The sequence below is a fragment of the Streptomyces sp. STR69 genome, assembly GCF_024519455.1.
Lineage (GTDB): Bacteria > Actinomycetota > Actinomycetes > Streptomycetales > Streptomycetaceae > Streptomyces.
Genome location: NZ_JALJRY010000003.1, coordinates 170828 through 227877, shown reverse-complemented (window position 1 = coordinate 227877; position 57050 = coordinate 170828). Strand labels below are relative to the sequence as shown.

At 70.9% G+C, this 57050-nt stretch carries 48 protein-coding genes and 7 pseudogenes (1 of these 55 cut by a window edge); 31 read left to right on the top strand and 24 right to left on the bottom strand.

What is annotated here, in order from left to right:
- Nucleotides 1-42, bottom strand: the start of a protein-coding gene (locus OC490_RS07290; RefSeq protein WP_262057194.1) for a MarR family winged helix-turn-helix transcriptional regulator. It extends 468 nt beyond the left edge of the window; the window shows 42 of its 510 coding nt (coding positions 1-42); the start codon lies at nucleotides 40-42; its stop codon lies beyond the left edge, outside the window.
- Between the two features lie 101 nt (nucleotides 43-143).
- Between OC490_RS07290 and OC490_RS07285 the strand changes: the two genes are divergently transcribed.
- Entirely contained in the window at nucleotides 144-1622 is a 1479-nt protein-coding gene (locus OC490_RS07285) for an MFS transporter (RefSeq protein WP_262056983.1), read from the top strand.
- Between the two features lie 185 nt (nucleotides 1623-1807).
- Here the strand turns inward: OC490_RS07285 and OC490_RS07280 are convergent, their stop codons facing one another.
- Complete coding sequence (locus tag OC490_RS07280) at nucleotides 1808-2224, bottom strand: hypothetical protein (protein WP_262056982.1); 417 nt, start codon at nucleotides 2222-2224, stop codon at nucleotides 1808-1810.
- Between the two features lie 396 nt (nucleotides 2225-2620).
- Nucleotides 2621-2752, bottom strand: a complete 132-nt coding sequence (locus tag OC490_RS07275) for a hypothetical protein (protein WP_262056981.1) — start codon at nucleotides 2750-2752, stop codon at nucleotides 2621-2623.
- Between the two features lie 263 nt (nucleotides 2753-3015).
- Between OC490_RS07275 and OC490_RS07270 the strand changes: the two genes are divergently transcribed.
- On the top strand, nucleotides 3016-4350 hold the full coding sequence (locus tag OC490_RS07270) for an aminotransferase class I/II-fold pyridoxal phosphate-dependent enzyme (protein ID WP_262056980.1): 1335 nt from the start codon (nucleotides 3016-3018) through the stop codon (nucleotides 4348-4350).
- 379 nt (nucleotides 4351-4729) lie between these two features.
- Here the strand turns inward: OC490_RS07270 and OC490_RS07265 are convergent.
- From OC490_RS07265 to OC490_RS07255, 3 genes and pseudogenes are all read right to left on the bottom strand, one after another.
- Nucleotides 4730-4786: pseudogene (locus OC490_RS07265) on the bottom strand (hypothetical protein); the annotation flags it as partial.
- Nucleotides 4764-5306: a DUF1707 domain-containing protein gene (locus OC490_RS07260; protein ID WP_262057193.1), complete on the bottom strand. Its 543-nt coding sequence runs from the start codon at nucleotides 5304-5306 to the stop codon at nucleotides 4764-4766. The gene OC490_RS07260 and the pseudogene OC490_RS07265, both read right to left, overlap by 23 nt.
- A gap of 794 nt (nucleotides 5307-6100) precedes the next feature.
- Complete coding sequence (locus tag OC490_RS07255; protein ID WP_262056979.1) at nucleotides 6101-6793, bottom strand: ScbR family autoregulator-binding transcription factor; 693 nt, start codon at nucleotides 6791-6793, stop codon at nucleotides 6101-6103.
- A 181-nt stretch (nucleotides 6794-6974) separates the two neighbouring features.
- On the opposite strand from OC490_RS07255, the gene OC490_RS07250 reads away from it, so the two are divergent.
- The 21 genes and pseudogenes from OC490_RS07250 to OC490_RS07150 all read left to right on the top strand — a co-directional run bounded on the left by OC490_RS07250 (nucleotide 6975) and on the right by OC490_RS07150 (nucleotide 37922).
- Complete coding sequence (locus OC490_RS07250) at nucleotides 6975-7970, top strand: ScbA/BarX family gamma-butyrolactone biosynthesis protein (RefSeq protein WP_262056978.1); 996 nt, start codon at nucleotides 6975-6977, stop codon at nucleotides 7968-7970.
- Between the two features lie 313 nt (nucleotides 7971-8283).
- Nucleotides 8284-9447 carry an oxidoreductase gene (locus tag OC490_RS07245; RefSeq protein WP_262056977.1) on the top strand — a complete coding sequence of 388 codons (1164 nt, stop codon included), beginning with the start codon at nucleotides 8284-8286 and terminating at the stop codon, nucleotides 9445-9447.
- Nucleotides 9444-10160 carry an HAD family hydrolase gene (locus OC490_RS07240; RefSeq protein WP_262056976.1) on the top strand — a complete coding sequence of 239 codons (717 nt, stop codon included), beginning with the start codon at nucleotides 9444-9446 and terminating at the stop codon, nucleotides 10158-10160. Before OC490_RS07245 ends, OC490_RS07240 begins: the two co-directional genes overlap by 4 nt.
- Nucleotides 10161-10279: 119 nt before the next feature.
- Nucleotides 10280-10645 carry a hypothetical protein gene (locus OC490_RS07235; RefSeq protein WP_262056975.1) on the top strand — a complete coding sequence of 122 codons (366 nt, stop codon included), beginning with the start codon at nucleotides 10280-10282 and terminating at the stop codon, nucleotides 10643-10645.
- Nucleotides 10646-10837: 192 nt separating this feature from the next.
- Nucleotides 10838-12213 (top strand): annotated as a pseudogene (locus tag OC490_RS07230) (IS1380 family transposase).
- 468 nt (nucleotides 12214-12681) lie between these two features.
- Entirely contained in the window at nucleotides 12682-14046 is a 1365-nt protein-coding gene (ccrA, locus tag OC490_RS07225) for a crotonyl-CoA carboxylase/reductase (protein WP_262056974.1), read from the top strand.
- A 23-nt stretch (nucleotides 14047-14069) separates the two neighbouring features.
- Nucleotides 14070-15068: a 3-oxoacyl-ACP synthase III family protein gene (locus OC490_RS07220; RefSeq protein ID WP_262056973.1), complete on the top strand. Its 999-nt coding sequence runs from the start codon at nucleotides 14070-14072 to the stop codon at nucleotides 15066-15068.
- The gene (locus OC490_RS07215) at nucleotides 15065-15967 is read left to right on the top strand and encodes a 3-hydroxybutyryl-CoA dehydrogenase (protein ID WP_262056972.1); all 903 of its coding nucleotides are present in this window, start codon (nucleotides 15065-15067) and stop codon (nucleotides 15965-15967) included. The genes OC490_RS07220 and OC490_RS07215 overlap by 4 nt, the downstream gene beginning before the upstream one ends.
- A 252-nt stretch (nucleotides 15968-16219) precedes the next feature.
- Entirely contained in the window at nucleotides 16220-19558 is a 3339-nt protein-coding gene (locus OC490_RS07210; protein ID WP_262056971.1) for a type I polyketide synthase, read from the top strand.
- A 14-nt stretch (nucleotides 19559-19572) separates the two neighbouring features.
- A complete protein-coding gene (locus OC490_RS07205; RefSeq protein WP_262056970.1) occupies nucleotides 19573-25227 on the top strand; it encodes a type I polyketide synthase in 5655 nt (1884 codons plus the stop codon).
- Between the two features lie 37 nt (nucleotides 25228-25264).
- Nucleotides 25265-26764 (top strand): FAD-dependent oxidoreductase, encoded by a 1500-nt coding sequence (locus OC490_RS07200; protein WP_262056969.1) that lies wholly within the window; start codon nucleotides 25265-25267, stop codon nucleotides 26762-26764.
- The gene (locus tag OC490_RS07195) at nucleotides 26764-28338 is read left to right on the top strand and encodes an acyl-CoA carboxylase subunit beta (RefSeq protein ID WP_262056968.1); all 1575 of its coding nucleotides are present in this window, start codon (nucleotides 26764-26766) and stop codon (nucleotides 28336-28338) included. Before OC490_RS07200 ends, OC490_RS07195 begins: the two co-directional genes overlap by 1 nt.
- The gene (locus OC490_RS07190) at nucleotides 28335-28577 is read left to right on the top strand and encodes an acyl-CoA carboxylase epsilon subunit (RefSeq protein WP_262056967.1); all 243 of its coding nucleotides are present in this window, start codon (nucleotides 28335-28337) and stop codon (nucleotides 28575-28577) included. The genes OC490_RS07195 and OC490_RS07190 overlap by 4 nt, the downstream gene beginning before the upstream one ends.
- Before the next feature lie 120 nt (nucleotides 28578-28697).
- Nucleotides 28698-30434 carry an acyl-CoA dehydrogenase family protein gene (locus OC490_RS07185; protein ID WP_262056966.1) on the top strand — a complete coding sequence of 579 codons (1737 nt, stop codon included), beginning with the start codon at nucleotides 28698-28700 and terminating at the stop codon, nucleotides 30432-30434.
- Nucleotides 30431-31717 carry a cytochrome P450 gene (locus OC490_RS07180; RefSeq protein WP_262056965.1) on the top strand — a complete coding sequence of 429 codons (1287 nt, stop codon included), beginning with the start codon at nucleotides 30431-30433 and terminating at the stop codon, nucleotides 31715-31717. The genes OC490_RS07185 and OC490_RS07180 overlap by 4 nt, the downstream gene beginning before the upstream one ends.
- Nucleotides 31714-32949: a cytochrome P450 gene (locus OC490_RS07175; RefSeq protein ID WP_262056964.1), complete on the top strand. Its 1236-nt coding sequence runs from the start codon at nucleotides 31714-31716 to the stop codon at nucleotides 32947-32949. Before OC490_RS07180 ends, OC490_RS07175 begins: the two co-directional genes overlap by 4 nt.
- A gap of 27 nt (nucleotides 32950-32976) precedes the next feature.
- Nucleotides 32977-33327: a nuclear transport factor 2 family protein gene (locus OC490_RS07170; protein WP_262056963.1), complete on the top strand. Its 351-nt coding sequence runs from the start codon at nucleotides 32977-32979 to the stop codon at nucleotides 33325-33327.
- A gap of 269 nt (nucleotides 33328-33596) precedes the next feature.
- Nucleotides 33597-35054 (top strand): MFS transporter, encoded by a 1458-nt coding sequence (locus OC490_RS07165; protein ID WP_262056962.1) that lies wholly within the window; start codon nucleotides 33597-33599, stop codon nucleotides 35052-35054.
- A gap of 40 nt (nucleotides 35055-35094) precedes the next feature.
- On the top strand, nucleotides 35095-36147 hold the full coding sequence (locus OC490_RS07160) for a ketoacyl-ACP synthase III family protein (RefSeq protein ID WP_262056961.1): 1053 nt from the start codon (nucleotides 35095-35097) through the stop codon (nucleotides 36145-36147).
- Nucleotides 36148-36297: 150 nt separating this feature from the next.
- A complete protein-coding gene (locus OC490_RS07155) occupies nucleotides 36298-37074 on the top strand; it encodes a thioesterase II family protein (protein WP_262056960.1) in 777 nt (258 codons plus the stop codon).
- A complete protein-coding gene (locus OC490_RS07150) occupies nucleotides 37071-37922 on the top strand; it encodes a metallophosphoesterase family protein (RefSeq protein WP_262056959.1) in 852 nt (283 codons plus the stop codon). Before OC490_RS07155 ends, OC490_RS07150 begins: the two co-directional genes overlap by 4 nt.
- Before the next feature lie 20 nt (nucleotides 37923-37942).
- Here OC490_RS07150 and OC490_RS07145 read toward each other — a convergent pair whose 3' ends face one another.
- Entirely contained in the window at nucleotides 37943-40708 is a 2766-nt protein-coding gene (locus OC490_RS07145; RefSeq protein ID WP_262056958.1) for a helix-turn-helix transcriptional regulator, read from the bottom strand.
- 341 nt (nucleotides 40709-41049) lie between these two features.
- Nucleotides 41050-41309, bottom strand: a pseudogene (locus OC490_RS07140) (amidohydrolase); the annotation flags it as partial.
- A gap of 148 nt (nucleotides 41310-41457) precedes the next feature.
- Here OC490_RS07140 and OC490_RS07135 point away from each other — a divergent pair.
- On the top strand, nucleotides 41458-41673 hold the full coding sequence (locus OC490_RS07135) for a hypothetical protein (RefSeq protein WP_262056957.1): 216 nt from the start codon (nucleotides 41458-41460) through the stop codon (nucleotides 41671-41673).
- A gap of 9 nt (nucleotides 41674-41682) precedes the next feature.
- On the opposite strand, the gene OC490_RS07130 is transcribed toward OC490_RS07135, so the two are convergent.
- The 3 genes and pseudogenes from OC490_RS07130 to OC490_RS07120 form a co-directional block, all read right to left on the bottom strand.
- Complete coding sequence (locus OC490_RS07130) at nucleotides 41683-42246, bottom strand: TetR/AcrR family transcriptional regulator (RefSeq protein WP_262056956.1); 564 nt, start codon at nucleotides 42244-42246, stop codon at nucleotides 41683-41685.
- 177 nt (nucleotides 42247-42423) lie between these two features.
- A pseudogene (locus OC490_RS07125) lies at nucleotides 42424-43085 on the bottom strand (FMN reductase).
- Complete coding sequence (locus OC490_RS07120) at nucleotides 43082-43231, bottom strand: hypothetical protein (protein WP_410098591.1); 150 nt, start codon at nucleotides 43229-43231, stop codon at nucleotides 43082-43084. The pseudogene OC490_RS07125 and the gene OC490_RS07120 overlap by 4 nt, the downstream one beginning before the upstream one ends.
- A gap of 68 nt (nucleotides 43232-43299) precedes the next feature.
- Between OC490_RS07120 and OC490_RS49525 the strand changes: the two are divergent.
- A pseudogene (locus OC490_RS49525) lies at nucleotides 43300-43536 on the top strand (LuxR C-terminal-related transcriptional regulator); the annotation flags it as partial.
- A 7-nt stretch (nucleotides 43537-43543) separates the two neighbouring features.
- Here the strand turns inward: OC490_RS49525 and OC490_RS07110 are convergent.
- The 8 genes from OC490_RS07110 to OC490_RS07070 all read right to left on the bottom strand — a co-directional run bounded on the left by OC490_RS07110 (nucleotide 43544) and on the right by OC490_RS07070 (nucleotide 49773).
- Nucleotides 43544-45235, bottom strand: coding sequence for a GAF domain-containing protein (locus OC490_RS07110; protein ID WP_262057192.1), 1692 nt, complete (start codon nucleotides 45233-45235; stop codon nucleotides 43544-43546).
- Nucleotides 45236-45338: 103 nt separating this feature from the next.
- Entirely contained in the window at nucleotides 45339-45545 is a 207-nt protein-coding gene (locus tag OC490_RS07105; RefSeq protein ID WP_262056955.1) for a DUF2180 family protein, read from the bottom strand.
- 551 nt (nucleotides 45546-46096) lie between these two features.
- Nucleotides 46097-46387 carry a hypothetical protein gene (locus tag OC490_RS07100; protein ID WP_262056954.1) on the bottom strand — a complete coding sequence of 97 codons (291 nt, stop codon included), beginning with the start codon at nucleotides 46385-46387 and terminating at the stop codon, nucleotides 46097-46099.
- A 194-nt stretch (nucleotides 46388-46581) separates the two neighbouring features.
- Complete coding sequence (locus tag OC490_RS07095; RefSeq protein WP_262056953.1) at nucleotides 46582-47163, bottom strand: GNAT family N-acetyltransferase; 582 nt, start codon at nucleotides 47161-47163, stop codon at nucleotides 46582-46584.
- Between the two features lie 71 nt (nucleotides 47164-47234).
- Complete coding sequence (locus OC490_RS07090) at nucleotides 47235-47660, bottom strand: STAS domain-containing protein (protein WP_262056952.1); 426 nt, start codon at nucleotides 47658-47660, stop codon at nucleotides 47235-47237.
- Nucleotides 47661-48300: 640 nt separating this feature from the next.
- Nucleotides 48301-48924: a hypothetical protein gene (locus OC490_RS07085; RefSeq protein ID WP_262056951.1), complete on the bottom strand. Its 624-nt coding sequence runs from the start codon at nucleotides 48922-48924 to the stop codon at nucleotides 48301-48303.
- Between the two features lie 121 nt (nucleotides 48925-49045).
- Nucleotides 49046-49219, bottom strand: a complete 174-nt coding sequence (locus OC490_RS07080; RefSeq protein ID WP_262056950.1) for a CsbD family protein — start codon at nucleotides 49217-49219, stop codon at nucleotides 49046-49048.
- 344 nt (nucleotides 49220-49563) lie between these two features.
- Entirely contained in the window at nucleotides 49564-49773 is a 210-nt protein-coding gene (locus tag OC490_RS07070; protein WP_262056949.1) for a hypothetical protein, read from the bottom strand.
- A 669-nt stretch (nucleotides 49774-50442) separates the two neighbouring features.
- Here OC490_RS07070 and OC490_RS07065 point away from each other — a divergent pair.
- Together OC490_RS07065 and OC490_RS07060 are read left to right on the top strand one after the other, a co-directional pair.
- Nucleotides 50443-50847, top strand: coding sequence for an ANTAR domain-containing protein (locus tag OC490_RS07065; RefSeq protein WP_262056948.1), 405 nt, complete (start codon nucleotides 50443-50445; stop codon nucleotides 50845-50847).
- 71 nt (nucleotides 50848-50918) lie between these two features.
- Entirely contained in the window at nucleotides 50919-51158 is a 240-nt protein-coding gene (locus OC490_RS07060) for a transposase (protein ID WP_262056947.1), read from the top strand.
- 95 nt (nucleotides 51159-51253) lie between these two features.
- Here OC490_RS07060 and OC490_RS07055 read toward each other — a convergent pair whose 3' ends face one another.
- A complete protein-coding gene (locus OC490_RS07055) occupies nucleotides 51254-51481 on the bottom strand; it encodes a hypothetical protein (protein ID WP_262056946.1) in 228 nt (75 codons plus the stop codon).
- A 360-nt stretch (nucleotides 51482-51841) separates the two neighbouring features.
- Between OC490_RS07055 and OC490_RS07050 the strand changes: the two genes are divergently transcribed.
- The 4 genes and pseudogenes from OC490_RS07050 (at nucleotide 51842) to OC490_RS07040 (ending at nucleotide 53733) form a co-directional block, all read left to right on the top strand.
- Nucleotides 51842-52171 (top strand): three-helix bundle dimerization domain-containing protein, encoded by a 330-nt coding sequence (locus tag OC490_RS07050; protein ID WP_262056945.1) that lies wholly within the window; start codon nucleotides 51842-51844, stop codon nucleotides 52169-52171.
- 229 nt (nucleotides 52172-52400) lie between these two features.
- Complete coding sequence (locus tag OC490_RS07045) at nucleotides 52401-53036, top strand: DoxX family protein (RefSeq protein WP_262056944.1); 636 nt, start codon at nucleotides 52401-52403, stop codon at nucleotides 53034-53036.
- Nucleotides 53037-53187: 151 nt separating this feature from the next.
- Nucleotides 53188-53423, top strand: a pseudogene (locus tag OC490_RS49520) (universal stress protein); the annotation flags it as partial.
- Between the two features lie 28 nt (nucleotides 53424-53451).
- Nucleotides 53452-53733, top strand: coding sequence for a universal stress protein (locus tag OC490_RS07040; RefSeq protein WP_262056943.1), 282 nt, complete (start codon nucleotides 53452-53454; stop codon nucleotides 53731-53733).
- A 257-nt stretch (nucleotides 53734-53990) separates the two neighbouring features.
- Here the strand turns inward: OC490_RS07040 and OC490_RS07035 are convergent, their stop codons facing one another.
- The 4 genes and pseudogenes from OC490_RS07035 to OC490_RS07020 all read right to left on the bottom strand — a co-directional run.
- The gene (locus tag OC490_RS07035; RefSeq protein WP_262056942.1) at nucleotides 53991-54386 is read right to left on the bottom strand and encodes a luciferase family protein; all 396 of its coding nucleotides are present in this window, start codon (nucleotides 54384-54386) and stop codon (nucleotides 53991-53993) included.
- Between the two features lie 268 nt (nucleotides 54387-54654).
- Nucleotides 54655-54948 (bottom strand): TetR/AcrR family transcriptional regulator C-terminal domain-containing protein, encoded by a 294-nt coding sequence (locus OC490_RS07030; protein ID WP_262056941.1) that lies wholly within the window; start codon nucleotides 54946-54948, stop codon nucleotides 54655-54657.
- Nucleotides 54949-55155: 207 nt separating this feature from the next.
- Nucleotides 55156-56376: a metallophosphoesterase gene (locus OC490_RS07025; protein ID WP_262056940.1), complete on the bottom strand. Its 1221-nt coding sequence runs from the start codon at nucleotides 56374-56376 to the stop codon at nucleotides 55156-55158.
- Between the two features lie 19 nt (nucleotides 56377-56395).
- Nucleotides 56396-56905: pseudogene (locus tag OC490_RS07020) on the bottom strand (carbohydrate binding domain-containing protein); the annotation flags it as partial.
- Between the last annotated feature and the right edge of the window lie 145 nt (nucleotides 56906-57050).

The window sequence follows — 57050 nt, the reverse complement described above, 5'->3', positions numbered from 1 at the left end:
CGGTCCTGGTGTCGGGCCTGTCTGGTGCGCATGGTCCTTCATCACGGCTCCAGGGTACGGGGTTGCCGGCAAGTAGTTATGGGCACATACTCATTATGAGTTCATAGTTATGAGCTCATAACTTCCGTTCTCTCGGAGCTGTCATGACGACAACCACTTCTTCCCGGCGTACCGGGAGGGCAGCACTCTCGCCCCATGCCACGGCTCGCGCCGGTGGCCTCCACCCGGTCGGGGTCTTCATCCTGCTGGTCGGCGCGTTCCTGCCGATCATGGACTTCTTCATCACCAATGTGGCCCTGCCCAGCATCGACGCCTCGCTGCACGCCTCCGCGTCGTCGCTGGAGCTGGTGATCGCCGGGTACGGCGTCGCGTACGCGACCCTGCTGGTCCTCGGGGGCCGACTCGGTGACCGCTACGGCCGCCGCCGTGTCTTCCTCGGGGCGCTCGTGGGCTTCGTGCTGGCATCGCTGACCTGCGGTGTCGCCCCGAACGTGGGTGCGCTGATCGCGGCCCGCATCGTCCAGGGCGCCACCGCCGCCCTGCTCATCCCGCAAGTCCTGGCGACCTTCCACCATGTCCTGGAAGGAGAGCGCAAGTCCCGCGCCGTGGCCCTGTACGGAGCCACCTCCGGAATCGCCGCCGTGGTCGGGCAGTTGGTGGGCGGCCTGCTGATCGGCGCCGACATCGCCGGAACGTCCTGGCGCCCGATCTTCCTGGTCAACGTACCCATCGGTGTGGTGGTGCTGTTCGTGGCGGCCCGGATCGTGCCCGACACCCGCTCGCACCACTCGGTCGGCATCGACCTGGCAGGCACCGTGCTGTTCGCCGCCACCCTGACCGCCCTGCTCGTGCCGCTGACCGAAGGTCACTCCCTGGGCTGGCCGTGGTGGACCTGGCTGCTGCTCGCCGTCGCGGTCGTCCTGGGCGCCGCCACCTACGTCGTCGAGAAGCGCACCGAACGGCGCGGCGAGGTTCCGCTGCTGCCGCCGTCCTTGTTGCGCCTGCCGTCGATGTCCCGCGGCCTGACCATGGTGTTCGCTTTCAGCGTCGGCTTCGGCGCGTTCATGTTTGTCTTCGCCCTCACGGTCCAGAACGGCCTGCACGCCGACGCCCTGCACAGCGGGCTGGCGATCCTGCCGATGGCCCTGCTCTTCTTCGCCGGCTCCTTGGTCGCGCCCCGCCTGATCACACGGTTCGGCCGGGCCGCGCTGTCCGCCGGCGCCGTCGTCCAACTCGCCGGACTGGCCTCACTGGTGACGCTCCTGCTCGGGAACTGGCCGCACGTCAGCCTATGGGGGATGGCCGTACCGCTGGCCCTGGTCGGTGCCGGACAGTCGATGCTGTTCGCCGGACTGTTCCGCAGCGTCCTCGCCGACGTTCCCACCCACCTGGCCGGTGTCGGCAGCGGCGTGCTGATCACTCTGCAACAGAGCGGTCTCGCCCTCGGTGTGGCCACCCTCGGCACCCTGTATCTGACCCTGGCACCGCACAACGTCGCCCACGCGTTCGCCGGAGTCGAGTACGTGCAGATGTCCATCGTCGCCCTCCTCGCGGTCGGCGCCGCCGCCCTGCCGCGCTTCAACAAGCTCACGTCGGTCGCTACTTCCGTCGGCGATGCCTGATCCCGCCTCTTACTAGAGGGAGCAGTGACGGCTCTTCGGCCTGTACTGGAGTACCGACAGAGCGGTCTACCAGTACATGTTCCGGTTCTGGCGGCGTATCTGTACCGCGTCGGGACTCATGTTGGATGCGCCTTCGCAGTTGAGGTACTCGTTCCCCGGACCGGCCTTCGTCTTCAGGAACGGCATCATGGGTATCGGCTCGGCGCGGCGAGCCGACTCTGATGTACGGGACTCCCGACCGCGTAGTGGACGTACTCGCGCACCAGCCGGAATCCCGCGGCCCAGGCGGCCAGGAGGCGCCCGGCCCGGTTCAACACGGAGCAGTTCCAACTGGGGACGTGGCCGCGTCCTGTGATGTCCTCGTAGCGTGTGCCGCGGAAGTACGTGCAGGCGATGGCCGGCACCCGCCCCTTCCGGTCCACGGCCGCCCAGCCGTGGCCGGAGGCCGCGAGACTCAGCGGGTCGCCCCAACTGGCGTGGATCCAGGCCGAGTCCGGACCGAGGGCGAGCAGTGCGTCTGTGTCGGCGGGTTCGAGGCGACGTACGGATACTTCGCGGGGGACGGTGTGACGTTGAGGATCGGCCTGGAGGGTCCACACCATGCGTTCCCGCTGGATGAGGCGGTCGAAGGCGGCGCCGAGGGTCGGAAGGAAGCGGGCGGGGGCGTTGATGTGGGTGTTCGCCAGGGACGCCAGTTCTTCGGGCCGAGTGCGTCCGGGGCGCCGCGCAGTACGACCTGGCCGGCACAGGAGACGGCGATGACGTGTGGTTGGTGCTCACGGTCCGCCCGCCATTGGCCGACGCCCGTGGTGAGAACGTGCTCGCCGATCGTGGCCCGGCCGGGGACTCCGGCAGGGAACCAGCGGCTGAGGGCGGGTAGTTGGCGGGGTGCGAGTTCGACCATCGGTACCTCCTGAGCCAGGTGACAGGGAAGGGCGGGCGGAGACGGCGTGAGGCGTGTGACCGGTCTCGTCCGTTCGCCCGCCCCTCCGGTCGGGTCAGTGACCGCCGGCCTTGGAGCCGTAGTTGGCCTTCTTCTTTCGGCGGGCCTTCTTCTTGCGGGCGCGCTTGGACATATGCGTCAACTCCCTCGGGCGTAAGGGGTGTTCGAGCGGCGCCGCGGCCGACAAGGAGGTCGGCGAGTTCGTTGAGGCGCCTGACCGTGCGGTCCTCGGTGGCGGCCGGGGCGGGGGTGACCCGCGCGTCCCGGCCGGAGTAGGCGCCGTGAAGCTCAAGACCTCGGTAAGGCCGACGTTAGAAAGGGCTCGCCCCCCATCAAAGCCCCGTCAACGAGAGGCAGTTGGCCCTGATCTGGGCCGTAACGTCGCCGAGGGCGCCTGACCGGCGCTCGCGCAGCGGGCCCCCACATGCCCGCACCGAGGAGCTGACGAACATGACCACCACCGTGCCCGGCACCACCCCCGCGGCCGGGCCGCTCGGCGACCGGCGGACCGAGGCCCAGGAGAAGGACATCATGCGCTTTCGCGTAGTGTCCGGATCCGATCTGACCAGCCGCAACGACGCCTACCTGGCCTGGCAGCGGGACCGCGAACAGGCCGACCTTTGGCCGTACTTCCGCCACTACGAGACCGCCGCGTTGACGACCCGTGCGACCGTCGTCTCCGACACCGGGGTCGTCACCCAAGGTCCCAACTTCGGCGGCCAGGACTACCTTTCCCTCAGTTCCCACCCCGCCGTCCTCGACGCTGCCCACCAGGCCCTGCGCGACTACGGCCCGCTCACCGCCGGCTCCCCGGCTCTGGGCGGAGCGACCCCGATCAGCCGGGCGCTGGAGGCCGGGCTCGCCGAGGCTCTGCGCACCGAGCATGTGGCGCTCTTCCCGACCGGCTGGGCGTCCGGCTTCGGCACCATCCGGGCACTGATGCACCGCCGAGATCACATCCTGCTCGACAAGTTGTCCCATGACTCGCTGCGCCAGGGCGCCGCCGCGAGCGGAGCGAGCGTGGAGTTCTTCCGGCACCTCGACAACGACGCCGTACGGCGCCATCTGGCGAAGATCCGCGCGACCGACACCGCCAACGCCGTCCTCGTCGTCACCGAGGGCGTGTTCTCCATGGACTCCGACACCCCACAGCTGGCCGAACTGCTTGGCATCTGCCGCGAGTTCGGCGCCCAGCTGATGGTCGACGTGGCTCACGACTTCGGTGCCATGGGCGAGTTCGGCGGCGGACAGCTGGAGGTGCACGGCACCCTCGGCGAGGTCGACTTCGTGGTCGGCGCCTTCTCCAAGACGTTCGCCACCACCGGCGGCTTCCTGGCCACGCCGTCGGCCTCGGCGCGGGAATACGTGCGGATGTTCGGCGGTCCGCAGACCTTCTCCAGCGCCATCACCCCCGTACAGACCGCGGTGGCCCTCGCGTCCCTGTCCATCGTGAAGTCGCCCGAGGGTGCCCGGCGCCGGGCGGCGGTCGCGGCCGTCGCCACCCGGCTGCGCGAGGGACTGACCGCCCGCGGTCTGGAGGTCATGGGCGACGTGGTCTGCCCGGTCGTCCCGGTCCTCATCGGCGACACCCCCACCGGCCGTACGGCCTCCGGTCTCATCGCCCGCGCCGGGCTCGTCGCGCACCTCGTCGAGCAGCCGGCGGTCGCCTCCGACGCGGCCCGCTTCCGCATGCAGGCGATGGCGGACCACAGTGACGCCGACGTCGACACCGCCGTCGACATCCTCGACACCTGCATCCGCGCGGCCCGGCAGACCGCGCGCTGAGAATGCGCTCGGCGCGACGCCGGAGCCGATTCCGGTCGGCCCGGCCGCGCTCATCCCGACCGCCTTCCGGTTCGGGCCGCGTGCCGAACGGCCTGACTGGCGTCCCGAAGGCAAGTGGTTGTTCTCGTGTACGAGGCCGCTCCCCGCACTGCCGCTCCGAGATCCTCCGGGACCGGTGGTGCGGGGGGTTCCGCCATCGCTCTGTGGGCACACGCCGGATGTCGTCGTGCGCGTGCCGTCGCCGTACCGGCTCAGGCGCTGCTCCCGCGGCCGGATCCGCCGTCATCGTCCTGGTAAAGGCGGTCTCCTGCGGCTCCGAGTCGTAGGAGTGCCGCTCCGCGTAGCGGCCCCAGTAGGTGGCCGTCTCGGGTTGGGCGGTGACCTGTTCGCTGGTGAGGTGATGGGCGAGGAGGTCACGGAAGAATCCGGCGTGCAGGAGCCTGCCAGGGTTCTGGTGCAGGCTGCGGGTGATCAGCTGGACCGGTGGGCCGGTGTGGTCGTGAGGCCGGGGGTGTCTTGGTGACGCGGTTCTGATGCGACACCGCATTCGGTGACGCATCTTCATGAACACAGGCCGCTGATCCCGGTGTGCCGTGCGTCGACACGCGGAGCGTGCTCTGCTCGCCCTCCGGCAGCCGCGCCGAGCCGCCGTGCACATCGAGCTTGATGACGCGCGGCACCATCCACGCACCCTCCCGGTGAAGCCGCTCGCCGTTCACGTGCCGCCGTTCCAACTCGCCGTCCGCCGGAGCCGTCGCGGCGGGACCACGGACGGTCGGCGGAGCAGGCGCCGCGACCGGCAGGTCTTCCGCGAGCGGCTCCAGATCCGCGAAGATACGCGCGGTGAGCGCACGCTCCGCCCGCTCGCCGAGCTCATCGATGTCCAGCCGGCCGTCCGCCGCCGCATCCCGCAGGATCTCCACCATCCGATCGCGGTCCGCATGCGATACACGCAGCAGACGCGGATCGCGCTCGGCTCGGCCGCGGCTCCTCGATGCTCACGGCCGTACCTTAGAACCCAACGCCGTTCATACTCCCCAGGGAGCGGCTCAGCGCGAAGGTAGGGAACGTTGCTGCGGTGCTTGCGAAGCAGAGGGTTCTGTTCGCAGTCTGTTACCGCCGTAGCCGTGGTCTCCGGACGTTCCGTAGGTGGCGGGCCGCCTTCCTTACTGCGCGGGATCGGTCTGGATCAGCTCGAACGTCACCGTCCTGCCGGGCTCGCGCAGTCCCAGTTGAGGGTGGCGCGGCCGCACCATGCGTGGGTCCTGGCCGGAGAGTCAAGTAGCGCCCAAAGTAGCCACCAAAGTAGCCATCGAGCGGATCAGCCGGCATGTCTGCCCAGGTGGTAGAGATGTGGTGATCATCCCCGGCGTGCAGCCCGACTCGTCTGCCGCCACGTTCGGATATGGGGGCTTGCCGGGGCAGACGGCGGAAAGTCCCTCACGAGTCCCTCCGACAGCACTGAAAGCCCCTGAAAAGTCCCAGGGAGGACGCGTATGGCTTCGGCGTTGGTGATTGCCTGTACGGCAGCGCCGATGGCGTGCGCGGTTGGCTGACCGTCCGGGGAGCGGTGCGGCGCCGTTTGCGATTCTGCGGCTGCCGACCGAACGGCACGGCGCCCCGGTCCACGAACGGACGCGCGTTCTCAACCGGCTCCGCGCCGTCCTGCGAGACCCGCCGCGCGGACGCGCACTCCCGGGCTGTCTGAAGACGGGCAGGACGGCGACGGTGGAGTCGACCACCGCAATGGCTACGGTTGCCCCCGGAGTGGACGCGCAAGTCGGCGCCCGGCAAGAGGCTGATCAGCCCTGGTCGGGACAACCACCTCGATGATCTCGCGGACACGGTCCACGATGTCCGTGCGGTTGCACTGGACCCAAGAGATGTGTTGCGCACCGAAGAAGGCGGCGACCAGGACTCGGGCATAGCCCGCGGGGGAGAGACGGCACTGCAGCGCGCCTTCCTCGTCGGCCTGGGTGAACAGTTCCTCGATCATGGCCTCGAAGGCGGTGAACGGCGGCGGCAGCTCCGCGTTGATGTACGACCGCTCGATCTGCAGCCGGGCACCTGCTTGGATCACCAGGTCGTCCTTGAAGGCGAGGGCTGTGAGGTGCAGCACTTCGTTGACCGTCCGTAGGGGAGGCAGGCCTTTCGCGAGTGGCGGTGCCACGATGATCGGTAGCCGTCGGTAGAACTCATCGACCACCGCCTGCGCGAGCGCCTCTTTATTGGCGAAGTGGAAGTACACCGCCCCTTTGGTCACCTGGGCGTGCTCGGCCACTTGCATGATCGTCACCGATGGAAACCCGTGATCTGCGAACATCTGAGCCGCCGCGGCCAGCACCGTCTGCCGGGTCTGCAGCGCACGTTCCTGTTTCAGCTGCGTGCCCCTGGCGTTGGTCGCTCCCATGCCTTCGTTCTTGGCTGTTTGACGCGAAGCCATGGCACCTCCTTCGTTGTAAAGCTCAGATCACGGCTCGTCCGCGGGCGGAGTGGGGGTTCTCGACCGCGCTTGTAAATACCTTCGCGAAGGTATATTGTCACATCACCCCGCGTCGGCTGACAACGGTCCTGCACCACGCCTAATCAATGGGGGAGTTATGCGTGACAGGTCAGTCCTGTCCATGGGAAGCAGCGACATACCAGAAGTGTCGCGTCACCACCTCAGCCACCTTCAGACTGTGCCCAGGCACATGGTCCATCGCGCCGCCGTCTCCGAGGTGTTCCTCACGGACGCGCAGGCCCTCGGCGGAGACCGGTTCCTCGTTGCGGCTCAGTGGCCCCGAGATCATGCCCTGTACTACCCGGACAACGGCGGCTTGACAGATCCGCTGGTCTTCGTGGAGACCGTCCGCCAGTCCATGGTCTATCTGGCGCATGCCTATTACGACATACCGCTCACACACCACTTCATCGGCAGCGATTTCCAGTTCGAGATCACCGATCCCGAGATGTTCCGGGTCACCGACGTCCCGCTCCAGCCGGTGCTGGAGGCACGCTGGACCGAACTGGAGAGCCGGCCGCCGAACCGGGTCTCGCTGCGCGTGGACGTGGAGTTGACCATCGCCGGGAGCGTCTGCGGCCGCGGCTCGGTGTCGGCGATCGCCTTGGACGACAAGCGATACAGGCTTCTGCGACGGCGCGGCGCGCCGTCGGCCGCCGACGCGGAGGCGCAGGTGCCGCAACAGGGGACCAGGATTCCCGCCGCGTGCGTGGGGCGCCTGCGGGAGAAGGACTGCGTCCTCGAGCGGGTCAGCCGGAGCGACTGGCAGATCCGCGCGGCGGTGGGGCATGCCATCCTTTTCGATCACCCCACCGATCACGTTCCCATGATGATGATGCTGGAAGGCTTCCGTCAGCTCGGCCATCTTCTGAGCCGTACATCATCCTCGTGCGGCGAAGCGGGCGAGCCCACGGTGTTCCTGACGGCGGCGAGCATCGACTGCCTGGCGTTCGCGGAACTTGACGCACCCGTCCGGCTCCAGGTGCACAGCGGCTACGAGCCCGCCTCACGTGGCGGCTCTGGCGAGCTCCGCGTGGACGCGGCGCAGTCGGGCCGGGGTGTCGCGACGGCAAGGATGGTGTGGGCGGCGTTGCCGGTGGCGGAGCAAGTCGCCTGACATCGGCCTGTGCCCTGTCGGGGCCGTGCCTGCCTCTCCTCCCGAGGGGTAACTTTCGGGCGCTTACCGTGGACATTCCGCCGTGACGGAATTCCTGTGAGGTGTGCCGTCCTTTCCGGTCGGTCGTCCGAGCGACGCGACCTGTGGTCGTCGCCACGACCGACGCCTTGATCTTTACGACCCCGGTCGTCGTCACGACCGAGTAGTCGTCATTAATTGTCCAAAGGGGCTTAGTGTGACTGTCACAGAGCTTCCGTCCGCGCAGCCGACTGCTTCGCGCGGCTTGACCTCTGATGTCCTGGACCACGCAGTCGTGGCCGTTGCCGCGGGGGCGACCGCCGCGGACAGCGAGCGCTGTCTCGCGCCCGAGGCCATGGACGCGCTGACCCGCGCGGGATTCAGTCGGCACTTCGTGCCGAGGCGCTGGGGAGGCGATGAGCGAACGTTCGAGGAATTGCTCACCCGTGCGGCGGCGGTCGGGGACGCCTGCGCGTCGGCAGCCTGGTGCGCGGCCCTGTACGCGGCGCACGGCCGGTTCGCCGCGTATCTGCCGTACGAGGGGCAGCGCGACCTGTGGGCCATGTCCCCGGATGTCCGGATCGCCGCGGGGATCATGCCGGCGAACGGCACCGCGGTCCGTGTGAGCGCCGGATGGCGGCTGCGCGGCGAATGGTCCTGCGTCAGCGGTGTCGGCTTCGCGGACTGGTTGCTGCTCGCGGCCGTCGAACAGGACGCGGACCAGCGATCCACAGCGTCCGGGGCCGGAACCGATCGAAGACGCGTCGGTGAGGACGTCCCAGGAAGCCGACCGGTCGTACGGGTCTTCGCGGTGCCCGCCGCGGACGTGCGGGTGTGCGACAGCTGGCATGCCACTGGCGTGCGTGGCACAGGCAGCCACACCGTCGTCGCGTCCGGGGTCCAGGTGCCGGACCATCGCAGCTTCCCGCTGACGGAGCTGCTCACCGGTGCGCCGGGTGCGGGACGCGGTCGCTGTCATGTCGTGCCGGCGATGCTCTGCGCGGGACTGATCTTCGCGGCAGCCGGCCTGGGCGCCGCCCGTCATGCCCTGGCGGCGTGGACACGCTGGGCCGTCCGGCCGTCCGGGCCGGCGGGCGTCGCACCCCTGCAGGCCGACGGCGCGGCGCGGGCGGCGCTGGCCAGGTCCTCCGCCGAGAGCGAGGCGGCCCGGCTGCTGCTGGAGACCGCCGCCGGCCGGGCCGACGGGGTCGACCTCGCCGATGTTCGTGCCACGACGCGGGCCGTGGCGCTCAACCGCCGTGATACCGCGGTCGCCACGGACCTCCTGGTCGGCGCGGTCGAGCGGCTGTTCCGCACGGGCGGGGTCCACGTGCGGGAGGACGACGGCGAACTCCAGCGCTGCTGGCGCGATCTGCACACCATCGCTGCCCACGGCGTGTTGAGCCTGGGGCCCGCCGCCGACGCGTACGCCGACGCGGCTGCGGCGGCCGTCCGATGAGTGCTGACCGGACCATCCACGATGCCGCCACCCGGTCCCGGCCGGGCGAGCCCACGCATCTGGTCTTCTGCGACGTGGACGAGACACTGATCCACTGCAAAGGCCTACTGGAGTTTCTCGACCACTACTTCGCCGAGCGCCATGGCCCACACGGCCGAAGACACGCGGCCGGCGTGCGGGCGCAACTCGCCGCGGTGACCGCCGCCGGCGGGGGGCGGGACGAGGCCAACGCCCTGTTCTACCGGGCCTGGCGAGGCGAGCCCCTCGCGGAGGTCAGGCGGTCGGGGCGGCGCTGGTACGCCGTCCGCCGGTCTGCCGGCGGCTTCTTCGTCGACGCCACGCGAACCGCGTTGCGCCGGCACCGGGCCCAGGGGGCCGAACTGGCCCTGGTCTCCGGTTCGTTCGCCGCTGTCCTGGACCCGCTGGCCGAGGAGTGTGGAGCGGCCCACATTCTGTGTACCCGGCCCGTCGTGGCGGACGGGGTGCTGACCGGCGAGGTCACCGGTGCACCGATGATAGGGGAGGGCAAGCGGCGGGCCGTGCGCGCGCTGCTGGCCCGCCACCCGCATGTCGACCCCGCCGACTGCCATGCGTACGGCGACCACGTCTCCGATCTGCCGATGCTGCTGGAGGTCGGGCACCCCACCGTGGTGGGGGAGTCCGCCGCACTGCTGGAGGGGCTGCGGGCTGCCCGCCGCACGGTCCTCGCGTGAGCGGGCGGTAGCGGTCGCAGGGGAGCGATGCCCCGGGAAGGGGTGCCGGCACACCCTTGAGTAAACAAAATACCTTCATGAAGGTTTGTGATCTCCCCTGTTCCGGACGAGAGGACGCCATGAACGACGGGTACGAGCAGAACCCGCTGACCGACACTGCCCCCCGCTCCACGACCGGCGGCCCGGCGCCCACGTACTGGGTGATCTTCCGGCAGTGGCCCAGCGGCGACGCCGGCAGCGAGGACGCTACCGACATGGAACGGGCGGCCGGGCCCCTGGCGGCCCTCGAAGCCCTGACCGCATGGCGACGCACCGCGTCTGCCGACACACTGGCCTGGGTCGTACGCACCACCGCGTCGTTCCCCTACGACACCCCCGCCCTCCAGACCGAAGAACTGGTGGCCGCCGCCTGCGCGGAGGCCGAAACCGCCGGCCCCCACGGCGCACGCCGCCTGGCACGCGCGCTCGCGGGCCTCACGTCCTGAGCCAGCTGGCGGCGGCTCCGGAGGGAGACGTCGCTGTCCCGAAAGGCCATCCGATTTCCGGCCGCCTTGGCCTCGCGCTTTCACGAAGCCCGGTGTCCGACGGGTGGTCGGACAAACAAAAAGTGCCTCTGAACAGCAGGAATGAGGATTGTCGAGGTCCTTGTTCCTGTCACCGTCGGAGGCACTTCCCAGGTGAAGAAGCGTATCGGTTCCTACCCTCGGGTCCGCGTCGGGGGCGGTGGCCGGACAGTGGTCTCGCAGGAAAGAGGCATCCTGCTGGTGGAGACGGTCCGCAAGACCGGGCTGGGTCGGGTGATATCGACGGCCCTGACACCGTGGCGCAGGCCGCGGGCGGTGCACGATCCGGGGAAGATCCTGCTGGATGTGGCCCTCGCGGTCGCGCTCGGCGGGGACTGCCTGGCATACGTGGGCATGCTGCGGGCCGAGCCGGCCGTGTTCGGTGCGGTGGCCTCCGATCCCACCGTCTCCCGCCTCATCGATTCCCTCGCATCAGTCGGGCCGAAGGCCCTGGCGGCGATCCGCACCGCGCGGGCGCAAGTCCGCGAGAAGGTCTGGAAGTAGGCCGGGGCGGCGGCTCCGGACATGGGCGGGCAGGTGATCGTGGACATCGACGGGGTGCTGGTGCTGGCGCACTCCGAGAAGCAGGACGCCTCCGCGACCTTGGAGAAGACGTTCGGGCGCCACCCGTTGATGGGCTTCGTCGACCACGGAAGCGGCGGCAGCGGGGAGCCGGTGGCCGGCCTGCTGCGACCCGGGAATGCGGGCAGTAACACCGCCAGCGATCACATGGAGACCGCCGAACTCGCCCTGGCCCAGCTGCCGAAGAAGTACCGGCGAGGCGGCCGGACGCTGATCCGTACCGATTCCGACGGTGGCACTCACGAGTTCACAGCCTGCCTCGCCAAGCGCGGCCGGCGGTTGTCCTACTCGGTCGGGATGACCATCACCGACGCCATCCACCACGCCGTTCTGCGGGTTCCCGCCACGGCCTGGACGGTGGCTGTCGAGTCGGGCGGGGAAATCCGCGACGGCACCCTGGGTCGCCGAGCTCGACGGTGACGTGCTCAAGGGCTGGCCGATCGACATGCGGCTGACCGTCCGCAGGAACGTCCGCATCCCGGCGCCCAGTTCGGTTCACCGACGCCGACGGACTGCCGCTCACCTGCTTCGCCACCAGCACCGCCGGCACTCCCATCGTCCAGCTGGAGCTGCGGTACCGCCGACGCGCTCGCGCCGAGGACCGCACGCGAAACGCCCGTGCCACCGACCTGCGCAACCTGCCCTTGCACGACACCGCCCAGAACCGGATCTGGCTGGAGATCGTCCAGCTCGCACCTGACCTGCTCGCCTTGATGCCGATGCTCGCCCTGGCCGGCAAAGCCCGCAGATGAGAGCCCCGCCGACTGCGACTCCGCCTGTTCTCCGCCGCCGCCCAGCTCGTCACCACCGGCCGACGTCGGCAGCTGAAATGCGCCCGCCACTGGCCCTGGACCGACGTCGTCACCGACGCGATCCGGCAGTTCGACACCCTCCCGAACCCCGACTGAGCAGGCACATCAAGCGGCCCGTCGAACCTGAACCACCCCACCGGAACCGTGGAACCCGGTGCACACCCGACGCGACAACCGGGACATCAGCCTGCCCGCAACCTGCCCAACAGACCGAAACGGCCCGCCATTTGAACTGACGAGCCATCACGAAAGATCGAGGTTAGGGGGCTGTAGGGGTGGTAAGGGGTGGGGGACAACAGTTCGCACCGCGTAACGTCTTTATCGCAAACGGAAGTTCGGGGGATCATCCGTAGGGGTCCTCCGCCGTCTGTACGCACCGGATTCCGACCCAGCGACGTGCCGGATACCGGCCCTTTCTCTCGCTCGAACCGAGCAGCCCGACATTCATCGGCGGTGTTGTCCGCCGGCGGTTGCGGTTCGGCTCTCTTTCTCGAATTCCCGCTGCCGGCATGCGTGTTCTCGCGCTGCCGCGCGGCGGACATCCGCCGACGACGAAGGAATGGCATGGACTCTTTGGCTGATGCTCTGCTGAACGGAGCCGGCGCGGAGACCCTGGAGCGAGAACCCCTCCCGGAGGACTACCTCGCCGTGCACCCCCGCCGCGAGGACGTCGACATGTTCGGCGACGACGCCGACAAGGACGTACGCCGCTCGCTCCACGTGGGCCGGGTGCCGATGCCGGAGCTGGCCCCCGACGAGGTGCTCGTCGCGGTCATGGCCAGCTCCATCAACTACAACACCGTCTGGTCCGCGACCTTCGAGCCGGTGTCCACCTTCGGGTTCCTGCGGAAGCTGGGCGCGCAGGGCGGCTGGGCCGAACGCCACGACCAGCCCTACCACGTGCTCGGCTCGGACGCCGCAGGCGTCGTCGTGCGGGTGGGCGCCGGGGTGCGCCGCTGGCGGGCCGGGGACCATGTCACCGTCAGCTGCGTGCAGGTCGACGACCAGGAGCCGGCCACCCACGCCGACGGAATGCTCGGCGCCGAGCAGCGTATCTGGGGATACGAGACCAACTTCGGCGGGCTCGCCCACTACACCGTCGTACGGGCCAGTCAGCTGCTCACCAAGCCCACCCATCTGACGTGGGAGGAGTCGGCGAGCACGATGCTGACCGCCGCCACCGCCTACCGCATGCTGATCAGCGACCGAGGCGCCCGCATCAAGCAGGGCGACATCGTTCTGATCTGGGGCGCCACCGGCGGACTCGGTGGCTTCGCCGTCCAGTTGGTCAAGAACGCCGGTGGCATCCCGGTCGGCGTGGTCAGCTCCGAGGCCAAGGCCCGCCTGCTGCGCGGACTCGGCTGCGACGTCATCATCAACCGCGAGGAGATCGGACTCGGCAGGAACGAGGAACTCACCCCCGAGCGCGCCGCCGAACTCGGCCGCAGGCTCGGCCGGGTCATCCGCAGCGAGACCGGCGAGGACCCGCACGTCGTTTTCGACTTCATCGGCGAGGCCACGTTCCCGCTGTCGGTGTTCGTCGTGCGGCGCGGCGGCACGGTGGTCACCTGCGGCTCCAGCACCGGCTACTGGCACCGGTACGACAACCGCTACCTGTGGATGAACCTCAAGCGGATCATCGGCAGCCACGCCGCCAACCTCCAGGAGCAGTGGGAGTGCAACCGGCTGTTCCAGCTCGGCAAGCTGGTGCCGATCCTCTCCGAGGTCCGTCCCCTCACCGAGGCCGCCGAGGCCGCCCGGCTCGTGCAGAACAACCGGCACATCGGAAAGGTGGGCGTACTCGCCCTGGCTCCCGAAACCGGCCTCGGCGTCACCGACCTCGAACTACGCGAACGCATCGGCGCCCAGACGCTCAACCCGCTGCGCGACCTGTCGCAGCAGACCCGAATACCGGCGCTGGCCGGCTGACGCACGCGGGAGACGTGACTGCCATGGTGAACCAAGCGATAGGCATCCTCGGAACGGGCTCGTACCTGCCCAAGGACGAGGTCAGCAACGAGGAGGTGGCACGCCGGGCCGGAGTGACCGCCGAGTGGATCGAGCGCAAGACCCAGATCCGCTCCCGTCGCTACGCGGCGCCCGACCAGGCCACGTCGGACCTCGGCGTCAAGGCCGCCGAGAAGGCACTGCAGCAGGCGGACCTCGCCCCCGACCAACTCGACTACCTCGTCGTCTCCACCTCCACCGGAGACTTCCCGCAGCCCCCGACCTCCTGTCTCATCCAGCACCGGCTCGGTGCCTACGGCGCGGCCTGCCTCGACATCAACGTCGTGTGCAGCGGCTTCGTCTACGCCCTTGAGGTCGCCCGCAATCTCCTCGCGGCCCGGCCCGGTGCGCACGCGCTGGTGGTCGCCGCCGACGTCTACTCCCGGATCCTGGACCTCACCGACCGCAAGACCGCCGTGCTCTTCGCCGACGGAGCCGGCGCGGCCGTTCTGGGCGCTGTCCCCGACCCGTACGGGATCCTCGACACCGACCTGGTCAGCCGGGGCGACGCGCACGCCCTCATCCGCGTCGAGGCCGGCGGCAGCCGGCGGCCCGCCTCCGCGGAGACGCTCGCCGACGGCGGCCACCACTTCCGCATGGACGGCCGCGGCGTACGCGACTTCGTCGCCGAGAACGTCCCCGGGGCCCTGCGCGGCATCGTCGACCGGGCCGGGTTCGCGATGACCGACATCGACCACTTCGTGCCCCACCAGGCCAACGGTGTGATGCTCACGGACCTGGTCGAGGTCAGCGGACTCGGCGGCGCGACCACCCACCGTACGCTGGAACGCTTCGGCAATGTGGGGAGCGCCTCCGTGCCGGTCGCCCTCGACGACGCCAACCGCTCCGGGGCGCTGCGGGACGGCGACCTGGTGCTCATGGCCGGGTTCGGCGGCGGCATGGCGATGGGCACCACCCTGATGCGCTGGGCGGTGACGGCATGACCAGCCCCGCACCCACCACCGCACTCGCCTCCGCCCGGCACGGCGGCGCGATCGAACGGATCGGCATCGTCGGCTGCGGCACCATGGGCGCCGGCATCGCGGAGATCGGCGCTCGGGCCGGGCTCGACGTCCGGGTCGCGGTCTCCTCCGACGCTTCCGCCGCGCGCGGCCGCCGCCGCATCCTCGACTCCCTCGACCGTGCCGTGGCGAAGGGACGCGTCGCAGAGGCCGACCGCGACGCCGCGCTGGACCGGATCGAGTTCACCGCCGACCTGGCCGGCCTAGCCGACCGCCAGCTCGTCGTCGAATCCGTCAGGGAGGACGAGCAGGTCAAGCGGGAGGTGTTCGCCTTCCTGGACAAGGTCGTCTCCGATCCCGACGCGATCCTGGCGACCAACACCTCCTCGCTGTCCGTCGCCCGCCTCGCCCGGGCCACCGAGCGCAGCGGCCACGTCATCGGCATCCACTTCTTCAACCCCGTACCCGCCCTGCCGCTGGTGGAGATCGTCCCGTCCGTCCTCACCCACCGGGACACCACCGAACGCGCCACACGCTTCGCCACGGGTCTCGGCAAGACCGTCATCGAGGCACCCGACCGGGCCGGATTCGTCATCAACGCCCTGCTGTTCCCCTACCTCCTCTCCGCGATCCGGATGGTCGACACCGGCCTCGCCACCGCCGAGACCATCGACCGCGGCATGCAGCTCGGCTGCTCGCACCCCCTCGGACCGCTTCGGCTCGCCGACCTCATCGGCCTGGACACCACGGCGGCCATCGCCGAGGCCATGTACGAAGAGACCAAGGAACCCCTCTACGCCCCGCCTCCGCTGCTGCTGCGCATGGTCGAGTGCGGAATCCTCGGCAAGAAATCAGGGCGGGGTTTCTACAGCTACTCCTGAACGCTGACCGCCGATAGTCGATTTACGGTTTCCGGTTGTGGCTGTCTGCTGCCGAATTAACCATTCGGATTTCGCTTTTGGGTTTCCTCCTTTCGCCGTAACGGCCGTCGGGCCATACCGCCGACACGTCCGACGGTCGCGATTTCTCACCCTCACGTCCGAACAGGCCCGCTTCTCCTACCCGGCGGCGACCCGTATCCATATCCGCAGTGCCGCTGCTCTGCAGGCCATCCGTATTCCGGAAGGAAGAGAATGTCCCTCGAAACCGAGGCCGGAAAGACCGTCCGGCACGACCTGCCGCGCGACGCGGTGGCCGTCGTCGGAATGTCCTGCCGATTCCCCGGCGCCGGCGACCCGGACGCCTTCTGGCAGCTTCTGCGCGGCGGCCGTGACGCCCTGTCGCAGCCGCCCGCGGACCGCACGGACCTGCACGCCGAGAACCGGGCACCGGCCGGATACCTCGACGACGTCGCCCACTTCGACCCCGAGTTCTTCGGCATCTCTCCGCGCGAGGCCACCGGCATCGACCCGCAGCAGCGGCTCGTCCTGGAACTTGTGTGGGAAGCCCTGGAACACGCCGGAATCGTCCCAGGCACGCTGCACGGCACCCGCACCGGTGTCGTCGTGGGCGCGATGTGGGACGAGTACGCCAAGCTCGCCCACGAACGCGGCGCCGACGCCGCCACCCACTCCACGATCACCGGGGTCAGCCGTGGCGCGATCGCCAACCGCGTCTCCTACACCCTGGGCCTGCGGGGCCCCTCTCTCGTGGTCGACACCGCACAGTCGTCGTCCCTCGTCGCCGTCCAGCTGGCCTGCGAACAACTCGTACGCGGCGACGCCGAGTTCGTCCTGGCCGGCGGGGTCAGCCTCAACCTCACCCCGGAAAGCTTCACCGTCGCCGAGAAGTTCGGCGCCCTTTCCCCGCAGGGCCGGGCCTTCACCTTCGACGAGCGCGCCGACGGCTACGTCCGCGGAGAAGGCGCCGGCATCGTCGCCCTGAAACTGCTCAGCCAGGCCCTCGAGGACGGCGACGTCGTCCACGGCGTCATCCGCGGCGGCGCCGTCAACAACGACGGCGGCGGCACCACCCTCACCGCACCCAGCGCCGAGGCCCAGCAGGACCTGCTGCGCCGCGCCTACGACCGCACGGGTGTCGACCCCGCCGACGTGCGGTTCGTCGAGCTCCACGGCACCGGGACCCGCGTCGGCGACCCCGTCGAGGCAGCCGCCCTGGGCGAGGTCCTCGGCCGCTCCCGTCGCGCCGGAAGCCCGCTGGCGGTCGGATCGGTGAAGACCAACATCGGCCACCTGGAAGGCGCGGCCGGAGTCGCCGGACTCGTCAAGGCCCTGCTGTGCCTGCGCGAGGGCACCCTCGTGCCGAGCCTCAACTTCCGTACACCTCACCCCGACATTCCGCTCGACGAGCTGAACCTCACCGTCAACACCGAGCTGCTGCCCCTGCCCGACGGCGAAGTGCTCGCCGGTGTCAGCTCCTTCGGCATGACGGGCACCAACTGCCACCTCATCCTGTCCCGTTGGCAGTCTGAGCCGGCATCCGCGCCCGCCGGGCTGGACAGCCCGGGTTCCGTCCTGCCGTTCGCGCTGTCGGGACGGACCGAGCGCGCTTTGCGGGACCAGGCGGCCCACCTGCGCGACCATCTCGCCGACCGGCCCGGGATGCCGCTCGTGGACGTGGCGCACTCGCTCGCGGTCACCCGCACCCAGTTCGCACACCGCACGGTCCTTCTGGCCGCCGACCATGACGAGCTTCGTGTGGCTCTCGACGCGGTTGCTCAGGGCAGGTCCAGTGCTTTCGCTGCGACGGGGGTGGTCGGGGCGGGTGGGACGGCGTTCTTGTTCACGGGTCAGGGGAGTCAGCGGGTTGGTATGGGGCGGGAGTTGTATGCCGTTTTTCCGGTGTTCGCGGCTGCGTTGGATGCGGTGTGTGGGGAGTTGGACGGGTATCTGGAGCGTCCGCTGAAGGACGTCATGTTCTGTGACGATGTGGGTGGGTTGCTGGATCGGACGTGGTTTACGCAGTGTGCGTTGTTCGCGTTCGAGGTGGCGTTGGCGCGGTTGTGGGAGAGCTGGGGGGTGCGGCCGGATTATGTGGCCGGTCATTCGGTGGGTGAGCTGGCTGCGGCGCATGTTGCGGGGGTGTGGTCGCTGGCGGATGCGTGCCGTTTGGTGGCGGCGCGGGGCCGGTTGATGCAGGGCTTGCCGGCGGGGGGGGCGATGGTGTCGGTGCAGGCGTCGGAGGCGGAGGTGCTGGCGACGCTGGTGGACGGGGTGTCGGTGGCGGCGTTGAACGGGCCGGTGTCCACGGTGGTTGCCGGGGATGAGGATGCGGTGCTGGAGGTGGCCGCGTACTGGCGGGCGCAGGGGCGTAAGACGAAGCGGTTGCGGGTTTCGCATGCTTTTCATTCGCCTCGGATGGAGCCGATGCTGGCGGAGTTCCGGCGGGTCGCGGAGGAGTTGTCGTATGCGGCGCCGTCGGTTCCGGTGGTCTCCAATCTGACCGGTCGCACGGCGGCCGTGGAGGAGATCACTTCGGCTGAGTACTGGGTGCGTCATGTCCGGGAGGCCGTCCGATTCGCGGACGGTATCGGTGAGTTGAACGCCCTGGGTGTCTCCACGTATCTGGAGATCGGTCCGGACGCCGTGCTCACGGCCATGGCCCGCGACACCCTCACGGAAGCCGGCACGCGGGTGCTGCTCAGTGCCGCGCAGCGGCGCGAACGGTCCGAGGCTCGGACACTGCTGACCGCGTTCGCCGAGCTGTGGACGCGGGACGCTGCGGCCGACTGGCGTAGCCTGCTGGTCCGTTCCGGCGCCCGTCCGGTGGATCTGCCCACCTACGCCTTCCAACGCAGCCGTTACTGGCTGGAGGCAGACCCGGCGGCCCTTGCGCCCGCTGTGTCCGTGACCCCCGTTCGACGGGAGCCGGAGGCCGCTACGGCGGCCGATGGCGTCCTCTCACCGGCCGAAGTCCTCGCCGGGCTCCCGGAGTCCGAGCGGGTGGAGTACCTGCGGGACATCGTCCAGGCCGAGATCGCCGCCGTCCTCGGCTACGGCCACCCCGCGCAGGTCGATCCGGAGAAGTCCCTGAAGGACCTGGGCTTCGACTCCATGGCCGCGGTCACCCTGCGCAATCGGCTCGGTGAGGTCACGGGCCAAGAGCCGCCCGCGACCCTGGCGTTCGACCACCCGACACCGCAGGCGATCGCCACCTTCCTGGCCTCGCGCGTCCCGTCGGTCGTGACGGCCGGTGCCGCGAGGGCCGAGTCCGACCTCGACGGCCTCGCCGCCGGACTGCTGGCGGCGGCGGAGGACGCCACCGCCCGCGAACGGATCGTCGAGCGGCTGGAGTCCCTCCTGCGCGAGGTGGCCGCGACGCAGGCCGCCCGCCCCGGCGACCGCCTGACGGACCCCGCCGGTGTCACGGTTCCCGCCGGCCTGGCAGACCCCGCCGGCCTGGCAGACCCCGCCGGCCTGGCAGACCCCGCCGGCCTGACGGACCTCGAGGGCCTGACGACCGACGACGAACTCTTCGCATTCATCGACAACGAGCTCGGCACCACCTCGTGACAAGGAAGCCAACCATGACTGATCAGGACACGAAGCTCCGTGACTACCTGAAACGGGTGACGGTCGAGCTCCAGGAGACACGGCGCCGGCTCAAGGACGCGGACGACCGGCGCACCGAGCCCCTGGCGATCGTCGGCATGAGCTGCCGTTTCCCGGGCGGGGTCCGCACGCCGGAGGACCTCTGGGACCTGGTGGCCGCCGGCCGGGACGCCATATCCGGCTTCCCCTCCGACCGCGGCTGGGACCTAGAGGGCCTGTACGACCCCGACCCGGAGCGCACCGGCACCTCCTACGCGAAGGAGGGCGGATTCCTCTACGACGCCGCCGGCTTCGACGCCGGCTTCTTCGGCATCAACCCGCGTGAGGCGCTGGCCATGGACCCGCAGCAGCGGCTGTTCCTGGAGGCATCCTGGGAGGCCGTCGAGAGCGCCGGCATCGACGCCGCGACGCTGCGCGGCAGCCGGACCGGTGTCTATGCCGGCTGCGTCAGCGACGACTACCAGCTGATGCTCACCCAACCCCCGGAGGGCACCGAGGCGTACCGGATGACCGGCACCGCCACCAGCGTCCTGTCGGGCCGGGTGGCCTATACCTTCGGCTTCGAGGGTCCGGCCGTCACCGTGGACACCGCCTGCTCGTCGTCGCTGACCGCCCTGCACCTGGCCGCCCAGGCGCTGCGCCAGGGCGAGTGCACGCTCGCCCTGGTCGGCGCGGTCACGGTGATGGCCACACCGTCCGGGTTCGTGGACTTCAGCCGGCAGCGCGGCCTCGCTCCTGACGGCCGCTGCAAGCCCTTCGCGGACGCGGCCGACGGCACCGGTTTCGCGGAAGGGGTTGGTGTCCTCGTCGTCGAGCGGTTGTCGGAGGCTCGCCGCAACGGGCACCGTGTCCTCGCGGTGGTCCGGGGCAGCGCGATCAACCAGGACGGTGCCAGCAACGGTCTCACGGCCCCCAACGGCCGTTCCCAGCAGAAGGTCATCCGCGCGGCACTGGCATCGGCGGGGCTGACCACGGCCGACGTGGATGTGGTCGAGGCGCACGGCACCGGCACGAAGCTCGGTGATCCGATCGAGGCGGGTGCGCTGCTGGCGACGTACGGACAGGACCGACCGGCCGACCGGCCGCTGTGGCTCGGCTCGGCGAAGTCCAATATCGGCCACACCCTCGCCGCCGCAGGCATCGCCGGCATCGTCAAGATGGTCATGGCGATGCGCCACGGAGTGCTGCCGCGCACGCTGCACGTGGACAAGCCCTCGACCTACGTCGACTGGACATCGGGGTCCCTCGCCCTTCTCACCGAGGAGCAGCCCTGGCCCGAGACCGGCCGTCCGCGCCGGGCCGGTGTCTCCTCCTTCGGCATGAGCGGTACGAACGCCCACGTCATCCTGGAACAAGCTCCTGCCGCCGAGCCCACCGAAGCCGTTCCCGCCGGGGAATCCAAGGCCGCCGAGCCGACCCCGCTGCCCCTGGTCCTGTCCGCCAAGACCTCCACGGCGTTGCGGGATCAGGCGGCGCGGCTGCTGGCGCACGCCGAGTCGCATCCGGAACTGTCCTTCGACGACCTGGGGCTGTCGCTGGTCACCACCCGTTCTGTGTTCGAGCAGCGTGCGGTGGTGGTGGGCACGGGGCGGGCTGAACTCCTTGCTGGTGTGGAGGGGTTGGTGCGGGGTGGTGGGGTTGCGGGTGTGGTGGCTGGTGAAGCCGGTGTGGTCGGTAGGCGGGTGTTTGTGTTTCCGGGTCAGGGGTCGCAGTGGGTGGGGATGGCGGTGGAGTTGTTGGATTCCTCGCCGGTGTTTGCTGCGCGGCTGGGTGTGGTGGCGGGTGTGGTGGAGCGGTTTGTGTCGTGGCGGGTGGAGGACGTGCTGCGGGGGGTGGAGGGTGCCGCGTCGTTGGAGCGGATCGAGGTGGTGCAGCCGGTGTTGTTCGCGGTGCATGTCGCGCTGGCGGAGTTGTGGGTGTCGTTCGGGGTGGTTCCGGATGCGGTGGTGGGTCATTCGCAGGGGGAGATTGCGGCGGCGTGTGTGGCGGGTGCGTTGAGTGTGGAGGATGCGGCGCGGTTGGTGGTGGTGCGTTCGCAGGTGTTCGCGGAGGAGTTGGTGGGGCGGGGTGCGGTGGCGTCGGTGGCGTTGTCGCGTGTTGATGTCGAAGCCCGGATTGAGGCGGGGTTTGCGGGCCGGTTGTGGGTGGCGGGGGTGAATGGTCCGGCGCAGGTGACGGTGGCGGGTGCGGTGGGGCCGTTGGAGGAGTTGGTGGCGGTTCTGTCGGGTGAGGGGGTGCGGGCGCGGGTGATTGCGGCGACGGTTGCTTCGCACAGTCCTCAGGTGGAGGCGTTGCGGGGGCGGTTGGGCGAGCTGCTGGCGTTTGTGCGGCCGCGGCGGGGGCGGGTTCCGTTGTATTCGACGGTGACCGGTGGGGTGTTGGACGGTTCGGAGTTGGATGCGGGGTACTGGTTCGAGAACTGTCGGCGTCCGGTGTTGTTCGAGCCTGCTGTCAGGGCCCTGCTGGGGGACGGGTTCCGGGTGTTTGTGGAGTCCAGTGCGCATCCGGTGCTGGTCGCGTCGGTGGCGGAGACCGCCGAGGACGGCGGGGTGGATGTTGTGGTGGCGGGGTCGTTGCGGCGCAAGGAGGGCGGCCGGGAGCGCTTTTTGACTTCGCTGGCGACGCTGTGGGTCAAGGGTGTTGGGGTCGACTGGAGGCAGGCCTTCACCGGACGCTACGCACACCCCGTCGACCTGCCCACCTACCCCTTCCAACACACCCACTACTGGGCCGCGCCGGCCACGGTCCAGCAGCCCGACACCTCCGACGAACCGTTCTGGCAGGCCGTGGCGGCCGGTGATGCGGAGGTTCTCGCCAAGGTCGTGGGCGCCGACGACCGTGACGCCGTCGCCGCCGTACTGCCCGCCCTCACCGACTGGCACCGCAGGCGCACCGAGCACACCTGGCAGGCGTCCTGGCGCTACCTCGACGGCTGGCGTCCGCTGCCCGGGCCCGCGGTCCCCGGGCTCAGCGGAAGCTGGTTCGTCGTCGCGGGCCCGGACCAGGAGGAACTCGCGTCCGCCGCGGCACGGATGCTCGAGCGGCACGGTGCCCGCGCCGTGGCCCTGCCCGTGGACGAGGCGGGCGTCGAACGGACCGCGCTGGCCCGTCGTATCGGCACGGAGGTCGCAGGCGTACCGGATCTGTCCGGTGTCCTGTCGCTGCTGCCCGCCCGTTACGGCGCCGACCCCGCCGGCGGCAGACCGGCTCTCGGCACCCTCGTGCTGGCGCAGGCGCTGGCCGACATGGAGGTGACCGTGCCGCTGTGGGCGGTCACCCGCGGTGCTGTCGCCACCGGGGACGGGGACCCGGTCACCGCCCCCGCCCAGGGGCAGGTGTGGGGCCTCGGTCAGTCCGCCGAACTGGAACTGCCGTACTGGGGCGGCCTGGTGGACCTGCCGGCCGACCTCGACGACCGCGTACTGTCCCACTGGGCGGCGACGCTCGGTGGCCTCGGTGAGCACCGGAACGAGAACCAGGTGGCGGTGCGGGCGAACGGGCCGCTCGCGCGCCGGCTGCTGCCCGCCCCCGTCCGCAACACCGCCCGGGTGACCCCCTGGTGCCCGCACGGAACCGTGCTGATCACCGGCGGAACCGAACCGCTGGGCGCGCGTGTGGCCCGTTCGCTGGCCGACGCCGGAGCCGGGCATCTGATCCTGACGACAGGGCCCGAGACCATCGGCACCGAGGAAGCCTCCGCGCTCGTCGACGGGCTCCGTGCCGCGGGTGCGGACGTCACCCTCGTCTCCTGCGACCTTGCCGACCGGGCCGCCGTGGCGGCCGTTCTCGACACGGTTCCCGCCGACGCGCCGCTCACCGCGGTCGTGCACACCGTCGGCACGCGCGAGGAGGCGACCCTCGGTTCGCTCACCCCCGAGCATCTCGACCGTGCCGTACGCGAACGGGTCACCGGTGCCTGGCATCTGCACGAGCTGACCGCGGACCGGGAGCTGACGGCGTTCGTGCTGTTCTCCTCGATCGCCGCCCGGTTCAGCGCGGGACTGGGCCTCGGCTCGTACGCCGCGGCCGCCGCCCATCTCGACGCCCTGGCCGCCCAGCGGGCCGGCCTGGGGCTGCCGGTCACCGCCATCGGGTGGGGCCTGTGGGAGGACGAGGTCGTCTCGGGAACCGACCCGGGTACCGCGGCCGACCGTCTGCGCAGGCTGCGTGACCGCGGTACGCCCGCCCTGCCCGCTCCGGCCGCGGTCGCTGCGCTCGCCGGTGCTCTGGAGCGCGGTGACCGTCTCGCGGTCGTCGCGGACGTCGACTGGGAGCGGCTGCTGGGCAGGCTGGCGACGGGCCGGCCCGCGCCGCTGCTGTCGGAGGTGCCCGAGGTCCGGCGGCTGGTGCGTGCCACGGCCGTGAGCGAGGGCCCGTCGGCCTCGGGAACCGGGCTGAGCGGACTCGCCGGGCGTACGCCGGCGGACGCCCGGCCGCAGGTGCTCGACGCGGTCAGGGGGGCCGTCGCGGCGGTCCTGGGAGTCGACCCGGCTGCGGTGTCGACCCGGCGCGGATTCCTCGAGCAGGGCATGGACTCCGTCACCACCCTCGAACTGCGCAACCGCCTGCTCGCCACCGGCGTACCGGACATCACGGCCCGTACGATCTTCGAACTGCGCACGCCCGAGGCCCTGGCCGACCACGTCACGGCGCGTCTGACGAGCGCCGCCGTCGCCTCGGGCACCCTGCCGGAGGCGGGCTTCCGTGTCGGCGCGGGAACGGGCGGTGCGGGAACCACCGGCGCGGGAACCACCGGTGCCGACCGGTCGCCGGCCACCCCCGACGACGATCCCTTCACCCCCCTCTTCTCCCACTTCGCTGAGGCCCAACGCAGCGGCCGTACCCCCGAGTTCACCGCCAGGCTGCTCGAACTCTCCCGCTCCCGCCCCGCTTTCACCCAACCCGACCGGGCCGACCTGCCCGAGCCGGTCCTGCTCGCCGAGGACACCCGGCGGGACGACCGGCAGCCGGTCCTGCTGTGCTTTCCGTCCGTCCTCGCAAGCTCCGGCCCGCACCAATACGCCCGGTTCGCAGCGCAGTTCGCAGGAACCCGGGACGTCGTCGCCTTCTCGCTGCCCGGCTTCCGGGCCGGGGAACGGGTGCCCGCGAACCTCGACGCGCTGGTCGAGGCCGCCGCCGTCGCCGTACGCGAGCAGGCGGCCGGCCGGCCCTACGCCCTCGTCGGCCATTCCTCGGGCGGGCTGCTGGCCCACGTCGTCGCCCGCCATCTGGAGACCCACGACCTGCGACACCCCGACGGGCTCGTCCTCATCGACGCCGGCGGCCCCGAGGCCCTCGCGAACGCGGCCGGGACCGCGCTGCTGCGGGGCATGTCCGAGCGGACCGCCGAGTTCATCCTGCTGGACGACACCCGGCTCACCGCCATGGGCGCCTACCTGCGCGTCCTCGGCGACGCCGTACCGCAGCGCTCCCGGACCGCGACGCTGTTCGTGCGGGCCTCCGCACCGGTGCCGGGGCTGTCGGCCGAGACCCCGTGGCGGGCCGACTGGCCGTACGCCCACTGGTCCGTCGACGTGCCCGGCGATCACTTCGACGTCATCCAGGACCGCGTGGAGGACACCGCGCGTTCCGTCGACCGCTGGCTCTCCACCGCCCTCACCCAGGCCTGAACTCACCCAGGCCAAGCCGAACAAGGAGCAACCCACCATGACAACACCGGTGCTGATCGTCGGCGCCGGGCCGGTCGGCCTGGCAGCGGGCTGCGAGCTGCTCAGACTGGGCGTACCGGTCCGGATCCTGGACGCGGCCGCGGACCGCCTCAAGGGCACGCGCGCCCTGCAGCTGTGGCCGCCGGCCCTCGACGTGCTGCGCGGACTCGGCCTGCTCGGCTCCGCGGAGAGCCGCGGCCTGCGGGTGCGGACCATGAGCTACCACCTCGCCGGCAGCCGACGCCTGAAAGTCGCCCTCGGCTCCGTCAACGAACCCCTGCTGCTGCCCCAGGAGCAGACCAACGCCCTGCTGGAGCAGCGCTTGGAGGAACTCGGCGGCAAGGTCGAGCGTTCCGCCGAGGTCATCCGGGTCGACACCCGCGCCGAAGGCGTGAGCGCCGAGGTGCGAGGTCCGGCCGGCACCGAGACCGTGCATGCCGACTGGCTGATCGCGGCGGACGGCGTGCGCAGCCGGGTCCGCGAGCAACTCGGCATCCAGTTCGCCGGCGACCGCCTCCCGATGACCTTCCTGCTCGCCGAGGGCAGCATCATCGGCTCCTACGAGACCGGGCACGTGCACTACTTCTTCGGCCGTACCGGCGCGCTCGTCTTCGCGCCCATGCGCAACGGCAACGTACGTATCGCCGCCGCGGTCCCCGAGAACACGCCCCTGACACCCGATTTGGTGCAGACGCTGCTCGACGAGCGGGGTCCGGGCGGGCTGCGCGTCGGGCAACTGGACGCGCTGCGCACCTTCACCAGCTCCGAGCGGATCGCGCTGCCGCTGCGCCGGGGCCGCTGCTTCCTCGTCGGGGACGCCGCCCACACCCACTCGCCCGTGGGCGGCCAGGGCCTCAACCTGGGGCTCCAGGACGTGCACAACCTGGCGTGGAAGCTCGCAGGGGTCATCCAGGGACGGCTCACGCCCGGCATCCTCGACAGCTACGAACGCGAACGGCGCCAGGCCGCCGAGCAGATCGTGCACACCACCCACCAGATGATCCGCATGTTCACACTCGGACCCACTGCGGCCCGGGTGCGCAACCTGTCCTGGCGCGGACTCGACGCCACCGGCGTGCTGCGCCGCTGGTTCGTGCCGCTGCTCGCGGGGTGGCGGATTCGCTACTCGGGGCCCCTGTCCGCGGACGGCTCGGCCTCGCGGCTGCCCGGCCGCGGCCCCGCGCTGCTGCTGAAGAACCTTCCGCCGGCCGGCGCGCGCACCCCCCACTGGGTGCCCCGCACCGGTACCGACGTCCAGTCCGTGTTCCGGCTGCTGACCCTGGGCCCGCCCGGCGGCGAACTGGTGCGCAGGGGCCGGTCGTTGGCGGCCCGCCGCTCCGGCGTGCTCACCCACGACCACCTGCCGCGCCGCGGTGCCGGCTTCCTGCTGCTGCGACCCGACGGCTATGTGGCCGCGAGCGGCACCACACCGTCGGGACTTGACCAGGTCGAGGAGCTGCTCGACCGGCTCGCCGTACCACAGAGGAGTGAGACCTGATGACGACGACCGCGATGCCCGCGACGACCACCGAAGGAAGCGTGGAGGAGCTGCTGCGGCTCAAACGCAGTGCTCGCGAGGGCGGCGATCCCGCGGCCACCGAACGCCAGCACGCCAAGGGCAAGCTGACCGCGCGCGAACGCATCGAGCTGCTGCTCGACGAAGGGTCCTTCCAGGAGATCGAGGCACTGCGCCGGCACCGGGCGACCGGCTTCGGCATGGAGGCCAAGAAGCCCTACACGGACGGTGTCGTCACCGGCTGGGGCACGGTCGAGGGCCGTACCGTCTTTGTCTACGCGCACGACTTCCGCATCTTCGGCGGCGCACTGGGCGAGGCCCACGCGGCCAAGATCCACAAGTTGATGGACCTCGCGGCGGCCGCCGGAGCACCCCTGGTGTCGCTCAACGACGGTGCCGGCGCCCGGATCCAGGAGGGCGTGACCGCGCTCGCCGGCTACGGCGGGATCTTCCAGCGCAACACCCGCAACTCCGGGGTCATCCCGCAGATCAGCGTGATGCTCGGCCCGTGCGCGGGCGGCGCGGCCTACAGCCCCGCCCTGACCGACTTCGTCTTCATGGTCCGCGAGACCTCGCAGATGTTCATCACCGGACCGGACGTCGTCCAGGCCGTCACCGGCGAACAGGTCTCGCAGAACGGGCTCGGCGGGGCCGACGTGCATGCCTCCGTCTCGGGCGTGTGCCATCTCGCCTACGACGACGAGGAGACCTGCCTGGAGGACGTCCGCTACCTGCTGTCCCTGCTGCCCGCCAACAACCGCGAACTACCGCCGCACGTCGCCACCGGCGACCCCTTCGACCGGAGCACCGAGCGGCTGGCGGACCTGGTGCCGGCCGACCCCGGACTGTCGTACGACATGCGGACCGTCATCGAGGAGATCGTCGACGACGGCGAGACGTTCGAGGTGCACCCCACCTGGGCGACCAACGTCCTGTGCGTGCTCGCCCGGCTGGACGGCCATGTCACCGGCATCGTCGCCAACCAGCCGAGCGCCATGGCCGGTGTCCTCGACATCCACGCAAGCGAGAAGGCGGCCCGCTTCGTGCAGATGTGCGACGCGTTCAACATCCCGATCCTGACCCTGGTCGACGTCCCCGGCTTCCTGCCCGGCGTGGACCAGGAGCACGGCGGGATCATCCGGCACGGAGCGAAACTCCTGTACGCCTACTGCAACGCGACCGTGCCCCGGGTCTCCCTCATCGTGCGCAAGGCGTACGGCGGCGCGTACATCGTCATGGACTCCCGCTCCATCGGCGCGGACGTGGCCCTCGCCTGGCCGTCGAACGAGATCGCCGTGATGGGCGCGGAGGGCGCGGCGAACGTCATCTTCCGCCGGGACATCGCCGCCGCCAACGACCCCGACGCGGTGCGCGCGCAGAAGATCAAGGAGTACAAGGCCGAGCTGATGCACCCCTACTACGCGGCCGAACGCGGCCTCGTCGACGACGTCGTGGATCCGGCTGAGACCCGCGCCACGCTCGTCGCCACCTTCGCCATGCTGCGGACGAAACACGCTGAACTGCCCTCGCGCAAGCACGGGAACGCACCCGCATGAGCGGCGTCGGCCCCCTTTCCGATCCCTCGTCGGTGCTGCGGGTCACCCGGGGCGAGCCCACCGCGGCCGAACTCGCTGCCGTCACCGCCGTACTCCTCGCCGCCCGGCAGACGCCCAGCCCCGAGAACACGCCCAACTCCCTCGCCGGGCAGGCCCGCTGGGAGCGCGCACCGCTTCCCGGCGGCCCTCACGCCGCCCACCGCCCCGCCGGTTCCTGGCAGGCACACCGCACCCGGTGACCCCGGCCCTGATCAGGGGCCGTGCCGCCCCGGTCAGGGGTTGGAAGTAGGGGTCGGCCGTTTCTAGCGTCAGTTCCGGAAGTCCCGGAGCACATCCCGGACGCATCAAGGAGTCCCATCATGAACTCGCGGTCCGACGACCGTTCGAGCGCGCCCGCTCGCGGAATCCTGCCCGGCCTCGCATCCGGCCGGCTCCGCTGGGACGCGCTGGACCCCTTCCCGGAGCGCACCCCCGAGGAGCGGGCCGCCGACGAGAAGACCGTCGCCGACATCGCAGCCTTCTACGAGCGGCATGTCGACCCGGAGGAACTCGACCGCACCCGCACCCTCCCGGAGGACTTCCTCGACGACCTCCAGCGGCGGGGCTACCTCAGGCTGGGCGTCGGCCCCGAACTCGGCGGCCTGGACCTCTCCTCGTACGCCGTCTTCGAGGCGGTGGCACGCGCCGCTCAGTGGTCCGTGCCCGCCGCCCAGATCATGGCGATCCAGGCCGGCGTCGGCGCTCCCGCGATGCTGCCCGCCCTGCCCGAGGGCCCGCTCGCCACCCATGTGCGCCGCCGGATCACCGAGGGCACCGTCTCCGGATTCGGCGACACCGACCACGCCGGGCAGAACAACTCCCGTCCTGTGCTCACCGCGACACCCACCCCGGACGGCACGGCCTACGAGCTGACCGGCGACAAGCTCTTCATCGGCAACGGCACCGTGGCCGACCTGCTGCCCGTCTCGGCGGTCCTCGACGATCCCGACCGCAGCCGTGTCGGGGTCTGCTTCGTCGACACCCGCACCCCGGGATTCGAGGTCGCCTCCGCCATCGAGTTCATGGGCAGCAGGGGCCTGCCGAACGGCGCGCTGCGTCTGCACAAGGTGCGGGTGCCCCGTGAGCACGTCCTGGTCGAGGGGGACGGAGACCGGCTGCCCGCCGCCATCGGCTTCCTCGGCCTGGTCGGCCGGCTGCACTTCACCGGGGCCCCCGCTCTCGCCATCGCCCGCAACTGCGCCGAGTGGTCCCGGGACTTCGTCGTCCGCCGCACCGTCGACGGCCGCCCGCTCGGCGACTACGAGCAGATCCAGCGGCTCGTCGCCACGACCGTCGCCGAGGTGTACGCCATGGAGAGCGTGGCTCGCCTCGGTCTGATCGGGGCCGGTCTGAGCGATCGCTGGCTGGAGCAGTTCCTCGCCAAGAACGTCCTGGTGCGCACGGCCGGGCGGATCGCGGACCGCACGGTGTCCCTGCTGGGCGCCGAGGGGTTCGAGACCGTGGCCAGCAAGCGCCGCCGCGGCGCCCCCGACCTTCCCGTCGAGCGTGCCTACCGGGACGCCCGCGGGCTGCGCATCGCCGGCAACGTGGATTTCCAGCTCGACAACCAGGCCGCTCAACTGCTGCTCGCCGCCTTTCACCGCGACCCGGCCCTCGGCCGTGCCGAACCCTCCACCGACCCCGGCCCGTCCACGGACGCCGGTGCCCATCTCACCGAGGCCAACCGCGCCCATCTCACCGCGCTGGCCGAGCACACCGCCGACCTCGCCCGCACCTGCCGGGAACTCGCCGACGGCCACGACGACCTCACCGACCTGTACGCACAGGAGGGCACCCTCGCCCTCGTCGCGCAGACGGCCGCCGAGGTGCTCTCCGTGAGTGCCGCCCTGGCGCGGGCCTCCCATCTCACGAGCACCGGCGAGGACGGCGACGCCCAGGCGCTGGCAGACGTGTACTGCACCGGCGCCCGGCACCGCATCGAATCGGCCAGGCGCCGCCTGGCAGTCGTGCGGTCCGGCGCCGAACCCGACTACGCGGCGATCAGCCGCGCCTGGCTGTCCGTCTCCGGACGCGACCGAGAGGCATCCCAGCGATGACCACTGAAACAACCGCACCCCGTCTGCCCGACGTCTTGGGCGGATTCGACCTCACCGACCAGTCCCGCTACGCGGCCGGCCTGCCCTACGACCTCTTCGCCCGGCTGCGCCGCGAGGCGCCGCTGCTGTACCACCCGCCTGGGCACAGCGCCGACCGCGAGGGCTTCTGGGTGCTGACCCGCCACGCCGACATCGCCTTCGTCACCACCGACCCGGCGTTCTCCGCCCAGGGCGGCGGAGGACGCAAGGGCGGCGGCACCCACCTCGACGACATGCCCGTCGGCGTCCACGCGGGTGTCCTGCTGCCGATGATGGACAACCCGCGCCACGACGCGATCAAGCACCTGCTGACCCCGTCCGTGACGGGACGTGCCGTCGCCGCCCTCGAACAGCGCCTGCGCGGCCTGGCCGCGGACCTGGTGGCCGCCGCCGTGGCCCGGGGGAGCGGGGAGTTCGTCGAAGAGGTGTCCGTGCCCTTCGCGCTGCGCGCCATGGCCGTCCTCCTCGGGGTACCCGAGACGGACTGGGAGCTGCTCACCGGCTGGGTGCGCGAGGTCCTCGGCTTCACCAACCGGCGCACCGGTGAGCCCGACGCCCGCTCGGTGGCCGTCTTCCGCGCCATGCAGGAGTACTTCACCGACTTCGTCGCAGCCCGGCGCGCCACGCCCGGCGACGACCTCGGCGCGCTGATCTCCGCCGGGGAACTGCCCCCGGAGACCGGCCTGCCCCCGCTCACCGACGCCGAACGGGCGGGCAACGCCGTGCTGTTCCTCGTCACCGGGTTCGAACAGCCCCGCAACACCATCGCCGCCGGCGTCCAGGCGTTCACCGAGTTCCCCGACCAGTGGCAGCAGTTGCGCGCAGATCGCGCCCTGCTGCCCGGAGCCGTCGAGGAGATCCTGCGTTGGGCCCCGGCCAACCCCTACACCCGCCGCACCGCCGTACGCGACGTACAGCTGCACGGCGAGACCATCCGGGCCGGCGACAAGGTGACCGTGTGGTGGCCCTCGGCCAACCGCGACGAGGCCGTCCACGACGAGCCCGACCGCTTCGACGTCCGGCGCACCGCCAATCCGCACCTCTCCTTCGGCCACGGACCGCACTACTGCCTCGGTGACGAGGTGGGCCGGCTCCTCATCCGGATGGTGCTCGAAGAACTGCTCGACCACGCCCACGAGATCCGCCCCGCCGGCCCGGTGCGCTGGGGCGCCAACAACAAGCACACCGTCCTGCTCGACCTGCCGGTCGAGTTCACCGCTGACTCCGAGGGATCCCCGTCATGACCGAGACGCTGCCCGAACTGACCGGCACCGGCCCCAGGGTGCTGCCGTACGACCCCTTCGACCCGGCCTTCCACTCCGACCCCTACGCCGTCTACCGGACGCTGCGCGAGACGAGCGGCAACGTCATCCCCACCGAGGCCGGCTACGCCGTGCTCGGCCACCGCGAGCTGTCCGCCGTCCTGCGTGACCCGCGCTTCGGCCGCGGCGACGGCGCCGGTGTGCAGGACACCTACATACCCACCTCCGAGGGCCAGTCCAGGGTGGTGATGTTCATGGACCCACCGGACCACACCCGGCTGCGCTCCCTGATCAACAAGGCGTTCACGCCCCGCATGGTGGAGGCCGTACGGCCCCTCGCGGAGAAGTTCGCCGCCGATCTCCTGGACCGGCTCCGCCGGGAGAGCGGCGGCGCACCGGTCGACCTGGTCGCCGAGTACTTCCGCCCGCTGGGCGCCTACGTCCTCAACGTCCTCGTCGGCGTCCCGGAGAAGTACCTGGCCCGCTGCATCGAGTACGGCAACGACGCCGGCCGCGGCCTCGACCCCAACTACACGCTCTCGCCTGCGGAGTTGGACGCACGTATCGCGGCCCGCGAGGGCTACGTCGAGATATCCCTGGAACTCATCGCCGCGCGCCGCGCCAAGCCGGAGAACGACCTGATGAGCCAGCTCGTCGCCGTCGAGCAGGACGGTGACCGGCTCACCGAGGTCGAGGTGCTGACCACCGCCGCCAACATCTTCCTGGCCGGCTTCAGCGCACCCCAGGCCATGATGGGTGTCTCCGCGCTGGCCCTGTTCCGGCACCCCGAACAACTGGCCTGGTTCCGCGACAACCCCGAGCACACCGCACGCTCCGTCGAGGAGCTGATGCGCTACGACTCCGCCGTCCAGCTGATCAACCGCACCGTCCTCGACGACGCGGAGATCGGCGACACACAGGTCAAGGCCGGCGACGAGGTCTTCATGGTGCTGGGCGCCGCCAACCGCGACCCAGAGGCCTACGACCGTCCCGAGGAACTGGACCTGACCCGCCCGTCGGTCCGCCACCTCGGCTTCGGCCACGGCATCCACTTCTGCGTCGCCGCCCCCATCGCCCGCCTGGTCACCCAGGTCGCGCTGACCACACTCTTCCGGCACGAGGTGGACGCCGTCACCCTCACCCCGCCCACCAACGGCGCGGTGGCTGTGCGCAGTCTCGCCGAGCTGCCGGTCGTCCTGGGTCCGACCAGGTAAACCCCCCATCCGAACAGAGAGGTACCCATGAGCCACGACTACCAGGGGATCGTCGAGAAGTTCATCGACGTCGCCAACGAGGCGGACGACACCCGCCGACGGGCCCTGATCGACGCGCTGTTCACCGAGGACGCCGAGTACTGCGACCCCGACGCCCAGCTGGTCGGCCGGGATGCCATCGACGCCTACCTGGGCCGGCTGAGCAAGAACTTCCCGCCCGGCCTGTCGTTCGGGCTGACGGCCAAGGTCAACGGCCACCACGACCAGGCCCGGTTCTCCTGGCAGTTCGGCCGCCCCGGCGCCGCCGTCGCCGGCGGCACCGACGTCGTCATCATCGAGGGCGAGCGCGTCAAGCGCCTGCACGCCTTCTTCAACTGATCCAGCCGGCCGAACGTGCCGCCCCGGCCTCCCGCCGGGGCGGCCTTCCGTCGTACCCGCACTCCCCCGAGAACATAGGGGTGCCGCCCCTCCGACCTGGGGTTGTCGGTAGGGGGCGACCGTTCCTACGGTCACTGTCAGAGCCGCTCGCCCGCTCATCCCCCGCGTGGGCGAGCGGCCGCGTTCCCCCCGCTCTCCGGGGCACCTCCCTCTCCGTGTTCTTCCACGAACGCCGCACCTGCCCCGCATCCTCAGAAAGAAGGCAGACCGTGGTCACTTCCGACGCCCGATCGCCACGGTGGTCCGGGCTGACGCTCGCCCTGCTGGCGTTCACCCAGTTCATCGTCACGATCGACTACAACATCGTGTACGTGGCGCTCCCCGACATCGGCCGCGAGCTGGGCTTCACCGCCCAGACGCTCCAGTGGGTCGTCAGCGCCTACGCCGTCGCCCTCGGCGGGCTGCTGCTGTTCGGCGGCCGGGCCGTCGACCGCATCGGCCCGCGCCGCATGCTCGTCACCGGCCTTGTCATCTACGCCGTCTCGTCGCTGACCGGCGGCCTGTCCGGCGACCCGGGGCTGCTGGTGGCCGCCCGTGCCGTGCAGGGTGTGGGCGGCGCGCTGCTCACCCCGGCGACCCTGATGCTGATCTTCACCCACTTCGCCGCCGGTCCCGAGCGCAACCGTGCCACCTCCGTGTGGGGCGCCATGGGCGGCGCCGGCCTCGCGGCGGGCTCGCTGCTGGGCGGAGTCCTCACCAACTCGCTCGGCTGGGAGTGGGTGTTCTTCGTGAACGTCCCGCTCGCCCTGATCGCCGCCTTCGCCGCCCCTAACATCCTCCCCGCCGACCGGACCGGCAGCGGTCGCAGCTTCGACGCGCCCGGCGCGGTCATCGCCACCGCCGGCTCCACGCTCCTGGTGTTCGGCCTGGTCAGCGGACCCGACAAGGGCTGGAGCTCGCTCCAGGGCGCAGGCGCTCTGAGCGCTGGCCTGGTGCTGCTGGCCGTCTTCGTCCTGGTCGAGAAGGCCACCGCCGACCCGCTGGTCCCGCTGCAGCTGTTCAAGCTGCGTGGTCTGAACGTCGCCATGCTTGCGATGATCGTCTTCCAGGCCTCGCTGGGCGGCACCTACTACCTGCTCACTACCTACCTCCAGGACGTGCTCGGCTACAGCCCGCTCGCCGCGGGCCTGGCGTTCCTGCCGCCGACCGTCGTCTCCATGGCCGTCTCGATGAAGCTCAACGCCAAGGCGCTCGGCAAGTACGGCGTCCGCACCACCCTGTTCTGGGGCACCGTCGTCACCGGCGTCGGCCTCGCGGCGATCGTCGCCGGGATGACCACGGACGGGTCCTACTGGACCGTGCTGCCGGGCATCGTGATCTGGGGCGCCGGCGGCGGCTTCGCCTTCCCGTCGCTGTTCGTCGCCGTCGCCGCGTCCGGCGCCGCCCCCGCACAGCAGGGTGTCGCCTCCGCCCTGGCCTCCACCTCCCGCCAGATCGGCGGCGCGCTGGGCCTGGCCGCCCTGGTCGCCGTCGTCACGGCCAGCCTGCACGGCTCCGGCGCCGTCCCGCCGGCCTCGGATCTGATCGGTGGCCTGCGCACCGCCGGCTGGGTGGCCGTGGTGGCCGCCTTCGTCGGCGCGGTCATCGGCCTGGGCCTGAAGAAGCAGCCCCGGCCCAGCGCCGCCCCGGTCCCCGACACCTCCAAGGCGGCCGTCGCCGCCGAATGACCGGCGCCGCACGCCCCATCCGTGACCAAGGAGAACACCCATGCAGTGGAACGACATCTACGTCAGCGCCGGCGCGGCCTGGCTGGGGGAACCCGAGGACGTGCTCGACGCCGTCGCCGACGGCCGCTACGACGCGGAGGAGTGCAAGGAGGACGACTACCTGGCGGTGCGCGTGGCGGGGGAGGAGTCCCCGGCCGACATGACGGTGGCCGCGGCCAAGAAGGCCCTTGCCCGCTCCGGCACCGCAGCGGATGACATCGCCCTGTTCCTGCACGCCACCACGTCCTTCCAGGGGCTGGACCACTTCACCCCGGTGTCGTACATCCTCGACCGCGCCGTCGGCGGCACGGCACCCGCGCTGGAGGTCAAGCAGGCCTGCAACGGCGGTATGGCCTCGATCGAGGTGGCCGCCGCCTATCTCTCGGCGATGCGCTCCGGACCGGACTCGGCGCTGGTGACCACCGGCGACAAGTTCAACCTGCCCGGGTACGACCGCTACCGCTCCGACAAGGGCATGCTCCGCGGCGACGGTGCCACCGCGCTGGTGCTGTCCCGCCGCCCCGGCGTGGCCAGGCTGCTGTCCACCGCCCTGCTGGACGACCCCACCCACGAAGGGGTCTACCGAGGCCAGGGCGAATGGGCCTCGGGCAGCGGCGAACACGGCTGGCCGGTGAACCTGCGGGCCCGCACCAAGCAGTACCTGGAGCGCGGGCAGACCACGGTCCCCGAACTCGTGCAGTCGATCACCGTACGGGAGCAGGAGACCATCCACCGGGCGCTCGCGGACGCGGGCATCACCGGCGACGAGGTGGCCCGGTTCGTCTTCCCCAACGCGGGCCGAACCCTGGTCGACTGGGACTCCCGCGCCCAGGCCTTCGGCGTCACCGAGGAGAAGGCCCTGTGGCACTGGGGCCGCCAGGTCGGCCACATCGGCGCGGGCGACCAGGCCGCCGGGCTGGTCCACCTGCTGGAGACGGGCGCCGTGTCGCCCGGCGACAAGGTGCTGCTCTTCGGCATCGGCGGTGGCTTCCACTTCGGCTGCGCCGTCCTGGAGATCCTCGAACAGCCCGAGTGGGACAGCAGCACCGACTGACACCCCGGAGGCGGGCGGGAACGGCTGGACCGTCGTCCCCGTCGGTCCGTGCCCGTCCGCCCGCCTCCCGGCCTTCCCCACGGCACCCGCACCTGACACCCGCTCGCCCCCCCCGTGCCGCGCGCCGGACCGCGCCAAGGAGACCGAAACATGCCGCAGGAAGCCGAGAACCCGTGGGTCAGGTGCTTCACCCCCTGCCCGCCGAACGCTCCCCGACTCGTCTGCTTCCCGCACGTCGGCGGAGCGGCCAGCGCCTACCTCGCGCTCTCCCGGGCCCTGGCCCCGCACGTCGAGGTGCTCGCCCTGCAGTACCCGGCGCGCCAGGACCGCCGCCACGAGCCGCACCCGGGCAGCATCCCGGCCGTCGCCGACGGCGTGGCCGGCGCCCTGCGCACCGTCCTCGACGGTCGGCCGTACGCCTTCTTCGGACACAGCATGGGCGCCGTGCTCGCCTTCGAGACCGCCCGCCGCAGAGCCGCGGAACGTGCCACCGGCCCCCTGCGCCTCTTCGCCTCGGCCCGCCGCGCGCCGAGCGTGCCGCGCACCCAGACCGTGCACCTGCGGGACGACGCCGGACTGCTCGCTGAGATCCGCCGGCTGAGCGGAACCGACCAACAGGTTCTTCAGGACGAGGAGTTGCTGGCCCTCGCCCTGCCCACCATCCGGGCCGACTACCGGGCCGTCGAGACCTACCGGTACGTACCGGGAGCGCCGCTCGACTGCCCCGTCACCGTCCTCGCGGGGGACCAGGACACCGAGACCGACACCCCCGACCTGGTCACCGAATGGGCCGGCCTCACGACCGCCGACACCGACCTCCGCGTCTTCCCCGGCGGACACTTCTACCTCGACGCCCGGGTGACGGAGGTCGCCGCCGAGATCACCGCGCGGCTGCGGACCGCGACCGCGGACCGGAGCCCGGTGTGAGCGGCGCGCGCGGCCGGCTGCTGGCCATCAGCGACCTGCACGTCGGCCATGACGCCAACCGCCTGCTCGTGCAGAGTCTGCGCCCCGCCACCGACGGGGACTGGCTGCTGGTCGCCGGCGACATCGGGGACCGGTTCGACGACGTCGAATGGGGCCTGCGCCTGCTGCGCGACCGCTTCGCGCAGGTGGTGTGGGCCCCCGGCAACCGCGAACTGTCGACCCGCCCGGACGACCCGGTCCAGCTGCGCGGCGCCGAGCGCTACCAGGCCCTGGTAGAGCTGTGCCGCCGCCTCGGCGTCCTCACACCGGAGGACCCGTATCCGATCTGGCCCGGCCCGCACGGTCCGGTCGCGATCGCCCCGCTGTTCCTCCTCTACGACCACAGCTTCCGCGATCCGTCCACGGCGAGCACGGGCGAGGCGGTCCTTCGGGCCCACGAGGCGGGCGTGGTCTGCCCGGACGAGTTCCTGCTGCACACGGAGCCCTTCGCCGGGCCCGCCGACTGGTGCCACGCCCGCGTCAGCGCCACCCGCGTCCGCCTCGACGCGCTGGATTCGTCCCTGCCCACCGTCCTGGTGAACCATTTCCCCCTGATCAAGGAGCCGACCGAGGCGCTGCCCTGCCGGGAACTCGCTCAGTGGTGCGGCACAGTGCACACCCACGACTGGCACCGCCGTTACCGGGCAGCCGCCGTCGTCTACGGCCACCTGCACATCCCGTGCACCTCCTGGCACGACAGAGTCCCCTTCCAGGAGGTCTCCCTGGGCCACCCTCGCGAGTGGCGCGACCGCGCGGACGCCACGGCGGGCACACCGCGCACGGTGCGCCTCGCAGGTCCCTACCGGTAGGGGAGCGCCCCCCGGCCCCGTCAGCCGATGCCGGCGTCGACCAGCGGATACACCGTGGCCAGCTCGCTTCGCCGGGTCACGCCCAACTTGCGGTAGATCCGGGTCAGATGCTGCTCGACGGTGCTGACGGTGATGAACAGACGGCTCGCGATACGGCGGTTGCTGAACCCGGCCGCGGCCAGCGCGGCGACCCGGTGCTCCGCCTCGCTCAGCCCGGCCGTCGCCGGCTCCGAACCCTCCTCGTCCTGCGGCCCGGCCACCGTCCGGTAGACCGAGAGGACCCGCTCGACGTCCCGCACTCCGCACGCGAGCGCCAGCCGGCGGCTCTCGGCCAGCGTCACCTCCGCGGCCGCCGCGTCTCCCGACGCCCGCTGCGCGTCGGCCCACCCGGCCAGCGCATGGGCCAGCTCCAGGCGTGGCCCGGTGACCCGCAGCGCCTCGCACGCCTGCTGGTACAGCTCCAGGCGGCTGTCCCCCTCCGCGGCGGCGGCGAGCAGCCGCAGCGCCGACCCCCGGCCCGGGGCGTCGTCCTGGGCGGTGCGCCCCAGCTCCGCGTAGACCAGCTCTCGTGCCCGCATGGGCTGGCCGGCGGCGAGATGGGCCCGGGCCATGTCCAGCCGCCACGCCATATGGCCCGGCAGCGCCACACCCCACTGGGTGGCGAGCTCGCCCATCAGCTGGAACTCCTTCAACGCGGCCCGGTACCCGCCTACCGCGAGCAGATAACGCCCCCGCGCCTGAAGGTGGTAGAAGGCGATCGGACTCTGGAACAGTGCGTCGGGTACCTCGGCGCCGATGAGTGCGTCGACCTCCTCGTACTCGCCACGTGCCACCAGCGCCTGCACCAGGATGCCCAGCGGCACCGCGATCCGGACCCCCCACGCCTCCGCGGGCACGACCTCGAGGGCGGTCCGCGCGAACCGTACGGCGTCGTCCAGTTCACCGCCGTACAGCGCGATCTCGGCGCGCAGCGCGGCGAGCAGGCCGTGCCACATAGGGATGCCGCGCCGGGCCGCCTCCTCGACCAGCCGGTCGCAGGAGGTACGGGCCAGTTCCAGCCGTCCCTGGTGGATGAGCGCTACGAGTGCGCTCACGCACAGCATCACCGTACGTTCGTCGAGGGTGCCACGGCGCAGGGCGCGCTCCGCGGCCATCTCCCCGCCGACCGGGGAATCGGGGCAGAGCACCAGCGCGAGCAGCAGCGCCGCCTCCACCTGGGAGTCGGACCCGGCCGGACCGGCGGCCACCTCCTGCCCCCCGAGCTCACGCACCGCGGCCGGATAGAGGGCGGACAGCCAGAGCCGGGAGGCGTACAGCAGAGAGCGCTCGGTGTGGGTCAGCCGGTCCTGCTGCGCAGCGACCCGCTGGATGGCGTCGAAGGCGTCCTCCACATGCCCGAACCACAGCAGGGGGGAGACGAGTGACAACGTGTCACGGGCGCTGAGGCGGCCCTCACGGGAGGCGTGCACGGCCTCGGGCAGGTGCCGCAGCGCCTGCACCGGGTCGGCCTGCCATTCGGCCCGCACCCGCAGCGCCGACGCGGCGGCGAGCTGGCGCTCGTCGGAGGACGAGCGGCCGAGCAGCCGTACGTACTCGACCGCCTCCTGCGGCTCGCCCTTGGCCGTGGCACGTTCGGCGGCCTCGTGCAGCAGGGGCGGGGCCCAGGGCGCGTCGGCGCTCCCGGCCTCGACGAGGTGCCGCGCCACCGCACGCGGGGACGCTCCGTTCTCGTGCAGCACCTCCGCGGCGCGTGTGTGCAACCGCCTGCGCTCCTCCGGCGGTGTCTCGCCGAGCAGCAGGCCGGGAACGGCCGGGTGCCGGAAGGCTCCCTCCCGCAGCAGCCCAGTGCTCTCGGCGAGCCGCAGATGCCATGCACAGGTGACCTCGTCCAGCCCGGCCAGCCCGGCCACGGCCGCGGGCCGCGCACCCGGTCCGAGGGTGGCCAGCGCCCGCAGGACGGCGGCGGTCGGCTCTCCGTAGCGCCGCAGCAGCGTGTTCAGCGCTCGGCGGAAGACCTCACCGGTCACCGCACGGGACACCGCGTCCTGTCCCGCTGTCACCGGAGCCGTGCCGCCCGGCACCGCTCCGAGCACCGTCGACAGTGCCTCCAGCAGTAGGGGATGACCGCCCGTCGCCGCCACCGCCTCGGCAGCCACGGTGCGGGGCAGGCCGAGCTGCTCGGCGACCGTCTTCGGAGTGAGCAGGGACAGGTCGACGGTGTGGCACTGCGACTCCAGGGACTGCAGGGAGCGGCGCAGTGCATCGAGGGGCGCGCCCTGACCGGAGTCCGCGGTCAGGAGCATGGTGTGTGGCCGCCGGACGCGGCGCAGCACGGCGGTCAGGCAGTGCCAGGACGGGCTGTCGACGAACCGGGCGTCGTCGAGGATGACGACCAACGGTCGTCCGCAGCCCGTCGCCAGGGCGGTGAACGCCAGCGCGGCTTCGTGCAGCAGCCGCTCGGGCGGCGCCCCCGCCGGCATCGGCTCCTGCAGCAACCGCCGCAGCTCGCGGTCGTCCCCCAAGCCGCCGTCCGTGCTGCCGTGCAGCAGCTGGCGCAGCACACCGAAGGGCACCGACTGCTCCTCAGGATCCCCGCACCCCGTCATCACGAGGGGTGAGGGCCCGTCGACGGCCGACTCGGCGGCGCGCTCGGCGAAGGCCCGCAGCAACGTCGACTTCCCGCTGCCCACCGGCCCGCCGATCACCACCGCATGGCCCGCCCCCTGGCGGGACTGGGCCAGCAGGGTTACCAACCGCTCCAGTTGCTCCTCATGTGCGACGAACATGTTCGCCCCCCGTCGAGTGTGTGCGTCCGATGCTAGTAAAATACCTTCGCGAAGGTATTGCAACTGGGTGGTGTCGATGGCGATCCGGCTCCACGGTGACTACTGGTATGTCACGGGCGCGCACCGTGGCACGGATCGCTTTCTCTGCCGCGGCGGTCTTGGCCTGGGATGGCCTTCGCGGCGGCGGCAAAGGTCTGGACGGAGGCACGGACTGCCCAGGCGGGCTGGTTGATGCTGGGGCCGGCCCGGATGGTCCAGCTGGCGGTGCTGTTCGGGTTCTGGGCTGCGAAGGCGTCGAACAGGGGGCCTTTCTGCCATGCGCTGTTGCTGGTTCAGGCATCCGACGGGGACGGGCTGACCAGCTGGATGTCCACGCCCTGCGCGTCCATGGCCGCGAGGCGGACAGCGGCGTCCGTCAGCTTCGGCACGCGTGCGCCGATCATCGGACCGCTCACGGCCAGGGCGGCCGGGCCGTTGCGGCGGGCGTCGAGGGCGCGGGCCTCGGCGAGGCCGGGACGACCGGCGACGGTCTCCTCGACCTCGGGAAAAGGAGGTGCGCGTGGACGTCGATCGTCGGAGCGGGGGTTGCGGGGGCGGTCACGGGCGCTCCTTGACCTGCATCGTGAGCGGACCGGCCAGGGGCAGCACGTGGAGGTCGCCATGGAAGAGGCGACATCGGAACCGAGGAATGGCTCGAATACTGTCGGGAGGTCGGAATTCCGGCAACCCGTGTCCTCTCTCTCCAAGGGATGGCCGACCGGCTCCCCCTGACCAGTCCTCCAGTGGTCGGGACCTATCGGGTGATTCCGCCGATGGCGCGCTTCTCGGGCAGCGCGGGCGCCTTGGCGCCCCGGCCCGCGCCGCTCGTCGGCCAGGACACACAGGACGTGCTGAACGAGTTGCGGAGGCTTGAGGAGTCAGCACCGATCGCTGCCCCGGAGCATTCGCCGGTGGCCGAAGAGTGACCGGCTCCATCACGAACTCCGTACGGCTTTCAGCAGGTTCTGCCACCCGGCTTCCACCCGCTCCTGGGGTATGCCGCGCAGATGGACGAGGTGGTTGAGGAGGGTGATGTCGAGGTAGGCCAGCAGTGATTCGGCGAGCAGTTCGACGTCGCCTTCTGCGTCGGCCTCCCGCAGCAGGCTGACTATGTGGGCGCGGCGGGCACCGATGGGCGGGGCGGACAAGCGGCGCTCGGCCGGCGGGGCGGCGGCGAGGACGAGTTGCCGGTTGGCCAGCAGATACCTGATCGTGGCGACTCCGAAGGCCTCCAGCCGCTCCAGGGCGGGAGCGCCCGGACCGAGCGATGGCGGACCGGTGAGGAAGGAAGCCTGGTAGACCTGCTCGACGTGGTCGAGCAGGGCCATCAGGAGCCTGGACCGGTCGCCGAAGTGCCGGAAGACGGTTCCCTTGCCCACCGAGGCGGCCTGGGCGACCGCGTCCATGGTGATGTGTTCGACCCTGTCCTCGTCCTCCGCGACCAGTCGGGCTGCGGCCTCCGGCAGACGAGCCCGGTTCCGTACGGCGTCGGCGCGCATCGGCCGGTCCGTACCGACTGTCCGACTGGCACAGCCTCTTCCAGCGAAGGCAGCTGCCGGTACAGGCGCGTTGCTGTGGAGCGGCGTGGCTGGTGTCATGGCCTTTCCTCGACGTGGTGGTTGGATGAGGGGAGACGGCCGCCCGTCAGCCGCGATGCAGGCTCTCGGCGATGACTGTCATGCGGGTCGCAGCGCCTCCAACTGCTGCGCGAACGGTACGACGACGGTGTCGTCGGTCGTCTTCCGGGCGGTGAAACCCACCTGCCCCCGCATCAGCCCGGCCAGCTCGCCGGCCGCGCGCACGATCCGGTTGGGGAGCGTGTCGGTGAGGGGATCTCCGTTGCCGCCCCAGTCCTCGGAGGCCGCGTACACCGCGGTGGGTACGACGACCGCACGCAGGTAGGCGAAGAGCGGACGCAGCGTGTGTTCCAGGGCGAGGGAGTGGCGGGCCGTACCGCCGGTCGCCGCGGCCGGCACGGGCTTTCCGGTGAGGGCGTCGTTGTCGATGACGTCGAAGAACGACTTGAAGAGTCCGCTGTACGACGCCGAGAAGACCGGGGTGACGGCGATCGGACCGTTTGCCGAGGTGACCGTCTCGATGGCTTCCTCCAGCGTGGGTGAGGGAAGCCGGTGACGAGGTTGTTGGCGATGTCGGCGGCCAGATCGCGTAGTTCTACGAGATGGATCTCCACCTCGCGCCCTGCGTCGGCGAGGTGCTCGCGCACCGACTCGGTCAGCCGGTCCGCCAGCAGACGCGTGGAGGAGGGGACGCTCAGGCCGGCCGATACGACCGCGAGTTGCAGCGGCTCGGCGGTGTTCGCGTTCGGGTCGGGGTTCACTCGGCCGCCTCCTCGGACTGCGTGGTGCGCTGGGTGAGCAGCGAGGCGTGGGTGGGGGCTTCCGGCACATCTGAGGGGCGCCCGGCGTCGAACTCCTTGCGCAGTGTGGGGAGTACCTGCTCGCCGAGCAGGTCGAGCTGCTCCATCGACGGACCACCGCCGTAGACGGGGGATTTCTCGGACTCTGCGGAAGGAGTTGCGCGTCGGAGCGGCCCCGGCGACCACCGGGCGGCTGATGAGTAGCTTGTGCGCACTCTCCGGGCAACCGGCTTCAGAGGTAGGACAGTTGGACGCTCTGACCAAGCGTGTCCATCTGTCGGAGAAGACTGTGAAGAACCACATCCCGCGGCTTCTGACGAAACTCGGGGTCGAGCGCCGCGTCCAGGCGGCGGTCTTGGGCTCGCTCGGCCGGCCCATGTCCCATGTCCGACAAGGGCAGATGATCCCGTAGGGCCGCGCTAGCGCCGGTCGGGAAGCGGTACGGCCCAGCAGAGAAGGGTGCCGCCCAAGGGCGGTGCGGCCAGGGTGAGTTCACCGCCCAGGTTCCGGGCGCGCTCGCTGAGATTGCGCAGCCCACTGTGCTGTCCGCCCTCGCCGATTCCGACGCCGCCGTCGGTGACGGTCAGGGTGAGCTGCTCTTTGCGGACGACGAGTGCGATCTCCGCCGACGAGGCGTGTGCGTGCCGGGCGATGTTCGACAGCGCTTCGCTCAGCACCGCCACGACTTCGTCCGCCATGGTGTGCGGGACGTCGGTGTCGAGCAGTCCCTCCATGAGCAGGGACGGAGTGAACCCCAGCGCCGGAACGGCTTCCTCGGCGGTCTTGGAGGCACGGGCCCGCAGGCCGTGGCCGATCGCAGTGCTGTCGTGGGCCCGCAGACCGAAGATCGTGGACCGGATGATTTTGATGGTGGTGTCGAGGTCGTCGACCGCCCGGCCGATCCGCTCGGTCACTTCGGGGTGCTCGACGAAGCGGTTCGTGCTCTGCAGCGTCATTCCCGTGGCGAACAGCCTTTGGATGGCCAGGTCGTGGAGGTCGCGCGCGATGCGGTCACGGTCCTCCAGCAGGCTCACCTGCTCGGCGGCCCTGCGCTTGTCGGCGAGTTCCAGCGCGAGGGCGGCCTGGCCGGCGAAGCCGGGCAGCGGCGCGATCTCCGCCTGGGTGAAGGGCGGGCACCCGGCGGTGCGCGCGAGGACGAGTACCCCGCGGTCTCCGTCACTGGTGCTCATGGGAACAGCGACCGCGGGCCCCAGCCCCGTCCAGCGTTCGGGACGGTACGTGACCCGCGGGTCGCTTCCCACGTCCGAGGTGACGATCAACTGCTCCGCGGCCAGGGCCGCCCCGCTCAGAGTCCCCTCGCGCGGCAGCCTCACACCACGATGGAGCTCCGCACCTTCCCCGAGCGCGAGTACACCGCGCAGTTCCTGCGTTCCGGCGGTGACCAGGTCGACCACGCCGAGATCGGCGGAGGTGATGTCCTGTGCCTGGTTCAGCATCAGCTCCAGGACCTTCGTCTCCGGCGTTCCGGAGAGCAGGCCGCGGGTGAGCTCGGCGCCGGCCGCCATCCAGTCTTCTCTGACCTGCGCCTCCGCGTACAGGCGGGCGTTGTCGATCGCCACCCCTGCGGCCACCGCCAGGGTCGACAGGACGGCTTCGTCCTCGCTGTCGAACTGGGCACCACCGCGTTTCTCGGTGAGGTAGAGGTTGCCGAACACTTCTCCCCGGACGCTGACGGGCACACCCAGGAAGGAGCGCATCGGCGGGTGGTGCGGAGGGAAGCCGTGCGATGCCGGGTGCTCCGACAGCTCTGTCAGCCGCAGCGGTTCCGGATGGCTGATCAGTTCGCCGAGCACCCCGTGTCCGGCGGGCAGAGCCCCGATCCGGGCCTGCTCGGCCTCGCTGACACCGACCGTGATGAACTGGGTGAGGCTCTGATCGGGACCTATGACACCAAGTGCGCCGTATTCGGCATCGACCAGAACCACCGCGGCCTCGGTGATGTGGCGCAGCACCTGGGAGAGATCGAGCTCGCGGCCCACGGACAGGACCGCCTGCAGCAGCCCGTGGAGGCGTCCTCGGGTGCCGCGGACCACGCGGATCTGGGCCTGGAGTTCTTCGAGCAGCTCGTCCAGACGTAGGTGCGGCACCATCTCGGACCGTGCGTGTTCCTCGACGTTCACTTGCTGCCTCCGGTCGCTCGGTCGTCCCGGGCTGCCCAGCCGTTGCCGGCGCCCGGTGGGTGGCGCGGCCAGGTCAGAACTGGTGCTCCGCGTCATGACAGGTGAGGCATGTGATGCGGCGAGCAGGCTTCTTGAGGGTGGTCACACCCATGCCCTCCTGCCGCTCCAGATGCTGCGGGTTGACCTTGATGTGATCGGGGCAGAGGGCGGCGCCGCAGTTCCGGCAGACGGCGACGGCAGCGGTGGTCGTCCCGGCCTGGTGACACTCGTAGCAGTTCATGATTCGTTCTCCTCCCTGAGGGGTCGACGGGTGCGACGGGGTGCGCGGGCACGCCCGGTTGAGCCGAGTCCTGAAGCAGGCGCACACTTCAGCGGCGTAGGAGCTGTGTGGTCCCGTTCTGCGCCTTGGCTGTCGCTCGCAGGCGGGAAGAGCGCACGTCGGCGCGTGGACCTCGTAGTGGAGCGTCTTGCCGTCCAGCGCACTTCTACGCCCCTGATGAGCGGGCGGTCTTCCCGCCAGGACAGCGCGATCATCGTGCCGAGCGGGGAGAGCGGGAGCACCGCCGGGAGAAGCAGTACGTACATGAGCGTCGCCTGGGCTTCGATGGCCTGTCGAGGAGGGCGGGGCAGAGGGAGTTGCCTCGCTGGACGCATCGGGTTGCCCAGGAGCACCGTGTGCAGGGGGTGCGACACAAGCCCTGCGACGGGTGAGCGGAGTGCTCCGGTGCGACATCGCGGTGGAAGCGGCGCGGCCGGGGGCCAGGGCAGCACCACCCACACTAGTCCCCGGATTCGGTCCTGGACAGCGACAGGCGCCCGGCGACGCCGGGATCAGAACGGGAGCGGGAGTTCCCGAACTCTGCCGTGGTTGGTTGCCGTCAGTTCGAGAGTCGGTGATAGCCGTGCGGCGAGCCCCCGCACCACGATCAGGATGCGGTTGCTCAGTGCGGCCTGCAGCTGTTCGCCGGGGATCGTGCCGCGGTGGGTGGTGTGTTGTTGCAGGAGGCTGAGGGTGGCTACGTCGGCGAGGGCCCGGGCGATGAGTGTGCGGGCCGGATCGAAGGGGCCGGCGTCGGCGCGGAAGAGGTTCAGGGCGCCGACGACCTCGATCCGTAGGCGCATCGGTACTGCCTGGACCGCCGCGAACCCGCTGCGGTGGGCCCGCAAGGCGAGGCGCGGCCGGCGAGTTCGCCATGTCGGTCGGCGAGCAGTACCCCTGCCGCACTCACCCCGAGCATGCCGACACAGCGGTCGGTCAGTTCGACGAACGTCTGGGACAGGAGCTGCTATCCCACGTGCGCACACTCGCCACCCCGCTACTGGATTCGTGCACGGTGCGCGCGGTCACCCGGTTCCTCCGTCGTCCGCTCGCCGAGGGGAAGGACCAGCGCCCGCAGCACAGTTGGGCCCGGTGGCCTGTAGAGCAGGCCGATGTCGTGCCATCCCCGTGACCGGAATCCGGCGCAGGCCGCACGGTGGGTCCGGTCCACCAGGGTCGTCGCGAGATGGGCCGGGTGGTCGGCGAGCAGCAGCTCCTGGAGACGGTCGGCCAGGCCGTGATTCCGCTCGGAGGGGCGGACCACTATCCCGCTGATGGCGAAGACCCGTCCGGACGCGGTGAGTTGCTCGACATCTTCCGGGAGTGGTCCGCGGAATCCGCTCCACCAGGAGCCGTCGCGCGCCAAAGGGAATCCGGACGCGTACCCCACCAGGGAGGGTGCCTGCGCGGTCAGCATGGCGAACCCCGGTCGCCAGGTGTCGCGGGTGAGACGGCGCAGGAAGTCCTTTCGGCCGCGCTGCTCCCAACCGGGCCTGGTGGCACAGGACTCCGCGTACAGGTCCGCCATGTCCTCCCGCAGGCCCTCGGTCTGCCAGCGGTTGAGCCGGCGCAGACGCAAGGGCGTCGTGCGCGCGGCGAGCGGCCGGTGGCCTGAACGCCCGCCCGTTCGAACCGAGTTGGGCGGGGCCGTCACAGCACACCGCCCGGGAGAGCGGGCAGGCCGGGAGGAAGCCGGTACGAGGCCGAATGCAAGGGGGAGAACTGCGGGGGCGGCCGGGTGCCGACGTGGGCATCAGGGAGGGTGAGGAAGAGGGAACCGGAGCCGGTGAGCGCGACGAGGCGCTCCAACGCCGGGCTGGGGTGGTGCAGTTGGAGGGATCCTCCGGCCGCGGCGGTGTGCAGCAGGGCGTAGAGGAAGGCGTTGAGGCCCATGGAGTCGCGGAAGGTCACGGTGGTGACATCGACGTCGATGGCGCGGATGCCGTCGTACAGGCACCGCTCCAGTGCCGTGTGCACCAGGGTCGCCGAGTTGTGGTCGATCTCGCCGGTCAGGGTGATCAGCGTCCGGTTGTCGGTGTCGTGCCGGTAGACGTGCGGGACGGGTGGGATACCCATGGGCGGGATGCCTCGGTTCACGAGACCGTGCCGGGCTCCCGGTACGGTCGTACTGTCGTGCGGGCAGGTGAACGACCGGTCCGGCAGCCGATGTTCCGGGGCATGGGACGCAGCCGGTTCCCTCGGGGATGCGTGGGGCGAGGGGACGATTGATCCGCTCTTCACAGGCATGTGGCCAAGCAGCGGTGGCGCGCCGGGGTCTGGGACGTCCGTACCCAGCATATTCCGCACGCCCGTCCCGCGGACGGCCTCGGAGAGGGGTACCACGATGTTTACACGACGGTGATCGGGCAGTTCTGATGCCCTTGGTTCCAGAGCACAGCCGCCGCAGTCCGTCCGGTGTGATGCAGGGCACCGGTTTCCTGCGGCGGCTGTGCCTTCTGCGGGGAGGGCAGTGTGAGTGGCCGGCGGGTGCCGACAGGTGCAGCAGTCGTTCGGTGAGGCTGTCGGTGAACTGGGTGGCGACCTCGTCGAAGACGGTGTCGGCCTCTTCCACCGTCCGGCGCGGGTCGTCGACGAAGGCGTTAGGGCCTGCTGGAGACGTGACCGGATGGGGTGCGGAGTGTCTGCGGAGCGCGCCTCACCGCGGGATCCGGGGCCCCGGGCCGGGGTTGTCGTGCGTGTTCGGCGTGGTGCGACATCAGGTGCTGCTTCCCTTCGTGGGGCGTCGGTTCAGTGCAAACGGCCAGTGGCCGTTGCCGTCGGGGGAAGACGGACGGCGCCGGTCGCCGTCGCCCGCCTGTTCGGCGACCAGCGCCTCGAAGAGGCTCCGGGCATCGAGCACGGCCTCCCGCATTTCCTCGGTGTCGCCCTGGCCGTGTGCTGCCGTGTGCACGCTGCGGTAGCCGTGGACGTGGGCGGCGTGATGGACAGAGAGGGCGGCGAGCTGGTCGTCGAAGCGTTCGCCGTCGGGGAAGCCGCGGTCCCTCGCCAGGCCGGCGAGGAGTGCGTCGGCCGCGGTGACGGCCTTGTGCGGCGAGTCGATGAACCGTTCCTGGATGTCGGCCCACTGAGCTACGTACTGTGCGCGGGCTTCGGGCGACATCGGCCGCTCCTGGAGGGAGCCGTGCTGCTGGACGCGTTCGCCGAGTTCCTTCTCGGCGGCCTTGGTGTCGCCGTCGTGAGCGGCGACGGCACGGTCGTACTCGGGCCCGAAGCGGTGCTTGAGCCCGCGCCCGCCGTCGGCCCGGATGCGTCCGCGTCCGACGATGAAGAAGACGGCCGCCGCGATGACGATCACGGCGATGATCACGACGGTGAGCATGGCGGCCTTCTCCGGCTCTCGGCTCGTAGGGCGTTCGGCTTCATGTGCCGGCCTCATCAATTCCGCGTTGGCCTGCCGGGTGGCGTCCGCGCGATCCGGGCGCCACCCGGGGCGGTGCTGGTCAGTGCTTGAAGGCGTCCTTCGCCTTGTCGCCGGACTGCTTCAGGTTTCCGGAGATCTGGTCGGTCCTGCCGCGCCGCTGCAGTCGCCTGTTGCGGGTGGTGCGGCCGATGCGTTCGGTGACCCGGCCCTTGAACGCCTGGGTCATGTGTTTGATCGTCTGTCCGACACTCATGACTGTCCTCTGCTTGTCCTCTGCTTGTTCGCTGTGCGGACTACCCGCGACTGCGGCCGGACCGGCGGCTACGGCTACGGCCGCGTCCGCCCCCGCCGCGGCCGCGCCTCGCGAAGCCGAAGATCCAAACGACCAGGAGTACGGCGGCGACCCACCAAAGGGTCTGCATGGTGAAGCCGAACCCGAACACCACCAGGATCAGCAGAAAGAGAAGAATCCAAAGGATCATCGCCGGGCCTCCAGATCGCGGGAAGTTCCTGAGTTCCGCGGGGTCCGGGCGAAGCGGGGGAGGTGGAGTGCTGCCGAGTGATCCGGAGTGGCACAGCCCTACGCCGTGCTGTCAGTCAACGCCTGGCGACCTCCCGTGTCAACGGAGTGTCGACGCTGAGGAGTTCGGTGAGCTGGGCGGGGGCCGCTGGGACGAACGGAGTCTCGGCGGGAATGTCGACCGGCTCGGCCGGCGTCGGCAGGATGTGGTCCTCCCACCAGGAGAGGCCCATCACGGTGGCGAGCAGGACGAAGGGGGTCGAGGCCGGAAGGATCAGGGCGTACATGTGTGCCGCCTGCGGTGGTGTGCGTGCGAGGCGGCGGGCGTCGGAGAGGGGCCCGCCTGGGGCGCATCGGTGCCGCGCCGGGATCCGTGGCGACGACGGGTGCGGGAGCGGCCCGTTGGGGGCGGGACGGTTCCGGCACTGATGCGCGAAGTGCGCCCCCGAGGGAGCGCGAGAGGTGATCGACGCTGCCGGGGGCTCGGGCCGTACCACGCACGCTAGCCCTCGCGGCACTCCCGGGACAGGTGCCAAGTGGCCATCTGTTCCGGGTGGCCGACCGTTACATGGGCGCTACCCGCAACCTCCGGGCAGAGCTACGCTGTTCGAACAGGCCCCGGCCCCCGGCAGTGACGTCTTGCTCCTGCTCCGGGGAGGCCCGCCGTGTTCGTCCTGCTTCTCGTCGTCGCCCTGATCCTGTTCGGTTTCGGGTTCCTCAACCCCCTCTGGTGGATGGCCGCGGCCGTGCTGGTCTTTCGGCGCCCCCCGCTACGGCCGCGATCCCGGGGAGGGGCTGGATCCGTGGCGACGGGTCCGATCTCGGGGAACACCGGCATCATCGGGACCGGTGGGACCGCGATGACGCGGGTTACCGATGAAGTTGCCTGACATCCAGATGTTCCGGGTCGGCTTCGGCCACGCCGGACGCGCCGAAATCGTGGAGAGGCAGATGCCATGCGTCGCACAACCGCGGTTCCAAGGGGTTGGTGGGATCTGAGGGCCGAGACCGCGGCAGGGAAACCGGCCGAACAGGATGCCGTGGCGCCGCGTGCGGAGGCCGATCAGCTGCGGCTCGCGCCGGCCGCCGGTGCGGTCGTCGACCAGGCCTGCGGCATGGTGATGGTCCTGGTCCCCTGCCACCGTGGGCCGGCCAGGAACCTGCTGGTGGATGTCTCACGGCAGTGCAACACCGATGTTCCGGACGTGGCATCGGCTCTGGTCGCCACCTGGGAGGGAGAGCCGTTCCCAGTGCTGATGCAGCGTGCGCTGCGGCACGCGCTGCGGCGGTTCTACGCGGAGGACCGGGGGTGCGACTCGCGACCGACAGGCGAGACGTCCGGCTCAAGGCCGGCCATGTGAGAACGCTGGTGACACGGGCTCCTTCGACCGGCACCAGCGACGTGCTATGGCCGGTCGGAGGGCGGCGGTCGGTGCCGGTGATCGTGGCCGACTGCGGCTACGGCCGCAGTGTCTCCTTCCGCCTGGCCCTGGAGGAGTACGGCTGGTCCTACGTCATGGCCGTCGAGCCCAAGGAGATCGCCCGGCCCGCCGCTGCCGAGCCGCATCTGCCGCCCTACCAGGGCCTGGGCCCCCACGTCACCCTCGTCACCGCCGCACAGGCCTTCCTTGCCCTGAGGCGCCACGACCCAAGAGCCCTCACGAAAGCCTGACTCTCTATCAAGTCCTCGACGCACTCCAATGGTGGGTAGTCCGAGGTGGCGCCGCGTTCGGATCCGTCGGCGAGAGGACGGAACGCATCGCTCGCTCAGCGTCGACTCGCGCTCCTCCGGCTGGAGTTGCCCCGGGTGGAGCTTCCCCGGCCGGAGCTTCGCCGGGTGGACCAGCCCGCCCCCACGCCAGCCGAGTGCGCAGCGAGGAAGGCGAGTCCGACGAGCATGAGGCTCGTCGGGCTGAAGATCACGTCGGTCGACGTTTCGGTGACACGGATGATGAAGGCGATGGCGAAGAACGCGGCGGCCACGAATGCGAGCATCTGTCTACCCCTACCGGTGGACGACGAGCCACACGTGATCCCGGTGGCTGCGTCGCTGCCTGCCGGATGCCCCGGACGGCGCCGATCAGTCGCGTACATCCCGCGCCGGAGTCGGCAGCGACACCCCGCCGCCGACCTGCTGACGGTGTGAACGAGGCAACCGGGAGTGCCGACACCACGGACCTTCGGCCGCCCGCTCCGCAGGCCGACCGGTTCGAGACGGTGAGGTGATGAACAGATCCGGCAGTTCGTGCCACGGATGCGATCCGTGCAAGTGTGGGAAGAGGACAGGCCGACACCGAGCACCTGGACACTGATCGGCTGCCGCGGTCGGCCGTCTGCGACAGTGAGGAGCGCCCCATGGGCGCCAACACGGCCGAAGCCGCGGTACCTGACGCCATTCAGGAACTGACGGACCGACTGACGACCTCCTACGCCGACCTGTTGACGGCTGCGATCGTGCGCGATGTGGTGCAGGACGCCTACCAGCCGCTCAGCAACGCTCGTATCCCCACCTACGTGCCGATCCTCGTGGAGCACAGCAGCCGCACCAAGCTACGACAACTCACCGGGCGCTCCGATCGCTCCGATCCCACGGTTGTCTTCCGCGAGCACTCCGACGGGGCACGAGGCCACTTCATCACGAGGGTCTGTCGAAGGGTTCGGGTCGCCGTGACCCGCTCGGCATAAGCACGGTGCCCACGGGGGCGCAGGGGCTGGCTCGGCCATTGCTGAGATCCCGGGGAATCGGTCTCCATGAGCTTCGGCGCGCACCCCAACAGTCCCTGCAGACCGGGCCGTTCAGCCCTGCGGCCACGGACCTTCGGCATCCGGCACCGGCCGCCCCGCGAGACAAGAGTGAGGAGCGTCAGGCACCGACCGGACGACAGTCCCACTCCTCCCCGAAGGGATCACCACCATGGCCGTTCACGAGCCCCCTCACCGCAGCGAGGGCTTCCGCCTGCCGTCCTTCCGCAGCAACGGGAGCGCCCCCGTCTCCGTATCCGACTCCACCGTGTCGGCACGCAGGGACACCCACGCCGCTCGGGCCTACGCCTTCGCGTCGCTGCGCCTGCTCACCGGGTTCGTCTTCCTGTGGGCCTTCCTCGACAAGACCTTCGGCCTCGGCTATGCAACCCCCTCAGGCAAGGGCTGGATCGACGGCGGCTCACCGACCAAGGGCTTCCTGAGCTCCGTCGCCGCGGGGCCGATGGAGTCCACGTTCCACTCCTGGGCCGGGGACACCTCGGTCGACTGGCTGTTCATGCTCGGTCTGCTCGGAGTCGGGGTCGCGCTCGTCGCCGGTGTCGCCCTGCGCTTCGCGGCCGTCGCGGGCACCTTGATGATGGCGTTCATGTGGCTGGCCGAGTGGCCGCCGGCCCGGCACCTCTCTGACGGCTCGCCGAGCATGTCGCCGAACCCGTTCGTGGACTACCACCTCATCTACGCCGTCGTCCTGATCGCCCTGGCCGCCGTCTCCGCCGGCGACACCCTCGGCCTCGGACGGCTGTGGGCGAAACTCCCGCTGGTCCGCCGTAGCCACTGGCTGCGGTGATCGCGGGAGGGGCGGCGGGCTCGTCGGTGGGCCTGCCGCGCCGAGCACCGGCCAGGGCCGTTCGGTCCCTTGCCGGGACTTGCGGTCTCTGCCGGGCGCCTCGTCCGAGGACCAGGCTCGCATCAGAACCCCGATCCAGAAGGTGGACATCATGACTCGCACCGTCACCGTCGGCCTCGACGGCTCCGCCGAGAGCCGTGCGGCGGCCGAGCGGGCAGCCCGCGAGGCACACTGCTCAGCCTGCCGCTGAAGCTGGTCCAGGTCTGGATGCCGGTGCCGGTGCTGGTGTCCATGGCGCAGGCACCGGTGCTCGGAGCCGAGACGCAGCAGTACCGGACCGAGAGGATTCCCCGCGGGCCGGGCAGCGGCGGAGTTCGCCTACGCCGAGGCGTCGGCCCGTGGCGCGAACCTGGTCGTGCTCGACAGGACGACCGCGTGGAACAGCCGGTCGCACAACGCCTTCGCCGACGCTCTGTCCGTGCTGAGCGAGAAGTACCCGGACGTCACCGTGCACCGCGCCCACGTCCGAGGCGGGCTCTGCCGGGCACTCGTCGAGGCAAGCACCCGCGCACAGCTCGTCGTGGTCGGCTCACGAAACCGGGACCGCCTCGCGGGTGCACTGCTGGGCCCGGTCAGCCGGGCGGCACTGCGCCACGCGGACTGCCCCGTTGCCGTGATCCGCTCGGAGAAGGGGTGACCGAGCGGCGACGTCGCCACCTGACCCCGCCTCATGTACGGACCCACCAGGGCGATGAACAGCCGATCGAGCAACGCCCGATCACCGCGGGACCGGAGGATCGTCTGCGCCCCGCTTTCCAGAACGACGACCATGTTCCAGCGGACGTGAGCAGGAGTCGGGTGTACGGCTCGGGGAGTACCTGCGTGAGCGCTGGCCACGGCCGCCTCGACCTCGGCGGGACCGTGCCACAGCTGCACCCGCCTGGAAGGTTCCCCTCAGCCTCCGCCGAGATTCTCGCCCGGACGGACCGAGCTGCGATGATCATTGCATTCCGCTCGCGGAGCGTCGCCCGGAACCGGCCGCGCCTGCTGAGTCTGGAGGGCGAGGCTGACCAGAGTCATGAGGAGTTGAACATCCGAGGGAACGCCGAGGTGCAGCGTCACCCAAGGAGAGCCGGGTACGAGCTGCACGGCCGCTGCCGCCCTGAGGTGGTCCTCGAAACGTCTTATGGTTCCGGCCGTGAGGTAAAGGTCGACGTCGTCGTCGGAGTGGAAGTGGGCGATCTCGCCATGGGCGGACCGCAGGGCCCGGCCGACACCGCAGCTCGGCTCCGCCTCGGTGAGGTCGGGCCAGGTCGCCAGTTGCGTGCAGGCACGCGAGGCCAATGTCATGCAGTCATAATGACCAGCTCACTCCCAGGCCACCAGGACGTGAGGGATACGTAACTGATCCGAGGCGAGTGAACGTCCAGATCCGGGTGCGGACCAGTTTGTCGGCCCGTGCTGATGCCAGGCTGACCGAGGTGGGTCAACACATCGAGACTCCCTCCTTCGGTCTCCGCCCCGGGATGCACCGCGAACGCCTTTGGTGCCGAAGGCCCGGATTGCGTAGGCGTGAGGTCTTTCGGTGGCGGCGGGACCCTGTCGCGGTCGGCGGGACTCAGTCGTCGGTGGACGCCCCTGGTCCAGTCGTGGCGTACCGGGCGGCGATGGTGCGGACGGCCTCGTCGACCACCTGAGCGACGCGTTCGGCGCTCACCTCCCGGCCCGGCACCAGGAGTGTCGGCCAGAAGACGTAGTTGGAGATCATGCCCAGGAACTGGGTGGCTGCGAGGTCCACGTCCTCGACCCGCACCGTTCCCGCCTCGTGCTCAGCCAGGAGGTGGCTGCGTACGGACTCGAAGTAGGGCGTAGTCGCGGTCAGAGCGGCTCTTCGCCGGATGAGGGTTCTCACGCACGAGCCGCCACCGCGGTCCGCCTCGGGTTCTTGGAAGTGCGCTCTCCCGCCCGGGTGTTCACATGCACCGGTTCTCCGAGAGATCACAGCGTCCGGCCTTGCCCCGTAGCAGTTGCCCGAGCGCCGGGAGTCCTCGACGTGTCCCAGAGAGCTCAAGCTGCCCCCGCCGGCGTCGAAGCCGCGGGGGCGGGGGCGCTGACGGGGCTACGGCGCCGTGGGCGGCTGCGGTGAGCGGAGTACCAGCAGGGTGATCTCGCTGGGGGCGAAGACGCGGAACGGCGGGCCCCAGAAGCCGGTGCCGCGGCTGGTGTAGAGCAGCGTGCGGGAGCCGTGGTGGCTGAGGCCGGCCACGGTCGGCTGGTCGAGGCGGACCAGGTGGTGGAAGGGCCAGATCTGGCCGCCGTGGGTGTGGCCGGAGAGCTGGAGGTCGATGCCCGCGGCTGCCGCCCGGTCGACGAACTTGGGCTGGTGCGCCAGGAGCAGGACGGGCAGGTCGGGGTCGGCGCCGCTCAGGGCTCCGGCGAGGTGGGCGCGGTGGCCCGCCAGGCCGGAGGACTCGGCGGTGACGTCGTCCACCCCGGCGACCACGAGGGCGTCGCCGCCGCGTTCCAGCAGCAGATGCCGGTTGCGCAGCGGCTCCCAGCCCAGCTCGTCCATCAGGTCGACCCAGCCCTGGGCCTCGCTGTAGTACTCGTGGTTGCCGGTGACGTAGACCCGGGCCCGGGAGGCTTGCACGGTGGCGAGGGGCAGGGCCTGGGCGCGGCGGCGTTCGGCCGTGCCGTCCGCGATGTCGCCGGTGTGGCAGACCAGGTCGGCTTCCAGGGTGTTCACGGTCTCGCACACCCGCTCCGACCAGCGGGCGCGGTCGAGCGGGCCGTAGTGGGTGTCGGTGATGAGGACGACACGGGTGCCGTCCAACCCGGCGCCCAGTCGCGGGAGTTGTACGTCGAGGCGGCGTACGCGTGGTACGCGGCGGGCCTCGGCGTACCCCCAGGCGAGCAGTACGGCGGTGGTGCCGAGGACGGCCCAGGTGACGATGCGGGCCCGGTCCTCGCCGTCGCCGACGCCGGCCACGGTCAGGGCGAGCCGCAGCAGGACACCGAGCAGCACGGACCAGGTGAACAGGATCCAGCTGCCGCCGAGCAGCGTGTCACCGACGATCGCCGCCCGGTCCTGCTGGCGTCGGCCGTGGCCGCGCCCCATCGCGAGCGGCATCACGACGAGGCCGAGGACGAAGAGCGCGGTGCCGGCGAGCGTGACCGGCAGCGGCCAGTGCTGGCCGGTGTACAGGAGCACCCCGCAGGGCACGGCCCACAACAGGACCGGGGCGATCAGGGGGAGGTAGCGCATCACACGGCGCAGTGGGCTCCGCCGTGGAGCGTGCGCCTCGGTGTCGGCGGGGCGGGTGTCGCTGGTGTCGGTCACGCGTCCCACTCTAGGTATGGCCGCCGCCACCCGACACGCTCAGGGTGATGTCGTCGGCGTAGTAGTCGCCCTGCGCGTACCAGCCGTGGACGTAGATCGTCGCGCTGGTCTGGGACGGACCCGAGGTGAAGGAGACGGTCAGGAGGCTGTAGCCGGACGGGGAAGTGGTCCAGGTGGAGGTGCCGCCGCTCACGCCCAGGTAGACGTAGGAGCCGCGGACCCAGCCGCTGAGTGAGTAGGCCGTGTTCGGTCGTACCGCGACAGTCTGGTCGCACTGCGCGGTGTCGCTCGAACTCACCGTCCCCATAAGGGCTTTGGAGCCCGTGTGGACGGGGGAGGAGACGACCGAGCCCGGGTGGCCGGCGCAGTTCCACGGCGAGATGCCACCCGACTCGAAGCCGGGGTTCGTCAGGACGTCGGCGGCTCCAACCGCGCTCGGGGCGGCCGATGTTGGGGCGGCGGACGTCGGGGCGGTCGACGCGTTTGCCGAGGGTGCGGCCGGGGTGGCTGCGGTGGGTCCGGGGATCAGGAGAGAGCAGCCGAAGCCGACGACCGCCGCCGCGGCGACCGCGATCACGATGGCCGCCCGACGCTGCCCGGGTCCCAGGCGCGGGCGGGAGTTGCGGTCGCGTGCGGTCGGTTCCTCCGTCTCGTCGCCGGGGACGGGCGGGAGT

Excerpts from the sequence above, each read along its gene's own strand:
- OC490_RS07285 (WP_262056983.1), top strand. The coding sequence starts at position 144 with ATGACGACAACCACTTCTTCCCGGCGTACCGGGAGGGCAGCACTCTCG.
- OC490_RS07280 (WP_262056982.1), bottom strand. The coding sequence starts at position 2,224 with ATGGTGTGGACCCTCCAGGCCGATCCTCAACGTCACACCGTCCCCCGC.
- OC490_RS07270 (WP_262056980.1), top strand. The coding sequence starts at position 3,016 with ATGACCACCACCGTGCCCGGCACCACCCCCGCGGCCGGGCCGCTCGGC.
- OC490_RS07255 (WP_262056979.1), bottom strand. The coding sequence starts at position 6,793 with ATGGCTTCGCGTCAAACAGCCAAGAACGAAGGCATGGGAGCGACCAAC.
- OC490_RS07250 (WP_262056978.1), top strand. The coding sequence starts at position 6,975 with ATGGGAAGCAGCGACATACCAGAAGTGTCGCGTCACCACCTCAGCCAC.
- OC490_RS07240 (WP_262056976.1), top strand. The coding sequence starts at position 9,444 with ATGAGTGCTGACCGGACCATCCACGATGCCGCCACCCGGTCCCGGCCG.
- OC490_RS07235 (WP_262056975.1), top strand. The coding sequence starts at position 10,280 with ATGAACGACGGGTACGAGCAGAACCCGCTGACCGACACTGCCCCCCGC.
- ccrA (WP_262056974.1), top strand. The coding sequence starts at position 12,682 with ATGGACTCTTTGGCTGATGCTCTGCTGAACGGAGCCGGCGCGGAGACC.
- OC490_RS07220 (WP_262056973.1), top strand. The coding sequence starts at position 14,070 with ATGGTGAACCAAGCGATAGGCATCCTCGGAACGGGCTCGTACCTGCCC.
- OC490_RS07215 (WP_262056972.1), top strand. The coding sequence starts at position 15,065 with ATGACCAGCCCCGCACCCACCACCGCACTCGCCTCCGCCCGGCACGGC.
- OC490_RS07210 (WP_262056971.1), top strand. The coding sequence starts at position 16,220 with ATGTCCCTCGAAACCGAGGCCGGAAAGACCGTCCGGCACGACCTGCCG.
- OC490_RS07205 (WP_262056970.1), top strand. The coding sequence starts at position 19,573 with ATGACTGATCAGGACACGAAGCTCCGTGACTACCTGAAACGGGTGACG.
- OC490_RS07200 (WP_262056969.1), top strand. The coding sequence starts at position 25,265 with ATGACAACACCGGTGCTGATCGTCGGCGCCGGGCCGGTCGGCCTGGCA.
- OC490_RS07195 (WP_262056968.1), top strand. The coding sequence starts at position 26,764 with ATGACGACGACCGCGATGCCCGCGACGACCACCGAAGGAAGCGTGGAG.
- OC490_RS07190 (WP_262056967.1), top strand. The coding sequence starts at position 28,335 with ATGAGCGGCGTCGGCCCCCTTTCCGATCCCTCGTCGGTGCTGCGGGTC.
- OC490_RS07185 (WP_262056966.1), top strand. The coding sequence starts at position 28,698 with ATGAACTCGCGGTCCGACGACCGTTCGAGCGCGCCCGCTCGCGGAATC.
- OC490_RS07180 (WP_262056965.1), top strand. The coding sequence starts at position 30,431 with ATGACCACTGAAACAACCGCACCCCGTCTGCCCGACGTCTTGGGCGGA.
- OC490_RS07175 (WP_262056964.1), top strand. The coding sequence starts at position 31,714 with ATGACCGAGACGCTGCCCGAACTGACCGGCACCGGCCCCAGGGTGCTG.
- OC490_RS07170 (WP_262056963.1), top strand. The coding sequence starts at position 32,977 with ATGAGCCACGACTACCAGGGGATCGTCGAGAAGTTCATCGACGTCGCC.
- OC490_RS07160 (WP_262056961.1), top strand. The coding sequence starts at position 35,095 with ATGCAGTGGAACGACATCTACGTCAGCGCCGGCGCGGCCTGGCTGGGG.
- OC490_RS07155 (WP_262056960.1), top strand. The coding sequence starts at position 36,298 with ATGCCGCAGGAAGCCGAGAACCCGTGGGTCAGGTGCTTCACCCCCTGC.
- OC490_RS07145 (WP_262056958.1), bottom strand. The coding sequence starts at position 40,708 with ATGTTCGTCGCACATGAGGAGCAACTGGAGCGGTTGGTAACCCTGCTG.
- OC490_RS07135 (WP_262056957.1), top strand. The coding sequence starts at position 41,458 with ATGGCCGACCGGCTCCCCCTGACCAGTCCTCCAGTGGTCGGGACCTAT.
- OC490_RS07130 (WP_262056956.1), bottom strand. The coding sequence starts at position 42,246 with ATGCGCGCCGACGCCGTACGGAACCGGGCTCGTCTGCCGGAGGCCGCA.
- OC490_RS07120 (WP_410098591.1), bottom strand. The coding sequence starts at position 43,231 with ATGGAGCAGCTCGACCTGCTCGGCGAGCAGGTACTCCCCACACTGCGC.
- OC490_RS07110 (WP_262057192.1), bottom strand. The coding sequence starts at position 45,235 with ATGGTGCCGCACCTACGTCTGGACGAGCTGCTCGAAGAACTCCAGGCC.
- OC490_RS07105 (WP_262056955.1), bottom strand. The coding sequence starts at position 45,545 with ATGAACTGCTACGAGTGTCACCAGGCCGGGACGACCACCGCTGCCGTC.
- OC490_RS07100 (WP_262056954.1), bottom strand. The coding sequence starts at position 46,387 with ATGCGCCTACGGATCGAGGTCGTCGGCGCCCTGAACCTCTTCCGCGCC.
- OC490_RS07090 (WP_262056952.1), bottom strand. The coding sequence starts at position 47,660 with ATGGGTATCCCACCCGTCCCGCACGTCTACCGGCACGACACCGACAAC.
- OC490_RS07085 (WP_262056951.1), bottom strand. The coding sequence starts at position 48,924 with ATGCTCACCGTCGTGATCATCGCCGTGATCGTCATCGCGGCGGCCGTC.
- OC490_RS07080 (WP_262056950.1), bottom strand. The coding sequence starts at position 49,219 with ATGAGTGTCGGACAGACGATCAAACACATGACCCAGGCGTTCAAGGGC.
- OC490_RS07070 (WP_262056949.1), bottom strand. The coding sequence starts at position 49,773 with ATGTACGCCCTGATCCTTCCGGCCTCGACCCCCTTCGTCCTGCTCGCC.
- OC490_RS07065 (WP_262056948.1), top strand. The coding sequence starts at position 50,443 with ATGCGTCGCACAACCGCGGTTCCAAGGGGTTGGTGGGATCTGAGGGCC.
- OC490_RS07055 (WP_262056946.1), bottom strand. The coding sequence starts at position 51,481 with ATGCTCGCATTCGTGGCCGCCGCGTTCTTCGCCATCGCCTTCATCATC.
- OC490_RS07050 (WP_262056945.1), top strand. The coding sequence starts at position 51,842 with ATGGGCGCCAACACGGCCGAAGCCGCGGTACCTGACGCCATTCAGGAA.
- OC490_RS07045 (WP_262056944.1), top strand. The coding sequence starts at position 52,401 with ATGGCCGTTCACGAGCCCCCTCACCGCAGCGAGGGCTTCCGCCTGCCG.
- OC490_RS07035 (WP_262056942.1), bottom strand. The coding sequence starts at position 54,386 with ATGACATTGGCCTCGCGTGCCTGCACGCAACTGGCGACCTGGCCCGAC.